This is a genomic window from Marinobacter subterrani, from assembly GCF_001045555.1.
GTDB lineage: Bacteria > Pseudomonadota > Gammaproteobacteria > Pseudomonadales > Oleiphilaceae > Marinobacter > Marinobacter subterrani.
Window position 1 is genome coordinate 1,944,618 of record NZ_LFBU01000001.1, and the last position, 57,671, is coordinate 2,002,288.

Consider the following 57,671-nt stretch of genomic DNA (forward strand, 5'->3'; position numbering starts at 1 on the left):
CTCGAATACGCTCAGGTCGGTAAACAGCGCGCCACTCTGGAACAGCATTCCCATTCTTTCACGGAACGCATACAACGCCTTCCGCTTGAGCTTCGGGACCTCATGGCCGTCCACCATGATGCTGCCGGAATCCGGCCGGATCTGACCGCCGATCAGACGAAGCAGTGTCGTTTTACCTGTGCCGCTAGGGCCCATGATGGCGGTAATCTTGCCACGGGGAATGTCCAGGCTGACTCCGTCGAAAATACGGCGCCCCGAGCGGGAGAACACAACGTCCCTGAGCGATATATAAACCGATGAATCCATAGTCCTTCCCTTTCAAAGAGCGGCTACATTATGCCAAGGAGCGCCCAAGCTCAATCCAAACAGCCCAAAATCTGCTGACAACCATGATCAGTCTGACTGAACTTTCGGTAACCGGGCATCGTTGCCGGATGAAAATGATATACTCGTTCAGCCATCTTCCAATTTCCAGACAGTTAGGCCCAAAGCCCGATGACCGAACAGACTCCGATTGATTTCAGAACCCCTGCCATTCGCGCCATCCGTATCGAGCGCGACGCCATCGATGCGCTCGAGAGCCGGATAGGCGACCACTTCAGCCGGGCCTGCGAACTCATCATGAACTGCAAAGGTCGCGTGGTGGTTACCGGCATGGGGAAGTCCGGCCATATCGGCAACAAGATTGCAGCGACCCTGGCCAGCACCGGTACGCCTTCGTTCTTCGTTCATCCGGGCGAAGCCAGCCATGGCGACATGGGCATGATCACCTCCCAGGATGTGGTCATCGCGATTTCCAACAGCGGAAACACCAGTGAGGTGGTTACCATTCTGCCCCTCATCAAGCGCATGGGTGCACCGCTGATCAGCATGACCGGCAATGCCAATTCCACTCTGGCCCGGGAGGCCCTGGCCAATCTGGATGTCAGCGTCCAGGTGGAAGCCTGCCCGCTGGGCCTGGCACCAACCTCCTCCACCACCGCGACACTGGTCATGGGCGACGCCCTGGCGGTTGCCCTGCTTGAGGCCCGCGGCTTCAGTGCCGAGGACTTTGCCTTTTCCCACCCGGGTGGAAGCCTGGGTCGTCGCCTGCTGCTCAGAGTCTCCGACATCATGCACACGGGTGACCGTATTCCCGTTGTCGACCCGAACACCACGCTCAGCAGCGCCCTGCTGGAAATTTCCCGCAAGGGCCTCGGCATGACCACGGTCGTCGACGATCAGGGCACGCTTGTCGGAATATTTACGGACGGCGATCTGCGCCGGACCCTGGACCGCGCCGTGGACATTCACAACACGCCGATCCATGAGATTATGACCCGCCACGGCAGGACCATCCAGGCCGACCATCTGGCGGCAGAGGCGCTAAACGTAATGGACGAGCTGAAGATAAACGCTTTGCCGGTCACCGATGACACCGGGGCCCTGGTGGGCGCCATCAATATGCACGACCTGTTGCGGGCCGGGGTTATCTGACATGCAGAATCAATGGCCCGAGTCCGTCCTGGCAAAGGCGGCGAATATCCGGCTGATCGCCCTGGATGTCGACGGCATCATGAGTGATGGCAAGCTCTATTTCAGTGCCAGCGGAGATGAACTCAAGGCCTTCAACATTCTAGATGGCCTGGGCCTGAAACAGTTAATGGCAGCCGGAATCACGGTCGCTGTTATTACCGGGCGCAAATCTCCCCTCACGGAAAAGCGCATGGCAGACCTGGGCGTCCCGCACCTGATGCAGGGCCGGGAAGACAAGAAAGAAGCCTTGCTGGAACTGGTTCGGTCCATGGACATCAGCCCGGAGGCAATCGCCTACATGGGCGACGATCTGCCAGACCTGCCGGCCCTGAACTTCGCCGGCCTGGGCATAACCGTACCCAACGGCTACTGGCTGGTTCGCCAACATGCGGATTACTGCACCCGCACCCCTGGAGGAAGTGGTGCCGTCAGAGAGGCCTGTGACCTGCTGCTCAGTGCCCAGGGCAAGCTGGACGCGGCGCTCGCGCCCTACCTTCGGCAGGACCAGGAGCCTGGTGCATGAGCTGGCTTCCCGACCGGCCCTGGCTGCGCACCCTGGCACTGGCTGGCACCCTTGCCGCCGTAATGTTTTTGATGTGGCAAAGTGATGAACCTCCGGTGACTAACCAGAAGGCCGCCGAGTTGCGAGGTGATGCCGAACCGGACGGATTTGTCGTCAATGGCGAGTACACCTCCTTTGATGAGACCGGCAATCTCAAGATCAGTTTTACCAGCCCGCGGATCGAGCAATTCGAGGAAGGTAATCTGGCCACCATGGTTTCCCCGAAGGCCAAACTGTTCGGCAACGAAGGCAATGCCAACGCCGAGCCCTGGATTATCGAAGCCGAGAATGGCAGTCTCCTGCAAAATGAGAACTTGCTCTACCTGACCGGCAATGTCCGGATCCTCCGAAGTGTTGGCGGCCGGGACACCACCCTGACAACATCAACACTGACCCTGGATAACGACCGCAGTATGGCTTACACAGATGCTCCCGTAGTTATCCGCGACGTTACCGGAATTACCCACGCCGTCGGCATGAAAGCGTGGATCGACGAGCGGGTACTGGAACTGAACTCCAAGGTGGAAGGACGCTATGAAACCGGAAACTAACCGATACCGGGGCCTGATCGCTGCCCTGCTAACCCTCGCCATGACCGGGCCGGCAGCAGCGTTCGACCTTAACTCCGATCTTCCCATCAAGGTCACTGCAGACAACGCCCGCCTCGATGATGGCAAGGGCATCGCCACCTATACCGGCGACGTGGAACTGGTGCAGGGCAAGACCCAGCTGAATGCTCAGCGCGTGGTTCTGTACCGCGACGCAAAGGGCCTGAGCCGGATTGAGGCGTTCGGAAGCCCGGCCCATTACCGCCAGCCAACCCGCGAGGGTACGGGTGAAACCGACGCCAAGGCCCTGAACATCACCTGGTCCGCCTCCGACCAGCAACTGACCTTTGAACAGAAGGCGGTCATCGAACAGAATGGCAATGTGTTCCGGGGTGATGTCATCCATTATGATACCGCCCGCCGGGTCGTGACTGCCGAGGGCGGGGCCGCTGATGGCGAAGGTTCCGGCCGGGTAGAAATGGTGATTCAGCCGCGCAGCACTAACACACAAGGTTCCGATGGCAATTCTGAGAGCCAGTAATCTGGCAAAGAGTTACAAACAGAAAAAAGTGGTGCTCGACGTTTCCCTGGAAATCCGCAGCGGGGAAATCGTTGGCCTGCTCGGCCCCAATGGCGCCGGCAAGACCACCTGCTTTTACATGATAGTCGGGCTGGTGCCCGCCGACAGCGGGCGGATCACCATCGACAGCCGCGATATCACACCGTTGCCCATGCATGGCCGCGCACGCCAGGGAATCGGCTACCTGCCACAGGAGGCGTCGGTATTCCGAAAGCTTTCGGTGCGCGACAACATCATGGCCATTCTGGAAACTCGCAAGGGGCTGGCCAGGGCAGAACGGGAAAAAAAACTGGAAGAACTGCTCGAAGAGTTTCACATTACCCATATTCGCGACAGCATGGGCATGGCCCTGTCCGGCGGTGAACGCCGGCGCGTGGAAATTGCCCGGGCCCTGGCGATGGAGCCGGCTTTCATCCTGCTGGATGAACCGTTCGCCGGTGTCGACCCCATCTCCGTGAGTGACATCAAGCACATCATCCGCCACCTCCGGGACAAGGGGATCGGCGTGCTGATCACTGATCACAACGTGCGTGAGACCCTCGATATCTGCGAGAATGCCTACATCGTCTCCGGCGGCCACATCATCGCCTCCGGGAATGCCGACGCCATTCTGGCCAATCAGCAGGTGAAGAAGGTGTACCTGGGCGACGAGTTCCGGCTGTGAAGCCGGAGTCAGATGAAATTGGGGTCAGATGAAAAGTTCATCTGACCCCAATTTCATCTGACCCCGAGATTGTTTTGATGATCTGTAGCAAGTAAACTCGGCAAAGAACTTGCTAGGGTAAACGCAATCCACGGCAAGTAACGGGCATATAAAGATTTTTTCACCTCTTATGACACAAAGCGCTGATGAGTGACGGATCCTGAACCATGGTGATGAAAGCCTCCCTACAGTTAAAGCTGGGTCAGAGCCTGACCATGACGCCCCAGCTGCAACAGGCGATCCGGCTTCTCCAGCTCTCTACCCTCGACCTTCAGCAGGAAATCCAGCAGGCCCTGGAATCCAATCCGATGCTGGAAACCTCCGAGGACGATGACTCGGCCGAAGCCGACGCCGCGAATGACGAACGCGAAGCGAATGCCGCCGAGTCCGCCGCTGAAACAACGCCAGAGCCCCCATCTGACTGGGATAAGTCCGAAAACGGTCCTGACTGGTCCTCGGAGAACGAAATCCCGGACAATATCCCGGATGACCTTCCGGTCGACACCGCCTGGGAAGATATCTACCAGTCGGCCCCGGCTACCACGGCCCGCAACGACGACGAAAACGATCACGATTTCGAAACCCGGAATTCACCCACCGAAACCCTTCAGGACCATCTGGAATGGCAACTGAACCTGACCCCCATGAGCGAGCGGGACCAGGCCATTGCGCATGCGCTGATGGATGCGGTGGATGAGCGTGGTTATCTGACCAGCGATCTTGACGAGATCCACGCCGGGTTGCTGGATGAACATGACGAAGATCCCCTCGAACTGGATGAAGTTGAAGCCGTTCTCCATCGCCTGCAGCACTTCGACCCACCCGGGGTTTTCGCCCGCGACCTGCAGGAATGCCTGCTGATCCAGCTCAACCAGCTACCACCGGATACCCCCTGGCTGGCCCAGGCACGACTGGTGATCACCCACTACATCAATCTTCTCGGCAACCGTGATTACGCCCAGCTGCTGCGCCGCAGCCGCCTGAAGGAAGACCAGTTGCGGGAAGTCCTGGCCCTGATTACCGGCCTGAACCCGCGCCCGGGCGACGTGATTGACCGCGCCGAACCGGACTACGTTATCCCCGATGTGATCGTCCGCAAGCACAACGACCGCTGGCGGGTTGAGCTGAATCCGGAAATTGCCCCGCGCATCCGGGTAAATGCGAGCTATGCTTCACTAATAAGGCGTGCCGACAGCAGTGCCGACAACACCTACCTGCGGGATCAGCTGCAGGAGGCGAAATGGTTTATCAAGAGCCTGCAGAGCCGCAATGAGACTCTGCTGAAAGTGGCAACCCGTATTGTCGAGCACCAGCAGGGCTTCCTGGATTACGGCGAAGAAGCCATGAAGCCGCTGATTCTCTCCGACATTGCCCAGGCGGTGGAGATGCATGAATCGACGATTTCCCGGGTGACCACCCAGAAATTCATGCACACTCCCCGGGGAATTTTCGAGTTGAAGTATTTCTTCTCCAGCCACGTGAGCACTGACGAGGGCGGAGAATGTTCCTCTACGGCCATACGCGCGATGATCAAGAAACTGATTGCTGCCGAAACGCCCAAAAAGCCGTTGAGCGACAGTAAAATTGCAGCCATGCTAGGAGAACAGGGAATCAAGGTTGCGCGACGTACCGTTGCCAAGTATCGGGAGGCGATGCACATTCCGCCTTCCAATGAACGCAAACGGCTAGTCTGAACACCACGGGCGGGAAACGCGACACCGTATTCGCCGGCGCACAACGCGCCAGCACCCAGGCCGGCTCCCGGGAGCCGGCATGATGACAACAGGAGACGCCTATGCAACTCAATATTTCAGGCCATCACGTAGAACTGACTCCCGCACTCAAGGATTATGTCTCGGAAAAATTCCAGAAGCTCGAACGTCACTTTGACCACATCAGCAACAGCCAGGTAACCCTGGAAGTGGAAAAGGTGCGACAGATTGCGGAAGCCACGCTGCACGTGGTTGGTGGTGAAGTTCACGCAAAGGCAGAAAATGAGGATATGTACGCGGCCATTGATGCCCTGATCGACAAGCTCGACCGCCAGATTCTCAAGCACAAGGAAAAGAATGTAGACCGGATGCACGGAAACGGCTCGCGCTAACTGGCTGTTTTCATGCAAGTCATCCAATCGAGCTGCGACACGGCTGACGTGTCGCAGCCTTTTTTTAACGGAAATGCAGTCGACCTATGAGCGACACATCCCTGACCATAGACAACATTCTTTCGCCGGAGCTCACCCTTTGCCGGGTGCCCGCCTCCAGCAAGAAACGGGCCCTGGAGTTTATCGCCGAGCAGATAAACCACCAGGACAATACCCTCAGCGAGACCGAGATCTTCAACAACCTGATCTCACGGGAACGTCTGGGCAGCACCGGCATTGGCCAGGGCATCGCCATCCCCCACTGCCGCCTAGACGGGCTGGATCATGTGGTGGGTGTCTTGATGACACTGGAAGAGAGCGTCGAGTTCGATTCGATCGACAACCAGCCTGTGGACCTGATCTTCGCCCTGGTCGTTCCCAAAGAGGCCACCAGCGAGCACCTGGAGCTTCTCAGCCAACTGGCCGAAAAATTCAATGAACGCTCGTTCTGTGACCGTCTCCGGCAATGCGAGGACGCCCGCACCCTGTACGAACGCATGACCGCCTCGGGCGGATGACAGTCATTGCAGTGGAGGTAAGTTGGTCATGAAGCTGATTATCGTCAGTGGCAGGTCCGGATCCGGCAAGAGTACCGCGCTCCATGTGCTGGAGGACCTCGGCTTCTATTGCATAGACAATCTACCGATCGGCCTGCTGTTCCCCCTCACCCGGGAAGCCACAGGCCAGACCAGGCCGGGGAGACTCGGCAAGATGGCGGTGAGCATCGACGCTCGCAACCTGTCCGGAGAACTGGCCAACTTCGAGGAGATTTACCGTCGCCTCCAGGAGACCGGGGTTACAGTCGAAATCATCTTCCTGGATGCCGACGAACAGTCCCTGCTGCAGCGCTTCCATGCTACCCGGCGCAAGCACCCGCTCAGCGATGACAAAACCTCGCTGAGAGAGGCAATCACCAGTGAAAAGAAACTCCTTGAGCCTCTATCCAAGCTCTCCGACCTTTATGTGAACACAACCGGCATGTCCATGTACGAACTTCGTGACATGATCAAACAGCGGGTTGTCGGGCGCAAGGATCAGGAACTGGCCCTGCTGTTCCAGTCGTTCGGTTTCAAGCACGGCGTACCGCTGGATTCCGATTATGTCTTCGACGTTCGGTGTCTGCCAAACCCATACTGGGACACCAGCTTGCGGAAGTATGTCGGCACCGATCAGCCGGTCATCGAGTTCCTGGAGAAGGAACCGGCGAGCCGTAAGATGATCGATGATCTGAAAGCGTTCCTGGACACATGGCTGCCCTCTTTCGCTGACAGCAACCGAAGCTACATGACCATATCCATCGGGTGCACCGGCGGCCAGCATCGGTCCGTGTATGTCTGCGAGCAGCTGGGCGCTTACTACCGGCAACGTTACAGCAACGTGCAAGTGCGCCATACCGAACTGCCCCACCTGCAGACCCGCGAAGAGATCTGATCTGCCCATGATTCGTCGCCCGATCACCATCATCAACAAGCTGGGGCTGCATGCCCGTGCCACGGCCAAGCTGGTTGCGACCGCCTCGAAATTCGATAGCAGCGTCCGGATCAGCGGCAAGGGACGGGATGTGGATGCCAAAAACATCATGCAGGTGATGATGCTGGCAGCCAGCAAAGGCACGGATGTCGAGCTCATTGCCGACGGGCCGGATGAAGAACAGGCCGTCGAGGCTCTGGCGGAGCTGATCAACGATTATTTTGGTGAGGGCGAGTAAACGTGCCATCCGACAAACCGAATCAGGCAGCAATATGAAAGATCATCACGAAGATCACGACGCGCCGGAATATGACGGCCCCAGCAAATCCCAGCTCAAACGGGAAATGCACGCACTGCAGGACCTTGGTAAACGGATGCTCGATCTGAGTAACGATCAGTTGGAGACGCTGCCGGTCAGCGATACCCTCAGGGCGGCCATCGAAGAATCCAGGCGTATCCGCCAGAACGAGGCCAGGCGGCGGCACCTGCAGTACATCGGCAAGGTCATTCGCCAGGAAGACGACCCCGAAGCGCTGGAAAAAGCCATCGACGCCTTTGATGCCGGCAGCGAGGAACACACCCGCCGACACCACCTGGCCGAACGCTGGCGCGACCGGATGATCGCGGAAGGCGATTCCGTTGTGGGCGAATTCTTCAACTATTGCCCCGGCACAGACATGCAACACCTGCGCAACCTGGCCCGGAATGCCCGCAGGGATGTCGAAAAACAGAAAAATACCGGCCAGGCCAGGAAACTGTTCCGCTATCTTCGCGAATGCATCGACGACGCTGAAGCAGTGTGAAATCGGGGTCAGATGAAAAGTTCATCTGACCCCGATTTCATCTGACCCCAATTTCAGGCTTTCAGGCGCCGGTGGTCCCAGACCGGCATGCGGTTACGGAGGCTGGTTAGCTGCCCGGCGTCCAACTCGGCAACAACCACACCCGGACCTTCACCAAGTTCCGTCACCACGCGACCCCAGGGGTCGCAGATCAGGCTGTGGCCATAGGTCCGCCGCCGCGAACTGTTCTGGCCACCCTGCCCCGCGGCCACCAGCCATACCTGGTTTTCAATGGCCCGTGCCCGGATCAGCGGGTGCCAGTGGGCATCCCCAGTCTGCCAGGTGAATGCACTCGGCAGGCAGACCCAATCGGCTCCCTGTGCTCTCAACGCCCGGAACAGCTCGGGAAAGCGCAGGTCATAGCAGACTGCCAGGCCCAGTTTCCCTGCCGGCGTGTCCACGGTAACCACCTGCTCGCCCGCCTCGAAAGTGTCTGATTCACGATACTGGCCATGGGCATCGTCAACCATGGCATCGAACAGGTGAATCTTGTCGTAGCGGGCAACCTCTGCGCCCTGGTCATCAAAAACCAGGCAACTTGCCCGGACCCGGCCCGGAATATCGGAGCCATCCGGGCGCTTTGCCAGCGGCATGGAGCCACCCACAATCCAGAGGCCAAGCGCCCGGGCCTGTTCGGTAAGAAACGCCCGTATCACCGGCTCTGATCCGGCCTCCGTGCGGCCGCAGTCGATCATCTGTCCGGTTGCCAGAACCGCAAAATTTTCCGGCAGCACGGCGACCGTTGCGCCCTGTGCGGCTGCTTCCGACAGCAGGCGTTCCGCTTCGGCCAGGTTGGTCGGGATATCGTGGCTGCTTACCATCTGAATGGCGGCTACCCTGCCGGAAACACGCTCGCTCATGACAGTCTCCCGTCGTAATTCACCAGAACCGATTATTTGCCAGTATCGAATACCCGCTCCAACTCTACCACCGGCTCTTCCCATGTGCCCGTAACGCTGTAGGTTGCACTGGTCAGTCTGCTCAGCGGGTCGCCCAGAATCTTGTCCAGAACAAACAAGGCGCCGCCAATGGGCGCACTGGCGCCCATAAGCAGGGCCGCCAGGGGCAGATTCTGGGTGAGCGGCAGGACAACCACCAGGCGCATATCCAGCTGCTCGCTCGCCATATTCGTTGTTCCGCTGAGTTTAAAGGCACCAGAAGGCCCCACCACCTGGAGCTCGGGATCCAGCGTCAACAGGCCGTTGGTGAGCCGTGCCTTGCCCGAAATCGCATCGAACGCCACGCCCCGCTCATAGAGGTCGGAAAAATCGAGCTTGAGCCGGCGCCATAGCGTATCCGAGTTCAGCAGATTGAAAATACGGAATAACTGGGCGGAACTGCTGCTTTCAAGAATTACGCCCTCGTCGAGTCTGATACTGACCGAACCATTGAGTTGCGACACCGCAAATTCATCCGGACGACCCGGCCAGTCCAGATCCAGCTCAATCCGGGTGGCCTTGTTGGCAACCGGCACATCGGTATCAAAAAGGTCATTCAGGTCAGCCAGGGCACCACCGCTGATGGAACCCTGGAATCGAGTTGTCTCCCGCGAATCGACAATGCTCCAGCTCATATCACCCAGCAGTGTCAGCGAATTGAGCCGCCCCTCTATGGCATTGACGTTGAGCCGATTGGGTTCGGGGCGGAGCCGAAATGCCCAGCTTCCCAGAGAATCGGCATTCAGTTGGAGGTCGGCGATGGTCACATCAATGTCTGGCCAGTTGCCCATATCCAACGCCCGGAAGGCTTCGAGCTGCTCCTTGAGCGTGAGCAGCTCCGCAGAGGGTTTGACGTCGCCGTTGCCGCGCATAAGCCGAAGAACCTCAAGATCAACCTGTACCGCCCCGGCATCATCGGGGATCACCACCCGTCCTTTGGCGCGCTTGGAGCTGGTTGTGACCACCCACCGATCGGGGAGATCCAGGGCATTGATATCGATATCCCTGAGTACCTGGCTGCCGAGATTGAGGCGGCCAAGGTGAAGGTCAAACCCGGTTTCCTTCCACAAAAAATCAAACGCCAGCCGGTTTTCCCACTCCCCGGTAACGCCTAACCCGCCGGCTGCGGAAGGATTAATGACAGCGCGCAGGGGCGCTACCTCGCTAACAGATTTAGATAACGGCTCGGGCCAGTCAACTGCCAACCCCTGGAGACTCGAACGCACCCGGATACCGGAGGCCGAATCCGCCCCCACATCAAGTTCAGCGATGTAGGGTACCTTCCCGCTGAGGCCAAAACCGGCGTTCGCTGAGAGCCCGGCGCGGGCAAAGATACCCGGCACCGGAAGGGTTCCTGACTGACGAATACTGAGCGCCTCCCCTGATTTGGCGCGACTGAAAGCCACAGCGACGGGATAACCAAGGAACGTCGCCGCCAGGGGCCCGCCAGAAAAGCCGTCTTCGCTGTGATAGGTGAGCGCGCCGTGAACATCCTCCCAGGAGAGACCGGCAGTGGCATAAGCCACCGAACCGTTTTCCACAGCGACCTTCGCCTCAACCACGGGTGGCTGCCCGGTGGCCAATGGCAGATCAATCCCCAGGGCCAGTTGATACTGGCCGCCATAGTCGAGTTTCCGGGCTTCAGTTCCCGCCATGTCCCCCAGCGGGCTATTGTCCATCCAGTAGCCGATCGACTCACCCGGCACCATGGCCGATACATCCACTTTAATCCTGGCGCCCTCGTCTTCGGGCACGACTCTGACGGTGCCCGGATTCAGGTTCAGTCCCCCAGTCTCGCCGGCTTCGAGCTTGACCAGTGCGTTGCCGTTGTGGACCTCAACCCGGCCCCGGGCAGAGCGGACCTCCGGCCAGTCGTCGGAATAGCGCACGGTCGCCTGGTCGAATTCGTAGGCCATTGAGGAAACAAAGGAATCTCTTGGGGCACCAGAACCTATCTGGCCATGACCGAAGTAGGTTCCGGAGCTGATATCCGCTTCAAGGATGGCCGTGGTCAGCCAGTCATAAAGCCCGGGGCTGACCACCTTGACCGGAACAAAGTCCGCCAGCATCGCTGCAGTGCCGTTTTTCAACGCCACTTTCAGGCCCAGATTGTCTTCACCCTCGCGATCCAGCTTCAGATCAAATGCGCCCTCGATTTGCGTGTTCTCTCCGTAGACCATGCGAATGTCATCCGAGAACACCCGGGTGATGGGGCCGTCCAGTCGCCAGGCAACCCGGCCGTCGAGTACCGGAAAGCTCCAGGCACTGCCGAAGAGCTGGGGAAAATCAAGGCTCACCGGTGTCTCACCAGCCGCCAACTGAACGTAACCGCCACTCCGGTCCAGAAAAATACCACCGTTCACCGAACCGACGCCCGGTGCGCCGCCATGGGCCCGAATACTGACATCCCGAAGCCGGCCGGTAAGCTCGAACTTTCCCGGGGACTGGTCGGGCAGGAAAACTTCAAGCTGATCAAGGAACCCGGCCGGCCGATAGTCGCGCAGTGCCCTCAGCGCCGGTTCGGGGAGAATCGGAAGCTGCGCTGCAAGGCGGCGAGCAGGCGCCAGTGGCAGCGCATCAGCGACGATTGACATGCCCCCCTTGGAAGGGGCCAGTCGCAGGCTGAACGGGGACACAATACCGCCATTCCAGGTCCATTGGAGCTGCTTGAGATGCCACTCGCCAAGGACCGGCGAACCCGGATCCTCCAGGTTTTCCCCGGCCATGACCTTTTCATGACGCCGCCAGCCAAATCGAGCCTGTATATCCTCCAGGGGCGCCAGCGACTGCTGCCCCACACCGAGCTGGAGGTAAGGTGTCTGAACGCTTCCATTGACCTGCTGCAAAACGCCATCCCTGAAGGTCAGCCAGGCTTCACCGCCCAGATCAAACCCTTCCACGCGAAGCGTCCGCCAATGGTATTCGTCAATCAAGCCGTCGAACAGCCGGCCGGAGTCCACGTCGAGATAAAGCTGCCCGGTGAAGTCGCCCCGGAAGAAGTGCCGCCCCACCAAGGCAAAACTCGCGAGTTGCTGGGTGGTGCCGGACTGCATGGCCCGGCCAGAGGCATGGAACAGCCCGCGGCGGTAAACCAGATCCAGTTGGGGAATATCCAGTTGGCGACGATTGCCCTGGCTGTCCCGAATGCCCAGATCCACCCGAGTAATCTTGACATAGGGGTCAGACAGCCAGTCCCCGGCAAGCTCCAGCCACTCGCGCAGCTGGTTGCTCACCGGCTCCGCCATTTCAGCACCGCGCACCGTCATATCGCCGCTCGGGCCTTGTTTAAGCGTCAGTTCCAGTCCGTCGGCTTCGAAATCCTCAAACACAATCCTCATTCGCATCAGCGAGGCAAGGGCGTCAAACCGGATATTGAGGTACTGCAGATTTGCCACAACATCGCCGGTTTGCGGATGGCGAACCCGGATATCACGGGCGGTAAAGGCAGGGTCAAGCCAGTACCAGCGGGACGACAGGCTGCCGATGCTGACCTCATGGCCCAAACGGTCGGAAAGCTCGCTGGCCAGATCATCGCGAAAGCTGTCAATGTTCTGGGTCAGCTGGCGCCCCAGCCCGGCATAGAGGGCGAAAAGCACCAGCACCAGAAGAAGCCCCCACCAGATCAGGCTGGAAAGGCGAGCCGCCAGACGAACCGGGGGGCTCTCTGGCAGATTTTCCGGAAGCGGCGGCTGTTGGTCGGCGGGGGACATCCGGGCACCTTACGCCACTGGCCGGACGTGTGCCCCGGGATCAGAGCAATACAACATCGTACTGCTCCTGACTGTAGAACGGCTCTACCTGGAAGCGAATGGTTTTGCTGATGAAGGTCTCCAGGTCGGCCACGTTGTCGGATTCCTCGTCCAGCAGACGATCGACCACACTCTGTGAGGCCATGACCAGATAACTCTCAGCGTCGTAGGCGCGGTTGATCCGCAGGATTTCCCGGAACACCTCATAGCAAACGGTCTCCGTGGTTTTCAGGAATCCGCGACCATCACAGACCGGACAGGGCTCACACAGCACCTGGCCGAGACTCTCGGTGGTGCGCTTGCGAGTCATTTCCACCAGACCCAGCTCGGATACGCCGGTAATCTTGGTTTTGGCGTGGTCCCGCTCCAGCATTTTCTCCAGCATGCGGTGCACCTGGCGCTGGTGCTCGGGGTCTTCCATGTCGATAAAATCAATAATGATGATGCCACCGAGATTTCGCAGACGCAGTTGGCGGCTGATGGCCCGGGCAGCTTCAAGATTGGTCTTGAAGATGGTTTCTTCCAGATTCCTGTGGCCGACAAACGCACCGGTATTGATATCGATGGTTGTCATGGCTTCGGTCTGATCAATAATCACGTAACCACCGGACTTGAGCTGAACCTTACGGCTCAGCGCCTTCTGGATTTCGTCTTCCACAGAGTAAAGATCAAATATTGGCCGCTCGCCCGGGTAATATTCGACTTTGTCAGCAAATTCAGCCACAAACTCATCAACAAAATCCATGACCCGCTGATGGCTCTCGCGGCTGTCAATGCGGACCTTCTCGGTCTGCGGCCGGATCAGGTCCCGGATGGTACGAATGAACAGCGGCAGGTCCTGGTAGACCGCGGCCGGTGCCTGAACCCTCGAGATCCGTTCGTGGATGGACTGGCTCAGCCGGTGCAGGTAGATCATGTCGCCAATCAGATCGCCCGCCGGGGCGGCTTCAGCGGCGGTCCGGATAATGTACCCCCCCTGCACCTCCGGATCCTCTGCTGACGCTTCCTCGATCAGGGATTTGAGGCGCGCCCGCTCATTCTCATCCTCGATCCTCTGGGAAATACCGACATGACTGACGCCGGGCATGAACACCAGGTACCGGGAGGGTATGGAAAGCTGGGTCGTCAGCCTCGCGCCTTTCGTGCCGATGGGGTCCTTGGTGACCTGAACCACCAGGGACTGACCCTCGCGGAGCAGACTGCGGATGTCAGGCACGGTTTTCGGTGAATCTGCCGGATCATCGCCATTGGACTGGCTCGGAACCACATCGGAGGCGTGAATAAACGCCGCCCGCTCCAGACCAATATCGACGAACGCAGCTTCCATACCGGGCAGCACCCGAACCACCTTACCCTTGTAGATGTTCCCCACGATGCCTTTCCGGCTGGTGCGTTCGATATAGGCTTCCTGCAGCATACCGTTTTCGACCAGAGCCACACGGGTTTCAACGGGGGTAACGTTGATCAGTATTTCTTCACTCATTTCGTTTGGCTCTCCAGACTGCGTGGCCAGTGTTTCCAAACCGGGTAGCCGGCATCTGCCAGCAATACGGCGGTTTGCTCCAGTGGCAGACCAACCACGGCACTGTAGCTACCCCGGAGTTCATTGACAAAAATACCACCAAGGCCCTGAATTCCATAACTTCCGGCCTTGTCCATCGGTTCACCGGTGGCGAGGTAGGCGCTTATCTCATCAGCAGACAGTCGCCGGAAGCCTACTTCGGTCACCACCAGTCGGGAATGACACTGGCCATCGCAAGCCAGCGCAACCGCGGTCATTACCTGGTGGGTGGCACCTGAGAGCCGGGCCAGGGTTGCGCAGGCCTCTGCTTCGCCAGACGGTTTGCCGAGGATCATGCCATCCAGAACCACGGAGGTATCCGAACCCAGCACCAGACAGCCCGGTGACGTTTGCGAGACCACCAGCGCTTTCTCCCGGGCCAGGCGTTCGACATAGTGTTCCGGCGCCTCACTCACTTCCGGCGTTTCATCGATATCGGCCGGAAGAACCGAAAAGCTGAGCCCGATCTGCTGCAACAGCTGCGCCCGACGCGGCGAGGCCGAAGCAAGAATGATTGACGACATGGCTAACCCAGTTTGCGGTTAATATTGTCCAGCAGGATGGAGAATACCGGCCACGCCAGGGCGCTGGTCAGGGCCGGCCAGAGGTAGCTGAACCCGGCATCCTCGGCGCCCAGCAACTGCTTGATGAAGTGCACCAGCATCTGGTTGATGCCCAGCAACAGGAACACCATCAGACACTGCTGGGGCATCGGGTACATGCGAAGGCGCTGGTGGATCGTGAGCACCAGGAAGGCAATGAGCGCCATGGCCATGGCATTTACACCGAGGGGCGTGGCTTCAAGGACATCCAGCAGCAGGCCGAGACACCAGGCCAGTAGAATGCCGAACTGGGCCGGCGCCCGGAAGGTCCAGTAGAAAACCACCAGACCCAGCCACTCAGGCCGGAATTCGAACCAGCCGATGGGAAACAGTGAAATGCTGAAAACCAGGGCGACGATAACGGAGAGAACAAAAACCGGATAGCTGATCACCGACAACATCAATCCTGCCCTCCCTGCTCGGTACCTGCCCCGGAGGCACTTTCAGCAACCTGATCGCCTGCCGATTTCCCTTCTGGCGGAAACACCACCAACACCAGGCGACTCTGGTTCAGTTGCGCCTTCGGGGTCGCCTCGATGGATACAAACGGCTCACCGGGTTCCATGGTAATACGGCTCACTTCAGCCACCGGGTAGCCCCGGGGGAATCGGCCACCGAGGCCGGAACTTACCAGCAGGTCGCCCTCGCGGATGTCGGCGGTATCTGGAACATGAACCAGATCAAGCGTATCGCTGTCGCCGGTGCCCAGCAGGATGGCCCGTAACCCGTTGCGCACCACTTCCACCGGAACCGCGTGGCTGCTGTCTGACACCAGCAGAACACGGGAGGTCAGCTGACTGCTCTGCACGACCTGCCCCATCAAACCGTGGGCATCGAGAATGGCCTGACCGGGCTTCACGCCATCCCGCCGGCCTTTGTTGATGATAATCTCATGGGAAAACGGATCCGGAGAGACGCCGACGACCTCACCGACGATGACCCGGTCGTCCAGCACTTCAGAGGAGTTCATCAGGCGGCGCAGTTCATTGTTCTCGGAAGCGAGGGCCGCGTACTTGAGGGCTCGGCGCTCAAGAATCAGCAAACGGGCCCGGAGGTCTTCGTTCTCCTCCTGCAGGTCCTGTTTATTGACAAAGAGCCCCGCCACCCAATCGGAGAATTCGTAGGGCGCATTGCCAAGCCAGTACACCGGCGCCAGGCCCGTGGCAATGGTGCTGCGCACGGATGAGAGCTTGTCGAAACGCGCATCGGCAACCACAAGGGCTGCCGATACGAGAAGAACCAGGAAGAGCCTGAAACCGGGAACAGGCCCCTGGACAAAGATCGTTTTAATGGCGAACCCTCCCCTGCAGGATTATCCCTCCTGGGAGAACATTCCGATGCCACCCCGGTCAATCACTTCCAGCGCCTTGCCGCCACCACGGGCGACACAGGTCAGTGGATCCTCAGCGATGATCACCGGCAGTCCGGTTTCTTCGCTGATCAGTTTGTCCAGCCCGCGCAGCAGTGCCCCGCCGCCGGTCAGTACGATACCACGCTCGGCGATATCGGAGGCCAGCTCAGGCGGTGACTGCTCCAGTGCGCTTTTAACGGTCTGGACTATCTGCGCCAGGGATTCCTGCAACGCGTCGAGAATTTCTTCGCTGTTCAGGGTAAAGGCCCGGGGCACCCCTTCTGCCAGATTGCGGCCGCGAACGTCGATCTCGCGAATGTCGAGGCCTTCGTAGGCGCAACCGATTTCGTGCTTGATGCGCTCGGCGGTAGAGTCGCCAATGAGGCTGCCGTAGTTGCGACGCACGTAGGTGACGATGGCTTCGTCGAACTTGTCACCACCGACCCGGACTGATTCGGCATAGACAATGCCGTTCAGGGAGATGATGGCGATTTCAGTGGTGCCACCACCAATGTCCACGATCATGGAACCGCTGGCTTCTTCCACCGGCAGGCCGGCACCAATGGCTGCGGCCATGGGCTCTTCAATCAGGAAGACTTCACGGGCACCGGCACCCAGGGCGGATTCGCGAATGGCCTTGCGCTCGACCTGGGTAGATTTGCTGGGTACGCAGACAAGTACCCGGGGGCTCGGGGTAATAAAGCTGTTCTCATGCACTTTATGGATAAAGTGCTGGAGCATTTTTTCAGTGACCACGAAGTCTGCGATCACGCCATCTTTCATCGGGCGGATGGCGGTAATATTGCCCGGGGTGCGGCCCAGCATGCGCTTGGCTTCGGCGCCGACGGCGGCGACCATTTTCTGGGATCCACTCGTGCGGATGGCAACAACGGAGGGCTCGTTCAGCACGATTCCGCGCTCGCGCACATAAATAAGGGTGTTGGCGGTGCCCAGGTCGATGGACAGGTCGCTTGAGAATAAGCCTCGGAGTCTTTTTATCAACATTCGTGTAGTTTCAACCTGAGAGTTGCAGTCGCGTAGAAAAGATGCGGCAACTTTAGCAGTGAGCACCCCCGCAGGCAAGGCGTGAACGGGCCTCGCGCCTTACGGTTCACACATTTACCTTGTGGCCCGGGGCCTCCCGCGATTGTTCGAATCTGTTACCATAGCGCTTTAATTTTTTACCTTGGGCGGAGGGCCGCTCGGAGATTGCCTTTCAAAACACGCTACGAGCACATCCATGTGGGCTTGTTTCGGGCCGTCCCTGGCCCTCAACCGTTTTGAAAGGCAATCTCCGACCGACCCCGAACTTCAGATTCACCTTCAAACTCTAAAGATTTATTACCGACATTTCATTTATCTGGGAGGTAATGCGTGACCATTTCCCGCAAGGACATTGAGAAAGTCGCTGTGCTCGCCCGCATTCGTGTGGATGACGAGCAGGTTTCGGCACTGGAAAAGGATCTGGGCAATATCCTGGATCTGGTGGATCAGCTGGGTGCGGCCGATACCGATTCGGTGGAGCCCATGGCCCATCCGCTGAATGCCGTCCAGCGTCTGCGCGCCGATGAGATGACCGAGACCAATCAGCGGGAGGCGTTCCAGGCGATTGCGCCAGCCACCGAGAACGGGCTTTATCTGGTTCCCAGGGTTATTGAATAAGCAAACGAGTGAATGAGCTACAGAGCGATTCACGGGAATTGAGTGATCTGACGAACAGCGATTTCAGGATTCATCATGCATAACAAGTCCGTAGCAGAGCTTTCCCGGGAACTGGCAAGCGGCCAGGTTTCCAGCTTGGAGCTGACCCAGCAGTTCCTCGACCGCATCAAGCGGGAAGATGGCAAGTACAACAGTTTTATTACTGTGACCGAAGAACAGGCGCTGGCCGATGCCCGGGCGGCGGATGAGCAGCGGGCAGCAGGGAATACCACGCCCTGGACAGGCATTCCGTTCGCGCACAAGGATATCTTCTGTACCAACGGTGTTCGTACTACATGCGGTTCCCGTATGCTGGAGAACTTTGTTCCGCCCTACGATGCCACCGTTACGGCGAATTTCCGCCAGGCGGGTGCGGTGTGTCTGGGCAAGACCAACATGGACGAGTTCGCCATGGGGTCTTCCAATGAGTCCAGTTATTTCGGGGCGGTGACCAACCCTTGGGGGCTGGGCCAGGGTGAGAAGCGGGTGCCGGGCGGCTCCTCCGGCGGCTCGGCAGCAGCAGTGGCGGCCCGGCTGGTACCGGCGGCCACGGCGACGGATACCGGCGGTTCGATCCGCCAGCCGGCGGCGCTGTGTGGTGTGACCGGGCTGAAGCCGACCTATGGCCGGGTATCCCGCTACGGGATGATTGCCTTTGCCTCCAGTCTCGACCAGGGCGGCACCATGGCTCGCACAGCAGAAGACAATGCGCTGATGCTGAATGTCATGGCGGGCTTTGATTCGAGAGACTCCACCTCCATTGATCGTGAGGTGCCGGATTACACCGCCACGCTGAACGAGCCCTTGAAAGGTCTGAAGATCGGCTTGCCGAAGGAGTACTTCAGTGACCAGCTCAGCCCGGCGATGGAACAGCAGGTTCGCGACGCGGTAAAAGAATACGAGAAGCTGGGGGCCACTGTTAAAGAGGTGTCGCTGCCCAACGCCAAGCTGGCCATTGCCGCCTATTACGTGATTGCACCGGCGGAGGCCTCGGCCAACCTGTCCCGCTTCGACGGAGTTCGCTACGGCTACCGCTGCGACGACCCGAAGGACCTGATGGACCTGTACACTCGATCCCGTGCCGAGGGTTTTGGCACTGAGGTGAAGCGCCGGATCCTGGTGGGCACCTACGCCCTCTCTGCGGGTTATTTTGATGCCTATTACCTCAAGGCCCAAAAGGTTCGCCGGCTGATCCAGCAGGATTTCATCAACGCCTTCAAGGGAGTGGACGTGCTGATGAGCCCGGTCACGCCTTCGCCTGCGTTTATCCAGGGCGAAAAGACCAACGATCCGGTCACCATGTACCTCGAGGACGTATTCACCATTGCCATCAACCTGGCGGGCGTGCCGGCCATGTCGGTGCCGGCCGGTTTTGTGGACGGTCTGCCGGTGGGACTGCAGATCATCGGGGATTATTTCTCCGAGGCCCGTTTGCTGAACGCCGCCCATCAATTCCAGCAGGTGACCGACTGGCACCAGCGTGAACCGCAATAAGCCCGGGACAGGAGAATGACTATGCAGTGGGACATTGTGATCGGGCTGGAAATTCACGTTCAGCTCGCCACCAAGACCAAGATTTTTTCCGGCTCCAGCACCGCCTACGGTGCCGAGCCCAACACTCAGGCCAATGCCGTTGACCTGGCCATGCCCGGCACCCTGCCGGTGCCCAACGAGCAGGCTTTCCGCTATGCGGTGATGTTCGGCCTGGCGGTGAATGCCGAGATCGAGCGCCGCTCGGTATTTGAACGCAAGAACTATTTCTACCCGGACCTGCCCAAGGGCTACCAGACCACCCAACTGGAGCGCCCGATCGTCGGCCCCGGCTATGTCGACATTGATCTGGCCAATGGCGAAACCAAGCGCGTGCGCATTCACCACGCCCATCTGGAGGAAGACGCCGGTAAATCCCTGCATGAGGATTTTCACGGCATGACCGGTGTGGATCTCAACCGGGCCGGCACGCCGCTGATTGAAGTGGTCACCGAACCAGACATGACCAACGCGGAAGAAGCCGTGGCGTTCGCGAAAAAGCTGCACGGGATTGTGACATCCCTCGGCATATGTGATGGCGATATGTCCCAGGGGTCCATGCGTTTCGACGTCAACATCTCCCTGAAGCCCAAAGGCTCGGACACCCTGGGCACCCGCACCGAAACCAAGAACCTGAACTCGTTCCGCTTCATGGAGCAGGCCATTGCCCACGAAGTCGAGCGACAGATGGACATTCTGGAGGACGGCGGCCGCATTGTGCAGGAAACCCGCCTGTACAACGGTGACCGCGACGAATCCCGCTCCATGCGCACCAAGGAAGAAGCCAACGACTACCGCTACTTCCCTTGCCCGGACCTGTTGCCGGTGGAAATCGATGACTCGTTCATCGAAGAGGCCCGCAACCGCCTCCCCGAGCTGCCGGACGCCCGCAAAGCGCGCTTCAAGGAGCAGTATGGCCTGAACGACTACGACGCAAGCCTGCTCAGTGGCGATTCAAAACTGGCCGCCTTCTTCGAAGAAGCGGCCAGCCACTGCAAAGACGCCAAGCTGGTGGCCAACTGGATCCAGGGCGAATTCTCCGCGCGCCTGAATGCTGAGGAAAAGTCCGTTGCCGACTCGCCCATCACCGGCGTCCAACTGGGTGACCTGGTGGTAAGAGTTGCCGACAACACGATCTCGTCCGCCGGTGCCAAGAAGGTCTTCGAGGCGCTTTGGTCTGGCGAGAACGACAATGTCGACGCCATCATCAACGCCAATGGCCTGAAGCAGGTGTCCGACACCGGCGCCCTCGAAGCCATGGTGGATGAGGTCCTGGCCGGCATGCCGGATCAGGTGGCCCAGTATCAGCAGGAATCCGATCCCAAGAAACAGAAGAAGATGCTTGGCGGGTTTATGGGGCCTTTAATGAAGGCGTCCAAGGGTCAGGGGAATCCGAAGCTGTTTAACGAGATTCTGGTTAAGAAGCTTGGGGGCTGACTTTTCGGTTCTCCTGCTAGCTGTGGGTCGTGGTATTGATTGCGGCCCCAGCTTCGTTATTGCGGGGGAGGCCTTGGCAGGAAGCTTCTCCCAAAAACCGCTACGAGCACGTCCATGTGCGCTTGTTTCCGGCCATCCTTGGCCTCCAACATTTTTGGGAGAAGCTTCCCGCCAAGGCCTGCGAACTCCGTAGGTCGGATTAGCAAGGCGTAATCCGACACCGCATTAATGATCGAAACCGCTTGTCGGATTACGGCTTCGCCTAATCCGACCTACATCAGGAATTTGGCGATAACTGTCTGTTCGACCAGCGCGGGCGGGGACGGCTTTCCAAAACTGTGCGGAGCCAGGGATGGCGGAGCCCAAGCGTCACATGGGTGGGGCCGAGCGCTTATGAAGCGTAGCTTCATGCGACAGCCTCACGACTGCAATCTTCGATTGCAGGCCGGACCCCGGAGGGGTGCCGCAAGGAGCGTGTTTTGGAAAGCCGTCCCCGCCCGGGCGTCAGTTCCAATCCAAAAACGCCAGGAGCCCCACAAGAGGCCAATTACACCAAACGGGCCCAAAGGTCATGCTCATCGGCATGCTCAACAACAGCCTGAACAATCTCCCCGGGAACGAGGTCAGTCTCGTCGTTGAGGTAAACCATGCCGTCGATCTCCGGCGCATCGGCCTTTGATCGACCAATAGCGCCCTCTTCGTCAACTTCGTCGATCAGAACGTCGATGGTTTTACCGATTTTAGCCTGCAGGCGGGCGGCGGAAATCTGGGCCTGTTTTTCCATGAAGCGGGCCAGGCGCTCTTCTTTGACTTCTTCCGGAACCGCGCCTTCCAGCTCATTGGCTTTGGCACCTTCCACCGGGCTGTATTTGAACGCACCCACGCGGTCCAGCTGCGCTTCGTCGAGCCAATCCAGCAGGTACTGGAAATCTTCCTCGGTTTCGCCGGGGAAGCCGACGATGAAGGTCGACCGGATGGTCAGCTCGGGGCATATTTCCCGCCACTTGCGGATGCGCTCCAGAGTTTTGCTGTCGTGGGCCGGGCGTTTCATGGCCTTGAGGACTTTCGGGCTGGCGTGCTGGAACGGGATGTCCAGGTACGGCAGGATCTTGCCTTCGGCCATCAGGGGAATGATGTCGTCTACATGGGGGTACGGGTAAACGTAATGCAGGCGCACCCAAACGCCCATTTCTCCGAGCGCTTCGCACAGCGACTGCATTTTGGTCTTTAACGGCCGCCCCTGCCAGAAACCGGTGCGGTATTTTGTGTCAACTCCGTAGGCCGAGGTGTCCTGGGAGATCACCAACAGCTCCTTTACACCAGCGTCCACCAGGCGCTGGGCTTCATCCATCACATCGCCGATGGGGCGGCTTACCAGATCGCCACGCATGGAGGGAATGATGCAGAAGGTGCAGCGGTGGTTGCAGCCCTCGGAAATCTTGAGATAGGCGTAATGCCTTGGCGTCAGTTTGATACCCTGTGGCGGGACCAGATCGGTGAATGGATCGTGCTGCTTCTTCTGGGGAACAAACTGGTGAACAGCTCCCACCACTTCCTCGTAGGCATGGGGCCCGGAAACCGCTAGAACACCGGGGTGGGTCTCACGAATCCTGTCGGCTTCGACGCCCATACAGCCGGTCACGATGACTTTACCGTTTTCGCTGATGGCCTCGCCGATGGCATCAAGGGATTCCTGTTTGGCGGCATCAATGAAGCCACAGGTATTCACCACCACGATATCAGCGTCGTCATAAGTGGGAACCACATCATAGCCATCCAGCCTCAGTTGAGTAAGGATCCGCTCCGAATCCACCAGGGCCTTCGGGCAGCCGAGGCTGATAAAGCCGACCTTGCCATGACCGGTTGTGGGCGCAGGGTTCTGGGTATTGTCTGTCATGTAAGTAAGAAGTCCCGGAGCTGGATAAAAGCTCGCCAATAAATGAAGCGGGCATTTTACACCAGGCACGGTGCCGGCTGCAGCAAAAGCCGGACCGGCCGGACCGGTGGAAAATACTGACACGTGTCATTTTTTGTGACGCTTCGTTCAGAAATAACTGATAAAACAGCGATAATGGATGGCAGACTTCTTGCTGATCACAAAGTAAACAATTACACTTTCATGTGCTTATCGTGAGCTTGAGTGTTTTTCTGGAAGGGACTTATGGGAAAGGCAGCCTCCTTTGCAACCGGACACGCCAGAAGAGTAAAAATGAAACCTGTCGCCGCCAAACTGAATCTGCGCAACCAGCAACGGGTAGACGTTGCCACTGATATCACCATTGAAAAGCCGGACGGCTGCTGCCTGACCTGTTCGGTTGCCAATCTTTCACGCACCGGAGTCATGATCTCCTGCAATCAGGATACCATCAAGCAGTTGATTCCGGAGCAAAAAACACCCGCACCCGGCAACTGGATTGCGGTCAAAACCCGGTTCTCCGTGCCCGTGGTTGCCACTCAACCGGTTTCCATAATTGCCGACGGCAACATCGTGCACATGCGCCGGATTGCCAGAGACGAATTCCAGTTGGGTATTCAGTTCGCAGAGTTTGAGGGCAACGGCTTCGATTATGTCGATCGCTACGTTGCCAAATTACTGGCCGACTCCCGCAACCCGGCCTGAGCCCCGAATTTCCCCAGCCCGCACCGGTGCCTGCTATATTGTTATAACGCCAATGTCTAGTTGGCCGTCTTCTTATGCCCTTACCGGCTCTGGTATAGTTGCATAATCAATTAGAGTTGCACTATCAATTCGCACAGCCATAACGGCCCGCAAGGCGGCAACGGATTACCATGACCACATACAACCTTACGCATCTGAAGCAGCTGGAAGCCGAGAGCATCCACATCATCCGGGAAGTGGCAGCCGAGTTCGACAATCCGGTGATGCTGTATTCCATCGGCAAAGACTCCGCAGTCATGTTGCACCTGGCCCGCAAGGCTTTTTATCCGGGCAAACCTCCCTTTCCCCTGATGCACATTGACACCACCTGGAAATTCCGGGATATGATCAACTTCCGGGATCGCAAGGTGAAAGAGTACGGGCTTGATCTCATCGTTCACAAGAACGAGGACGGCATCAAGCAGGGCATAGGCCCGTTCACCCACGGCAGTGCCAAGCACACCGATGTGATGAAAACCCAGGCCCTCAAGCAGGCCCTGGACAAATACAAGTTTGATGCAGCCTTCGGCGGCGCCCGCCGGGATGAAGAAAAATCGCGGGCCAAGGAGCGCGTGTACTCCTTCCGCGACGAATACCACCGCTGGGACCCGAAGAACCAGCGCCCGGAGCTCTGGAACATCTATAACGGCAAGATCAACAAGGGTGAGAGCATCCGGGTGTTCCCGCTGTCCAACTGGACCGAGCTGGATATCTGGCAGTACATCTACCTGGAAAACATCGAGATCGTTCCCCTGTATTACTCCGCAGTGCGCCCGGTCGTGGAGCGTGATGGCACCCTGATCATGGTGGACGACGACCGGATGCCCCTGAAGGAAGGCGAGAAACCGATGATGAAATCCATCCGCTTCCGCACCCTCGGCTGTTACCCGCTGACCGGCGCCATCGAATCCGAGGCCGACACGCTTCCGGAGATCATCCAGGAAATGCTGCTGGCCACCAGCTCCGAACGGCAAGGCCGGGTGATTGACCATGATTCAGCCGGCTCCATGGAGCAGAAGAAGCGCGAAGGTTACTTCTGAAGGAGAGGTCAGATGAAAGCCTTCATCTGACCTCGGGATAGCAACGAATACAGGGCCCGGTGAAAATCTTCACCCGACCCGGACTTTATCTCCAAGGGTTCCAAGCATGTCACATACATCAGACCTTATCGCCGAAGACATTCAGGCCTACCTGAAGCAGCACGAGAACAAGGAACTCCTGCGCCTGCTGACCTGCGGCAGTGTCGACGACGGCAAAAGCACCCTGATCGGTCGCCTGTTGCACGACACCAAGATGATCTATGAAGATCACATGGCCAGCCTGAAGACCGACAGCGCCAAGATGGGCACCACCGGCGAAAAACTGGATCTGGCCCTGCTGGTGGATGGGTTACAGGCGGAGCGGGAACAGGGCATCACCATTGATGTGGCCTACCGCTATTTCTCCACCGACAAGCGCAAGTTCATCATTGCAGACACCCCGGGCCACGAACAGTACACCCGCAACATGGCCACCGGTGCCTCCACGGCGCAAGTGGCGATCCTCATGATCGATGCTCGCCACGGCGTGCTGACCCAGACCCGGCGGCATTCCTACATCGCCTCCCTGCTGGGCATCCGCCACATCGTAGTGGCGATCAACAAGATGGACCTGGTGGATTTCAGCGAAGAGCGTTTTAACGAAATCAAAGACGATTACCTGGCGTTTGCCGCCAAGCTGGGCCTGAAGGATATCCGCTTCGTACCGATTTCCGCCCTGGAAGGCGACAACGTGGTAAACCGGAGCGAGAGCACGCCCTGGTTCACCGGCCAGCCCCTGATGGAAATTCTGGAAACCGTGGAAGTGGGCCGGGACAAGAACCTGGAGCATTTCCGCTTCCCGGTGCAATACGTCACCCGCCCGAACCTGAATTTCCGCGGCTTCTGCGGCACCATCGCCTCCGGCGTGATCCGCCCGGGCGAACAGGTCATGGCCCTGCCCTCCCGGCGCACCAGTACCGTGAAGGAAGTCGTCACCTTCGACGGCAACCTCGAAGAAGCCTATATCGATCAGGCGGTCACCCTCACGCTGACCGACGAAATCGACATCAGCCGCGGTGACATGCTGGTAAAAGTGGAAGACGAGCCGGAAGTGGGCAATCGCTTCAAGGCAAACATCGTGTGGATGACCGACGCAGCGCTGGAAACCGGTCGCCTGTACGACATCAAGCTCGGGCCCACATTTACCTCGGGCACAGTGAAGAAGATCCATCACCAGACCGATGTGAACACCCTTGAGAAGAACGAGAATCCCCTGGCGCTGCAGCTCAATGAAATCGGCCTGTGCGAGCTGACCCTGAGCCAGCCGATCGCTTTTGATGCCTACCAGCGCAACCATGCCACCGGCAGCTTTATCGTCATCGACCGGCTGACCAACGTCACCATCGGTGCCGGCATGGTTGCCGGCCTGGCAGAAGGTGGCGAATCCCTGGAGCCGGTATCCGCTGACGAACGTGAGCGCCGCCTGGCACAAAAACCGGCGATCATTGCCTGCAATGGCAAGCAGGCGCCGGCGCTGGCTTTCGCACTGGAACGGGCACTGTTCGATCAGGGCAAAACCACTGTCGTGGTCACTGAAGAGAACGCCGGCGATGCCGACGAGCGCCGCCGCGTTGCCCAGCTTCTGACCTCCCATGGGTTGGTTGCCATTGCCGTCAACCTCGGCACTGACATCGCCAATGCTTCTGCCTCTGCCGACAGCGAACAGGAGGTTCCTGAGGCGGTTAATACGGTTGTTCAGGACCTGATTCGCGGTAAACGGATCTAACTTCTGACTTCTGAGTAGATGCGGGATACCTCTGCTTCGGTGGCCGGCTACTTCGGTGGCTGGCGTCGGGGTGGGGGTATCTTTTTCTTTGTGAAAAGCAACTCGCTTCGCTCAGACATCTTTTCCCGGCAGAAAAAGATACCCCCACCCCACCGCCGGCGTACTCCGGTGTTAGCGCCCCAGGAAAAAATGCGGGAAACGATTCAGCCACTCTGCAACGCGGACCACTGAGAGGTTCGTGGACGTAGGGTAGGTGCGTATTTTTCTCTAGAAAAAAATGTCTGAGCGAAGCGAGTTGTTTTTTCGTAAGAAAAATACGCACCTGCCCTGCGGCCCACCCCCAGAACCCGCAGACTACGAATGAATCCAACACCAATACATGGCAGAATCCCGCCTCTCTGAGTTAACCGAAACAACGAACAGGAGCCGAAAATGGCCATCAAACACCTCCGCACTGCCTTTGCCAGCCAGTACCAGCCGGGCCAGCCCGCCCGACTCGTTGCCGGTGAGGCCCTGCAGGAGCCCGGTGGCGATTACGAGGGTCTGCACAAGCAGATGAAGCGGCTGTTCAATAGCAAACCCGGCAAGAAATACGGGCGGTTTTCTGAAGACCTTGGCGAGTGCCCGTTCAGCGCCTGGCTAAAAGACTACCTGGAAGACAAGCAAACCTTTGGCGCTATGACCGACCGCCTGTTCGGTCAGTGGCAGGAACTGCTGAACGGCAGCCAGGAGGAGTTCGATGGTCACCTGATGATCGTGCACGACGCCCTCGCCGACTCAGAGGTGCTTTACCTGTTTATCCTGGAGAACGACAGCGCAATGCGCTTTGATGGTACCGAAACCCTGGATGCCACAGACGTTCTCAGCCTCTCCCGCCTGAATCTGGCCGTTCGCATCGAACTGGACGACTGGCGTGGCAACAACCCGGCGGAAAATTACCTCACACTGGTCCACGGCCGCGGCACCGGTGAGCCGGGCGAGCTGTTTATCCGGCTCTGCGGGTTTACCAATCAGGTGGACGTGGAAAAAGAAACCATCACCTTCCTGGATGCGGTGGAGGCCTTTGCCAAATCCTCCGAACCCGAAAAGGCCGGTGAGGTGCGCAACAAGGCCTATGAATTCTGCAAGGAGCAGCATGCCCTGGGCGAGCCGGTGGAAATCGAGGCGCTGTCCGGCTATCTCGACGAAAGTGAGCCACAACGCTTCAAGGAATTTGCCTCGAAAACCGCAGAGTTGCCAGAAAGCGGCGTGCTGCACCCGGATCATCGCAAGGTCAAGAAGCTGGTACGGATCGCGGGGTCTGGCGGCGGCATGAGCGTGTCGTTTTCCTCCGACCTGGTGAACCAGGCGGTGTACTACGACCGTGACAAAGACGCTTTGACGATTACCCGGCTTCCCAAGGCTTTGCGGGAGCAGCTTCAGCGTTATCTGGAGGCTCGGGAGGAGTGAGGCCTTGCGGGTAGGCCGCTTTGTAGCCTGATGATTTTGGGGCTGGCCCGGAGGTGGGAGGTCGTTCCTTCTGGAAAAAGTAACTCGCTTCGCTCAGACATCTTTTTCCGGCAGGAACGACCTCCCACCCCCGGACAGATCTGACATATGACCCGACTTTATTCTGATGCGCTCTCGACTTTTCCGGGCTGGCCGTTCCACCTGCGTGAACCTGGGGTCAGATGAACGCTTTCATCTGACCCCGACTTTATTCTGACACAGCTTCTGTTTTGCCAGGCTCGCCGTTCCACTTGGGGCGATTCGCCCTAAGCTTTCTGACTTCCTGCATCCAGCCTACTCCATCGATTAACTCTCCGGTTTCCGGGTCGATGGGCGGGTACGGCAGGTTGCGGTCGTCACAGTAGCGTTTGACCGTTGGCTGGCACCAGCGGAACAATAAACGGTTGTATTCTTCATCCGGCAGCCGACGCTGGTCGAACAGGCCGGCCAGTTTTCTCTGCCTCTGGGCTTCCGACAGGATAATCGCGCAGGCGGACGAGACGTTGAGCGACTCCACCATGCCCATCATCGGGATCACAATGTGCTCGTCGGCCTGGGCCGCGGCGTCGGCGCTAACGCCATCCACTTCATTACCCAGGATCACCGTGCAGGGAACCGTATAATCCGCCTCACGGAAATCGATGGCCCGGTCGGAAAGCTGCGCGGCGTAAAGCTTGTGGCCTTGCCCTTTCAGATCGGCAATCGCCTCGTCCATGCTCCGATGGGTGTGCGTGGTCACCCAGTGGTAGCTGCCACCGGCGGTTTTGCGGAACGCGCGGAAACCTTCCTTCGGCCAGACCACGTGCATGTTGGCCAATCCGAAGGCGTCGCAGGAGCGGATGATGGCAGACAGGTTCCGGGGTTTGTGGACCTGGTCGGTGAGGACGCTCAGGTCCGGTTGACGGGTATTGAGGGTTTGTTTGATTCGGGCGAGGCGTTCGGGGGTCATTTTAGTGTTTGGGTGTCGGGTTAGCCGGGTTGTCGGATTACGCCTTCGGCTAATCCGACCTACGTTTTTCAAGTAACTCAGGCGCCCGGGAAGTGATTGGGGGATTGTTTTCCAAAACTGTTGAGGGCCAAGGACGGCCCGAAACAAGCGCACATGGATGTGCTCGTAGCGTGTTTTGGAAAACAATCCCCCAAGCGCTTCCTGCACCCAAGCAAGAACGCCGGAAATAATACCACAGACAAACCATCAACAAGCCGAGACAAAGGTGGTTGAAGATTGAGCACCCCGTTATAATACGCAGTTCGTTTTTGCTGGCGCCCCATTTCAACCACCCAGTTCCCGGCGCACCATCCACCAGATTACGTGAGACCCATGGCCAAAAAGCTGTACATCAAAACCCACGGCTGTCAGATGAACGAGTACGACTCTGCCCGCATGGCGGACCTGCTCAAAACCGGCGAAACCGTCGAAATGACCGACTCGCCAGATGACGCCGACATCCTGTTGCTGAACACCTGCTCCATCCGGGAAAAAGCCCAGGAGAAAGTGTTTCACCAGCTTGGCCGCTGGAAAAAACTCAAGAGCAAAAAGCCAGACATGATCATTGGCGTGGGCGGCTGCGTGGCCTCCCAGGAAGGCCAGGCTATCATTGACCGCGCGCCCTATGTGGACATGGTCTTCGGCCCCCAGACCCTGCACCGGCTGCCGGACATGATCACCGAAGTGCGCGCCAAGGGTAATGGCGTGGGCGTAGTGGACGTCAGCTTCCCTGAAATCGAGAAATTCGACAACCTGCCGGAACCTGGCGCCGACGGCCCTTCCGCCTTCGTATCCATTATGGAAGGCTGCAGCAAATACTGCACTTTCTGCGTGGTGCCCTACACCCGCGGCGAAGAAGTCAGCCGCCCGGCCGACGACGTGGTGGCCGAAGTAGCCCACCTGGCCAGCCAGGGTGTTCGTGAAGTGAACCTGCTGGGCCAGAACGTGAATGCCTACCGGGGCGAAACCCACGACGGCGACACCATGGACCTGGCGGAGCTGATCGAATTGATTGCCGCTATCGACGGCATCGACCGCATCCGCTATACCACGTCCCATCCGGTAGAATTCTCGGATGCCCTGATCGATGTCTACGAGCGCGTTCCGGAGCTGGTTAACCACCTGCATCTGCCGGTCCAGAGCGGTTCCGACCGGATCCTGGCGGCCATGAAGCGCGGCCACACGGCCCTGGAGTACAAATCCAAACTCCGTCGCCTGCGCAAGATTCGCCCGGACATCAGTTTCTCGTCGGACTTCATCATTGGCTTCCCGGGTGAAACCGAGAAGGATTTCGAGGACACCATGAAGTTGATCAACGACATTGGCTTCGACATGTCCTTCAGCTTTGTCTACAGCGCCCGCCCGGGCACACCGGCGTCGGACCTGCCCGACGAGACGCCGATGGACGTCAAGAAGCAGCGCCTGAGCATCCTGCAGGATCGTCTGAACCAGAATGTGATGGATATCAGCCGCAAGATGGTGGGCAGCACCCAGCGGATTCTGGTGACCGGGCTGTCCAAGAAAGATCCCGGGGAGTATGCGGGGCGTACCGAGAACAATCGGATCGTTAATTTCCGGCATGAGAATCCGGAGGTTGTTGGGCACTTTATCGATGTCGAGATTGTGGAGGCTTATCCCAACTCTCTGCGGGGTGTGCCCGTGGGTTCAGAGTTGTATTAAGTCTGGTTCTCTATTGGTCCGGGATTGGTGCGTGGCGAGTGGTGGGGCCTTCTTCCCAAAAACCGCTACGAGCACCCGCAAGCGGGTCCAGCCAGCAATCGGAGATTGCTGTCGCTCCGCGGCACGCGAAGCTTCGCTTCTAATGCGTTTGCTCCGCCCATGTGCGCTTGTCTGTGGCCATCCTTGGCCACAGACATTTTTGGGAAGAAGGCCCCACCACTCTCCGCTGATTACTCCCTTATGTGCCAAAGGAAGATGTCGATGAATAGCAGCCGTAGGTTGGATTAGCCGGAGGCGTAATCCAACAAAGCGATCGGATCCTGGAGCCCTGTCGGATTACGCCTCCGGCTAATCCGACCTACTTGTTTTTTCATATTCGGACCTGCACATAGATTGATCAGGGCGCGGGCCGGAAGGGGGCTTCCAAAAACGTGGAGCGCCAGGGATGGCGCGACCGAGCCCTACAGGGACGTACTTGCGGGCGCTTTTTGGAAGCCCCCTTCCGGCCCGCGCCCGTTACACTGAAATCAGAACCACGTACTCCTCAAAACCAGGGGAGTAGACCAAAACGGAGCACTTTTGAACGCCAACGATCACAGACAATTTGACCTGCATCCGGTAGACCAGCGTCGGCTGACGACGCTTTGTGGCCAGTTTGATGAAAACCTGAAGATGATTGAAAAACGCCTGCGCGTGAAAGTCGGCAGGCGGGGTCATCATTTCCGGGTGGAAGGGGAAACCGAGCACGTGGCAGCGGCCGTTGAGGTTATCCGGCATCTGTATCGGGAGACCGAGGCCTCGGAGGATATTTCGCCGGATACGGTGCATCTGTTTATCCGGGAAACCGGCTTTGAGCGCCTGCCGGAGGACGTACCCTACGATGGCGCCGTGACGGTTATCAAGACGCCGAAGCTGCAAGCCAAACCCCGGGGCACAAACCAGCAGAAGTATGTGCACAACATCCGCACCCACGATATCAACTTCGGGATCGGGCCGGCAGGCACCGGCAAGACCTGGCTAGCGGTGGCCTGTGCCGTTGAGGCACTGAAAGACGAACAGGTGAAGCGAATTTTGCTGGTCCGGCCGGCGGTCGAGGCTGGCGAAAAGCTCGGCTTCCTGCCCGGGGACCTGGCCCAGAAGGTGGATCCGTATTTGCGACCGCTGTACGACGCCCTGTATGAAATGCTCGGGTTTGAACAGGTGACGCGACTGATCGAGAAAAGTGTGATCGAGATTGCGCCGCTGGCGTTCATGCGCGGCCGCACGCTGAATAACTCATTCATCATTCTCGATGAAAGCCAGAACACCACCCGGGAGCAGATGAAAATGTTCCTGACCCGGATCGGCTTCGGCTCTACCGCCGTGATCACCGGCGACACCACCCAGGTCGACCTGCCCCGCGGGCAGAATTCCGGGCTGATTCATGCCGCCAGTGTCCTGAGCAAAGTGACCGGCATTGGTTTTACCCGGTTCGAGGCGAAGGACGTTGTCCGCCATCCGCTGGTGCAACGGATTGTGGAAGCCTACGATTCCTTTGACGACGGGAGCGCGACCGGCCAGTGAGTGGACTGACTGTGGATTTCCAGCAAGTTTATGCGGCGCCCGGCATTCCTTCGGAGCGGGCTTTCCAGGAATGGGCGCAGCTGGCGTGGCAGGGCGAGGATCCGTCCGAGGTGACCATCCGTATTGTCGGAAGCGATGAAAGCCAGGCACTGAACCACCAGTATCGGGGCAAGGACAAACCAACGAATGTGTTGTCCTTTCCATTTGAAGCGCCAGCCGGTATAACGGTGCCATTGGCGGGTGATCTGGTGATTTGCGCGCCGGTGGTTGAAGTGGAAGCCCGGGAGCAGCAAAAATCTATTGAAGCGCACTGGGCGCACATGGTGGTGCACGGCATGTTGCACCTCCAGGGTTACGACCATATTGAAGACGAAGATGCCGAGGCCATGGAAGCCCTCGAAGTCCGGCTGCTGGCGCAGCTCGGATTTGGCAATCCCTACGAAGCAGAGGAAACGGAACAAGACTCATGAGCGACGATCAGTCGAGTCGCAGCCAGGGCAGCAAGTCCTGGCTGGAACGTATATCACAGGCCTTCTCCAGCGGGCCTGAGTCCGTCGAGGACGTGCTGGAAATCCTGCGGGACGCCGAGTCCCAGAACATCATCGATACCGATGCCATGAGCATCATCGAAGGTGCCATGCAGGTAATCGACATGCGGGTGGACGAAATCATGATTCCCCGCTCCCAGATGGTCACCGTCAAGGCATCCCAGGATCCAAAAGAGTTCCTCGGAGAGATTATCTCCTCTGCCCACAGCCGCTTCCCGGTGATTGGCGACAGCCAGGACGACGTTATTGGCGTTCTGCTGGCCAAGGATCTGCTGCCCCTTGCTCTGAACAACGACCTGAACTGGAATCGCATCCGGGAAATCCTGCGGCCACCCAATTTTGTTCCGGAAAGCAAGCGCCTGAACCAGCTGCTCAAGGAGTTCAAGGAAAACCGCAACCACATGGCCATTGTGGTGGACGAGTACGGCGGCACGGCCGGCCTGATTACCATCGAAGACGTACTCGAACAGATTGTTGGTGAAATCGAAGACGAGCACGACTTCGATGAGGAAACCAACATCAAGGCCCGGGGCGATGGCAGCTACGCGGTCAAGGCGGTAACACCGGTTGATGATTTCAATGAATTCTTCGAGACCGATCTCGACGAAGAAGAATTCGACACCATCGGTGGCGTTGTTCTCAAGGAGTTCGGACACCTGCCCAGACGAGGCGAATCGGTTGAATTTGGCGGCTTGCACTTTACCATTGCCAACGCCGATAACCGTGTCATCCGTCTGTTGCAGGTAACCCGCAGTGAGCAATGATGTTACAAGCCCAAAGGCCCTGAACACCCCGCTTTCCGACAACCGCTGGCTGGGCGCGGCAACCCTGGTGGTTACCGGCGCCCTGCAAACGCTGACCTTCTCCCCGTTCCAGCTCTGGTGGCTGGGGCCGGTCTCGGTTCTGCTGATTCTCCTGGTCACCGTGCCGCTGGCGCCGGAAAAACTGTTCCGGGCCGGGTGGCTCACCGGTCTCGGCCTGTTCGGCAGCGGTGCGAGCTGGGTTTACATCAGCATCAGTGAGTACGGCAACACGGCTGTTCCTGTCGCCATCCTGCTCACCGTCATTTTCGTGTCGGGCCTGGCATTGTTTCATGGCCTGGCGTTCTGGTTCTGGGGCAAGCTGGCCCGCAGCAATCCGGTCCGGAGGCTGATCCTGTTCCCAGCGATATGGGTTCTGGGGGACTGGCTTCGAAGCTGGCTTCTCACCGGTTTCCCGTGGCTTTATCTGGGCACGGCCCACACCGATGGCCCGCTGGCCGGGCTTGCCCCGGTCACAGGTGTCCATGGCATCACCTTCTGGGTTACGGCAACCGGCGCTGCCGTCTACGCCGGCTGGTGGCTAGCCAAATACCGGCGACCCGTCGCCGCCGGCGCCACCCTGGTGATTGCCCTGATGCCCTGGCTGACGGCTCCCCTGATGAACCGGATTGACTGGACCAGACTCAGCACTGAGGCCACCACCGTTGCGGCCATGCAGGGTAACATACCCCAACAGATCAAATGGGATCCGGAATTTCTCAAGGACCAGATAGTGACCTATCTGGGCATGACCGAGAGCCACTGGAACAAAGACCTCATCCTGTGGCCGGAAACCGCCATTCCCATTCCCCAGGACCAGGCCGGCGCGATCATTGAACACATTGACCAGCAACTGGGTGAGCACAGCACCCTCATTACCGGCATCCCCTGGTATGGCTTCAGTGACCGGATTGAGAGTTTCACCTACCACAACAGCATCATGGCCATCGGCAACGGCGAGGGCATGTACCACAAGCAGAAACTGGTTCCGTTTGGGGAATATGTACCGCTACAAAGTGTCCTGAGAGGCCTGATCGGGTTCTTTGACTTGCCCATGAGCAGCTTCACCCGGGGGCCGGCGGGGCAGGTTCCGCTCTCGGCAAACGGCATCAAGGTCATGCCGTTCATCTGTTACGAAGTGGCCTATCCGGACTTCGTGGCGTTCAATGCCCGCAAGGCGGGGCTTTTGCTGACCATCAGTAACGACGGCTGGTTCGGCGACTCCATTGGCCCACTGCAACACCTTCAGATTGCCCGCATGAGGGCCCTGGAAACCGGCCGCTACATGCTCCGTGGCACCAACAATGGCGTTACAGCCATCATCAACCATCGCGGTGAGCTTACCGAGACCATCCCGCAGTTCGAGCGCGCCACCCTGACCGGCGAGGTATACACCGCCACCGGCAGCACGCCCTTCATGCAGGCCGGTTCCTGGCCGGTACTGACGCTGGCGGTCATCCTGATTGTGTTTGTCCGCGAGCGGGTCATTCCTCCCGTTTCGGCCAGCGGCTCGTAACCCGCTCGTAGTAGTGGGAGCCACAGGCCTCGCAGGGCTCCAGATGGCTGGTTGCGGTCAGGCAGCGCATGTGGCCGCAATTCAGGCACTGGAACATCCCGGCGGTGGCCACCTCGCCGGAGATGTACTGGCCGGCCTCCTGATTCTCCAGCTTCTGCTTGAGCTCGAGGGTGTCGACCAGGGTCTGGTCGGCAACAGACAGCAACTTGTCCGCCAGTTGGTGCTCGATAAGGGCAATGTCCAGTTGCAGCCATTCCCCCAGCCCCTCGCCGGTTTCGTCCACAAAGTGCATCAGGTGCTCAAGGTCCCGCTGCAGGTAGGCACCCAAAAGGTCGGCTTCTTCCCGGCTCATCTCCTCCAGTTCGTACTCAAACTCCACGGCTTTTCGGACTTCGTCCTCCAGGGTCTTGAGCGACGTGCTCTGCAGCTCGTTAAGCCTCAGTTGCACGCGCTCCAGCATTCGGTCATAAACTTCCAGCGCCTTTCCTGAGAGATGGCTTCTTTCTGGTACTGTCATAAGAGCTCCTTAAAATGGACCTTGGCATCCCACACTAACTTAAAATGGGGCCTGGCATCCCACACTAAAGCGTAAAGCCGATCCATTGGTGCAAGAGTCAGGCTGGCCCGGGTTCGGGGTGGCGGCCGGTGCAGCTTCCTGAGACTGTGCGCAGCATGGATGCTGCGCTCAAGCCTACACGGACGTATTCACGGCGTGTCTCAGGAAGCTGCACCGGCTGCCACCTTCCACCGCTACTACAAAGTCTGGCACAAGAACAGAAAATTGGCAGACTACCTGTAAAGCCGAGTGTGCGTTAGAATGTCCGGCCCGCTCCGGACATCGTTTTGACACAGGTTTTTATTTTCCACACAAGGTATTTTCGGTAATGGCAGGAATGGACGAGCAATACAATCCCCGTGACGTAGAGCAGAGTGCCCGTAATTTCTGGGAAGAGAATAAGACCTTCATGGTCCGGGAAGAGCCGGGCAAGCCCAAGTACTACTGCCTGTCCATGTTCCCCTACCCCAGTGGCAAGCTGCACATGGGGCACGTCCGCAACTACACCATCGGCGATGTCGTTTCCCGCTACCAGCGTATGCAGGGCAAGAACGTGATGCAGCCCATGGGCTGGGATGCGTTTGGTTTGCCCGCCGAGAATGCCGCCATTGCCAACAAGACGGCCCCAGCCAAGTGGACCTACGCCAATATCGACTACATGAAGAACCAGCTCAAGCAACTGGGTTTCGGGTACGACTGGGATCGCGAGCTGGCAACCTGCAAGCCGGATTATTACCGCTGGGAGCAATGGTTCTTCGCCCGCCTTTATGAAAAAGGCCTGGTGTACAAGAAAATGTCCACGGTGAACTGGGATCCGGTGGATCAGACGGTTCTGGCTAACGAGCAGGTTGTCGACGGTCGCGGTTGGCGCTCCGGAGCTCTGGTTGAGCAGAAGAAGATTCCCCAGTGGTTTATCCGCATTACCGACTATGCCGAGGAGCTGCTGAACGATCTGGATGAGCTGGAAGACTGGCCCGAGCAGGTCAAGACCATGCAGCGCAACTGGATCGGCAAGTCCGTGGGCACCGAACTGACCTTCCCGCTCAAGGACAGGGACAGCGGCCTCACGGTCTACACCACTCGCCCCGACACCCTGATGGGCGTGAGCTATATGGCGGTTGCAGCCGAGCACCCATTGGCTAGAGAGGCGGCCGAACGCCACCACGATGTCGCCGAATTTGTGGAGGAGTGCCGCAATAGCAAGACCGCCGAAGCGGAGCTGGCCACGATGGAAAAGCGCGGCATCGATACCGGCTTCAAGGCCATCCACCCGCTGACCCAGGAAGAGATTCCGGTCTGGATCGCCAACTTCGTTCTGACTGATTACGGCACCGGCGCCCTGATGGCCGTTCCGGGCCACGACGAGCGTGACCATGAGTTTGCCCTGAAGTACCGCCTGCCGATCAAGCAGGTTATTGCCGCAGGCGATGGTCGCGAGATTGATGTTCAGGAACAGGCGTTCACCGAGAAGGGCACGCTGGTGTCTTCCGGCAAATACAGCGGCCTGACCAGTGAAGAAGCCTTCGATGAAATTGCCAGTTACCTGGAAGCGCACAACATCGGCAAGCGCACGGTGAACTACCGCCTGCGGGACTGGGGCGTGTCGCGCCAGCGTTACTGGGGAGCCCCCATTCCGATGATGACCCTGGAAGATGGCACCGAAATGCCGGTTCCGGATGACCGCCTGCCGGTGCGCCTGCCAGAGGACGTGGAAATGGACGGCGTGCAGTCGCCGATCAAGGCCGACCCGGAATGGTGTAAAACCGAATACAATGGCCAGCCGGCCACCCTGGAAACCGACACCTTCGACACCTTCATGGAGTCATCCTGGTACTACGCCCGGTTCTGCAGCCCCAATTACGACAAGGGAATGCTGGATCCGGCCGCCGCCAATTACTGGCTGCCGGTGGATCAGTACATCGGTGGTATTGAGCACGCCATCCTGCACCTGCTTTACGCGCGCTTCTTCCACAAGCTGTTGCGGGATGTGGGCCTGGTCACCAGCTCCGAGCCCTTTAACCGTCTGCTTTGCCAGGGCATGGTTCTGGCCGAGACCTATTATCGCGAAGATAGCAAAGGCGGCAAGGTGTGGATCTCACCCGCGGATGTTACCGTCGAGCGCGATGAGAAGGGCCAGCCCGTTCGGGCCTTGCACAAGGACGGTGAGCCGGTGATCTCGGGCGGCGTCACCAAGATGTCCAAATCGAAGAACAACGGCATCGACCCCCAGGCCATTATTGATCAGCATGGCGCCGATACCGTGCGCCTGTTCATGATGTTTGCCGCTCCCCCGGAGCAGTCACTGGAATGGTCTGACAGCGGCGTAGAGGGCGCCCATCGTTTCCTCAAGCGGCTCTGGCGCCTGGTGAACGAGCATGCTGCCTCTGGCTCGGCCCCGGCGGTGGACCCCGGCTGCCTGAACGATGACCAGAAGAACCTGCGCCGCAAGACCCATGAAACCATTGCCAAGGTCAGTGACGACATTAGCCGCCGGCTGACCTTCAACACCGCCATTGCCGCGGTAATGGAACTGCTCAACGATGTCGGCAAGCTCCAGGGTGATGGGCCCCAGACCCGGGCGGTCCGCCAGGAGGCCCTGGACACCGCGGTTCTGGTGCTCTCCCCCATCGTGCCGCACATCTGCCACACTCTCTGGCAGGCTCTGGGGCATGAGGAGCCGGTGGTTGATGCGCCCTGGCCAAAAGCCGATGAATCCGCGATGGTGCGCAGCCAGATCCAGGTTGTCCTGCAGGTCAACGGCAAGGTCCGGGCCAAGGAAGATGTGCCGGTCGACATCAGCAAGGCCGACCTGGAGAAGCTGGCTCTGGAGAATGAAAACGTGATGCGTTTCACCGAGGGCGTCACCGTACGCAAGGTCATCGTGGTTCCCGGCAAACTGGTCAATGTGGTTGCCAACTGATATGCGCCGGCTCTCTGCTCTGACACCGGTGATCCGCCTCTCGGCTGCCGCCTCCCTGATGGCGCTGCTGGCGGGCTGCGGGTTTCAGCTGCGCGGCGCGCCCCCGGTTTCCGCGGCCCTCCAACCTCTTGCAGTGGATTGCTCGTCGCCGGTTCCCGAAACGCTTTGCCTTTCCATCAGGGAACAGCTCAAACTCGGGGACATAAAACTCGCTCCCGTCGAGCAGGCTGACTACATTCTGCGCCTGGCGGACTTTGAGCAGGACCGGCGCGCGAGTGCCATCACCTCCCGGGCGGTCGCGGCGGAGTATACACTTCGGCACTCCATAGCCATTGAAGTGGTCAGCTCCGACCGCATTCCCATCGTCGCCACCACCCGCCTGAACACGACTGAAAGCTACCGGTACGATGAGACCAACGTACTGGCCAAGCAGCGCGAGGAAGAGGCACTGCGCCGGCAACTGAACGACCGCCTGGCACAACAGGTGCTCTTTCGCCTGGCGCCTCTGAGTGCCGCACGGATTGACGCCATACGGGCAGAATTTCAACGCATGCAGGATGCCGACGCCCCAGCAACAGGCAAGCCATGAAGACCAATCCAGGACAGCTGCCACAGCTACTGAAGAAGAGTCTCGCACCGGTTTACCTGATTTCAGGGGATGAACCGCTGCTTGTCCAGGAGTGTTGCGATCAGGTCCGAAAGGCTGCCAAAGATGCCGGCTTCCACGATCGCCTGACATTTCATACCGATCATCAGTTGGACTGGAGCGCGGTCGGGGACGAATTCAGCGCCATGTCCCTGTTCGCTGAAAAACGACGTATCGAGATTCACCTGCCAACCGGCAAGCTCGGGGACGGCCGCACCGTGCTCGAGCGTGTGCTTGAGGAACCACCTGAAGACATCGTACTTTTGCTGATCAGCGCCCGCCTGGATGCATCCGAAACCCGCCGCAAATGGTACAAAGAGCTCCAGGGCAAAGGTGTGCATGTACCTGTGTGGCCGATTGATGCCGACAAATTCCAGAGCTGGCTTCAACAGAGGGCCAGCAATCGCGGCCTCAGCCTGACCCGAGGCGCCCTGGCGATCATGAGCGAACGCCTTGAAGGCAACCTGCTCGCCGCCAGCCAGGAACTGGACCGGCTGTCGCTGCTGGCGCGTGGCAATACTATTGATGAAGAAACCGTTGAACAGGCGGTACAGGACAGTTCCCGATTTACCGGCTTCGAACTGGTCACCGAGCTGGTCTCCGGCCGGGCGCCTCACGCCTGCAAGATGATCAGTGTGCTGCAGCAGGAGGGCGAAAATCCGCTTGGCTTACTGGCGGTCCTGACCCGCGACCTGAACCTGCTACTCGAGCTGAAATCGTCGGCAGGCCGGGCTGAAACTCCGGCCGCATTCCTGAAGAAACGCGGAGTGTTCCAGCCCCAGAGGGCGCGGGCCATGGAGCAGGCCGCCCGCCGGCTGAACCGCACTCAGCTGCACGAAGCCATTGCACTGTGCAGCCAGATCGACCGAGCGACCAAGGGCTTCGACCCGCTCTCGCCCTGGCACTACCTCAGAGACATGTCCGCCCTTCTGGCCGCCCGCGCCTGATCCAGGTCAAACCCTGACCTCCTTGTCAGCGTCTGGCCTGACGGCCCCTTGACAGTTTTTGACCTTCGGGCGCATTGTAAGCGCACCATCAATCCAAGGAGGTGCCTGAGATGAGTCTTCAAGAAGAGTTCAAGAAACTGTCAGAAAAAGTAAAACAATATCGGGACGAAGCGCGCGTTCAGCTTCACCTGGCTCGCGAAGACGTCAAGGACGAGTGGGACGATCTTGAGCAGGACTGGGATCGCTTCCGTAACAAGATCGACCAAATGATGCACGATGCGGAGGACGCCTCCCAGGAAGCCCGTCAGACCACCAAGAAGCTGGGTGAAGATCTGAAAACCGGATATGAAAACATCCGCAACAAACTGAAGTGAAAGTGTTAACACGTTAACACTACGCGACAAATCTCAACACCAGAGGCTCAGCCAACCGGAGCCTCTGTGCCATACTTCACAGTATCAGTGACCAAAGCGTCATAGTTTTGACTCGCCTGATCAAACCCTGACCAGCGGGGCCTGAATTGCCAGGACGCTAGACCACACTGCGAGGTATAAATGGCATATGAAAAGACTCTTACAGATCCTCACAGCTCTCCTCTTCCTGATGACGACGACCATCGTGATCGGCCAGAACCTGCGCTTCAGTGATCCGGAAACCGTCATTTCCGACCACTTCTGGGGCGATCTCTATGCCAACGGCGGGAATTCATTCTTTTGCGACACCCCGTTTACCAGCAAAGGCTTCCTGCTGACCGACGGATACATCTACCCGCTGGCCGACGTGCGCAGCGCGCTCGAGTGCGGCACGTCGCGGGAGTGCGAGCAAGACAACCGCTACCGGCAGATTGCGTCCGACATGCACAATATGGTGCCGGTACGCAGTCGAACGAAAATGCATCGGCGCAATGTCCGGTACGAGGAGCTTGGGTCTTCCGTCGCCGAAGATGAATGCGGCATCCGCGAGAGCGCCCAATTCTTCGAGCCTCCAGCCCGGGTTAAAGGAGATGTTGCCCGGACGATGGCCTACATGGTGGACACCTACCAATTGCCCTGGCTGGGCGCTGCTTCCGTGTTCAAGAGCTGGAACCGCCTGGACCCGCCCGATGACGGCGAACGCACCCGCCATCGCCGAGTTGCCGAAATCCAGGGAAATGAAAACCTTTACGTAACCAATCCGGATCGTATGGAAATGCTCTGAACCATGAAGGCCGGGATGAAAAAGGGGTCAGATGAAAAGTTCATCTGACCCCCTCTTAACACTCAATTCAGCCCTGGAATCAGAATTCCTCAGCGGTCAGCGCCATCATTGATTCACTGCCGCTACGGATCCCCTCAGCCAGGGAAACGGTTTTCGGCAGCAGCCGGTCAAAGTAGAACCGCGCGGTCTTCAGTTTTCCGCTATAGAAGCCTGAGGTATCACCTGCAGCCTTCGGCGCGGCGGCCTTCACAATCTTTGCCCACATGTAGCCCACGGCCGTCAGTCCGAACAGATCGAGGTAATCGACTGATGCGGCGCCCACGGCGTTCGGGTTATCGCCGGCCTGCTTGATCACATGCTCGGTCACATCATCAAGACGCTCAACGGCTGCAGCGAGAGGCTCAAGGAACGGTCGCAGATGCTCATCACCGCTATTCTCCTCCAGGAAGGTCGCGACATCCTGGGCAAACAACTCGTAAAGCTTGCCCTGGCTGCCAACCACTTTCCGCCCCATAAGATCAAGGGCCTGGATACCGTTGGTCCCCTCGTAGATCTGGGTAATCCGGCAGTCGCGAACCAGTTGTTCCTGCCCCCACTCGCGAATGAAGCCGTGGCCACCGAATACCTGCTGGCCCATGATGCAGGCTTCCAGGCCGCGATCGGTCAGGAAGGCCTTGGCGACCGGTGTCAGCAAGGCCACCATGCCTTCGGCGTGCTTGCGACGATCGTCGTCCTCGGCATACTTGGAGATGTCGAGCCACTGGGCCACGTAGGTTGAGAAAGCCCGGCCGCCTTCGACATAACCTTTCATGGTCAGCAGCATGCGGCGTACATCCGGATGCACCAGAATCGGATCAGCCGCCTTCTCGGGCTGCTGGGCACCCGTGGGTGCGCGGCTCTGGGTGCGGTCGAGGGCATATTCCCGGGCACTTTGCAGTGACGCCTCAGCAGCACCGATACCTTGAATGCCAACACCAAGACGCTCATAGTTCATCATGGTGAACATGGCCGCGAGGCCCTTGTTCTCCTCGCCCACCAGCCAGCCTTTGGCGCCGTCGAAATTCATCACGCAGGTCGCAGAGCCCTTGATGCCCATTTTTTTCTCGATGGAACCACAGCTGAAGCTGTTACGCTCGCCCAGGGAGCCATCGTCATTGACCATGAACTTGGGCACCAGGAACAGGGAAATACCCTTGGGGCCTTTCGGAGCATCCGGCAGCTTGGCCAGCACAAGGTGGATGATGTTCTCCGCCATGTCGTGCTCACCCCAGGTGATGAAAATCTTGGTACCGGTAACGTTGAAAGAGCCGTCGTCATTGGGTTCGGCCTTGGTGCGGATAATACCCAGGTCGGTGCCGGCATGGGGTTCGGTCAGATCCATGGCACCGGACCAGACGCCGGAGTACATGTTGGGAAGGTACTTTTCTTTCAACTCCTGGCTGCCGTGGGCGTCCAGGGCGAGGCAGGCACCGGCAGTCAGCATGGGCGCCAGGCCAAAGGCCATATTGGCTCCCTGCATCATCTCTTCAAACTGGGCCACCAGAGTCTTGGGCATACCCATGCCGCCGAACTCCGGGTTACCGCCCAGACCGTTCCAGCCACCTTCAACGATTGTCTGGTAGGCTTCCTTGAAACCTTCGGGGGCAGTCACTTCGCCATTGTTCCACTGGGTGCCCTGCTCGTCACCCTCACGGTTCAGCGGCGCGAGGACGCCACTGGTAATCTTCCCGGCCTCTTCCAGGATGGCATCGGCCGTATCCGGATCGACGTTTTCGGCCACTTTCGGCAAGGACGCCCAGAGGGCGGGCGCATCAAAAACCTCATTCAGAACGAAACGCATGTCACGTAAGGGTGCCTGATAATCAGCCATCTAAAACTCTCCAAAAATTCTGTCAGTCTGGTCAGGTTGCCGTCGGGCCGCTATTCCGGCCAGTCACACCTGTTCGGGCTATGTGTCCGCTGAAGATTATTTTTTATGGGCGCCTATTCTACCCTAAAAGCGGACCGCAACTCATGAAAAAAGCCCGCCTCCGGGGAGCGCGGGCTTTCTGCCATTGGAACCGTCCTTCGGTGCCCGCGCCTTAGATGGCGAAGGCTTCCTCCGGCATGTCCATCAGGCTGTCGGCGCCGGCCAGCATGCTTTCTGCATGACCCCTGGCCCGGGGCAGCATGCGCTTGAAGTAGAAGCGCGCAGTCTGAACCTTGGCGTTGTAGAACATCTCTTCGGACGTTCCTTCAACCATCTTGTCCAGAGCGACCTTGGCCATCCGAGCCCACAGGTACGCAAAGACCGCGTAACCGGAGTACATCAGGTAGTCCACAGAGGCCGCACCTACTTCTTCGCGGTTCTTCATGGCGGACATGCCGATCTTGGTGGTCAGCTCGCCCCACTCCTTGTTCATGGCGGCCAGCGGCTCGAGGAATTCCTTCAACTGTTCGTTGTCGGCGTTTTCCTTGCAGAACACATGAACCTGCTTGGTAAAGCCTCTCAAAGACTCGCCCTGGGTCATCAGAACCTTGCGGCCCAGCAGATCCAGCGCCTGGATGCCGGTGGTGCCTTCGTAGATCATGCCGATACGGGCGTCACGAACGTTCTGCTCCATACCCCACTCGGAGATAAAGCCGTGGCCACCGAATACCTGCATGCCCAGATTGGCTGCCTCGTACCCGATCTCGGTCAGGAACGCCTTGGCGATCGGCGTCAGGAAGCCCAGCGCTTCGTCTGCAGCGCGACGCTCTTCTTCGGTCTTGCCGCTGTGAACGATATCAGCCTGCTGCGCCGTCAGGTAAATCAGGGCGCGAGCGCCTTCCGCTACCGCTTTCTGGGTCAGCAGCATGCGACGAACATCCGGGTGAACGATGATCGGATCGGCAATGCCTTCCGGGTTCTTCGGACCGCTCAGTGAACGCATGGCCAGACGCTCCTTGGCGTAGGCCAGTGAACCCTGGAAGCCCAGCTCGGCAGCACCCAGACCCTGGATAGCGGTGCCGATACGAGCCGTGTTCATGAAGGTGAACATGCAGTTCAGGCCCTTGTTCTCGGGCCCGATCAGCCAGCCCTTGGCGCCGTCAAAGTTCATTACGCAGGTGGCGTTGCCGTGGATACCCATCTTGTGCTCGATGGAACCGCAGGACACCGCGTTGCGCTCACCGGAGGAGCCGTCTTCGTTCGGCAGGTTCTTGGGCACGATGAACAAGGAGATACCCTTGGTGCCTTCCGGTGCGCCCGGCAGACGGGCCAGAACGATGTGGACAATGTTCTCTGCCATGTCGTGCTCACCGGCAGAGATAAAGATCTTGGTACCAGTGATGGCGTAGGTGCCGTCGGCATTCGGCTCTGCCTTGGTGCGCAGGGTGCCCAGATCGGAGCCACAGTGCGGCTCGGTCAGACACATGGTGCCAGTCCACTCACCGCTGATCAGCTTGGTGAGGTAGGTCTGCTTCTGCTCTTCGGTGCCATGCTCTTCGATGGTGTTGGTGGCACCGTGGCTCAGGCCCGGGTACATGCCAAAGGACCAGTTGGCGGTACCGACCATTTCGCTCATGACCAGACCAAGGGAGTGCGGCAGGCCCTGACCGCCGTAGTTGGGATCGGCGGTCATGGACGGCCAGCCACCCTCAACATACTGCTGGTAGGCTTCCTTGAAGCCAGTCGGCGTCTTGACACTGTCTTCGCTCCAGGTACAGCCTTCCTTGTCACCCACCTGGTTCAGCGGAGACAGAACCTGCTCACAGAACTTTGCACCTTCCCCGATAATGGCATCCACCATATCCGGCGTGGCGTCGTCGGCACCTTCCAGGTTGGCGTAGTGCTGCTCGCTGTCCAGCAGCTCGGTCATTACAAACTTGATGTCACGCAGGGGCGCTTTGTAGTCAGGCATGGAATCCACCTCGGTTTTCGGTCTCAGCTGAAACAGGTTTGACAGCTTCTGGCCTTGGGTTTGCTCAGACACCGCAACGCTCTGCGCTGCAGCCTTAATTAAACACTTGTTTGAAACATACGTTTAGAGGCACAGAATTGTCAATAGCCGGATGCAAAAATTGTGTTGCGAAGTGTCACAGGATCACGCGCCATAACAGTGCGCCGGGCAATACTGCCAGTGGGCGCCGGGCAGGAAAATCACGCCGGGAAAGGAAGTTGGAGAAGCGCCAGTTCAGGCGGACACGGGTTCGAACGAAGAGGCGACGGGCCGATCTTTCTCACCCTCTTTTTCAGCCATGGCGGAAACCTCACGATAAGTCTCGCGGGCAGCCTTTGACGGCCCGCCTTCCATCGTCAGTTCTGACTGGGCCTGGAGCATCAACTGCATGGCCTGGGCGGCAACCGCCTGGTCCTGGCCCGACGGCTCCGCTGGCGCCATGGCCGCGGCCCGTACCGTCTGCATTTTCTGGATGGTGGCCTGGGGATTCCCCTGTACTGGAGAGATATCAATGGGAACTTCGCCGCCAACCGCATATTGCGCGCCGTCCGCCCCTCGCTGGTAGGTGAGCGACATGGCACCCGCGTACTGGCCACCCACCGCCTGATGCGCCGCCTCATGGGCCCGGACTTCACGGTCCCGGGCTTTGAGTTCGGTCAGTTCCTTGATCTCGTCGCCACTCAGGCCCCGTGAGTTATCCGTGGTTTTTCCGGTGCGGTCAGATTCCCGGTTTTTCCGTGCAGCATCGACTGGCGACGTGGCATCGGTTGCCTTTTTGCCTCCGGCGGGCGCTTCCTGCTGAGCTGACGCACCGGCCTGTTGGCCGCGTGCAGAACCGGAAACAGGAGAAGACACCCCGGACGAGACCTGGGAGGCAAACGGAAATACCGGAGGGAGGGAAGAAAGCACAGTTACGGCCTTGCCGGTCAGGCCATGATATCCAGAAGCGTTCCCAGGGTTTCATCGGCGGTTTTCACCACCTGTGCTGAGGCCTCTACACTACGCTCGTAAATCTTGAGGTCGATCATGGGCTCAATCAGGCTTCCCGCACCCTCTGCGGTGCCCTGAGGACCATCTGCTCCGCCACGGGCAATCTTGCGGGCCGCATTTTCCATGCCGGCCATGCCCTCCTGAACGCCCTGGAGACCAATCGATAAGGGATTTGAGAGTGTATTACTGATCATAACAGCTCTGCCCGATGACCATTATTTGACTCAATTAAGCCACATTCCTGGTCATTTTTCAAACAGCGAATCGATATTAAGGTAGCTTGCCAGCATTTCGGGACGTGAATGCTCAAGCCACGGCAGTATTCCCAGACAGGGCGACGCCATGTGATTGACCAGGTAATTGAGCGTGTCCTGCTCACAACTCATGGGGTCGGATTCAGTCCGGTTGGCCACCCAGCCCGCCAGCACCAGCCCGTCATTCCGGATGGCTTCCGCCGTGAGTAACGCGTGATTGATGCACCCCAGCCTAAGCGAAACCACCAGAATCACCGGCATGGCCAACTGGCGTGGAAACTCCGCATAGGTTTCCCGATCATTGAGCGGCACCCGCCAGCCGCCGGCACCCTCCACCAGCAGGAGATCCGCGGGACGAATCTGCAGCCCCCGACAAAATCCCACCAGGCGGTCTACGGTGATATGCCGGCCAGCCTGTTCGGCCGCCACATGAGGTGCTATGGCAGGTTCCAGCGCTACCGGGTTGATCAGCTCATAGGCCAGCGATTCGGAAATGGCATTTTGCAGGATCAACGCATCCTCGTTTCGCAGTCCCTCAGGCGTCCGGTCACAGCCAGACGCAATCGGCTTCATCGCGAGCGTCCGTTTGCCCATGGCCCGGGCGGCATACAGAATCGCCGCCGATACCATGGTTTTGCCCACACCGGTGTCGGTACCGGTTATAAAATAGGATTTCTTCGCCATGCTTCCGTCCTGTCAACGCTTCGTCCAGTAGATCCAGGCCGCCTCGTAACTGGCCATAATCGTTCCATCCGGCTGTTCCGGATAATGCCGGCACATCTCTCTCATTCTTCCCGGTGCGGTCACCGCCTTGCGCCGTTCCGCACCCCGAAAACCCGCACCAAGATGCCGGAGCTCCGCCGCCAGCATCATGGGCGCTGTGTAAGGTAGACGGATGGTTCGGGTTTCAATGGTCGCTTCTTTCAGTTCGCCATGAACTTTCGCCGTCAGGGCCGTTTCGGTTTCGAAACGGTTTACATGTTCATGCCCCGGATCAGCCGCCCGCCAGGCCCGCTTGAGCTCTATCAGAGTGCCGTCGAGAAGACTGGACACCATGAGCCGGCCACCCGGACGCAGAACCCGCCGGCATTCCCGGAGTACCGCCCGGGGATCCGCGCACCACTGGATCATCAGGTTACTGAAAATCAGGTCGCAACTTGCGTCCGGTAAAGGCAGGTATTCGGCGTCAGCAACAGCCCAGCCAATGCCCTGGACGCCTTTTCCCCGGGCCTCCTGCACCATGCCAGGAGACAGATCAACACCAGTCACTGCCGCCACCTGCACCATTCCGGCGAGCTTACGGGTAAACCAGCCGGTGCCGCACCCGAGGTCTACAACCTCCGATCCCGCCACCAGATCGCCCGGGGCCTGAAGCTTGTGCAACATGGCATTGCCCATGAATCGCTGTAATCTCGAGGCGCTCTCGTATGTGCTTCGGGCATTGCCAAAGCCCCGGGCAATGTCAGCCTTGAGCGCACTGGATGCGCCTTGCTGGCTGTCCCGGCCACCTCTCACCAGACTCATTGCGCCCATGTCGGCAACTCCAGATTCACCGCCAGAAACGATTGGATCAGGCCCCAGCATGCGGCGGCCGAACACCCGCCTGGCCAATGCGCCATGCCATCAACCACCGACAGACAACTGGCTGCAGGGAGCTCAAGATCATCACCCCAGCACCTGACGACAAGGTCTTTGTCTCCCAGGATATGCAGAGCCGGCAGGTCAAGTGAACGCCAGAGTGCGCGCTGGTCACCGGCGTCCAGCCAGGCAAGGCTGTTGCACAGGTGCTCGTGGGAGACCAGAGTGCCTTTTTCCAGCCAGAACTTGAGATTCTGCCGCTCCTGCTTCTCGTCCGCTACGCCATTGATCATCAACAGCAGAAAATGCAGCCAGTATCGCTGGGGATTCTCGGCAGTACCACGGGCAAACGCCTTGAACTCCGACGCCGCCATACCACAGGGCCAGGTCTGGTCAGCGACAAATTTCGGAAAACCACCAAGCGTAATAACGCAGGCCACGGAACCGGTCTCCCGCGAGGCAGCCTCCACCACAACCTGGCTGCCAAGGGACCAACCCATCCAGACCGACGGCTCCGGATACAGCGACAGCAGCTCATCAGCCACGTCACACACGGTATGGCAGCGAGACAGCAAGTCGTCATCGAGCGATACCGGCACCACCTCGCCGGGCCAGAAGCCATAAAGCGCCGACAGCATCTCTGCCCGAACACCCCAGCCTCCAATCATCAGCAAACGCGGACAGGCCCCGGCGGAACTCATATCGCCAAATCCGGTCTCTGAAGCAGGTGGCGGCACTCCGACAGTGCATTCAGAAGGCAATCGAGATCCTCCCGGGAATGGCCCGCACTGAAGGTAACCCGCAACCGCGCCTCGCCCACGGGAACGGTCGGCGGCCGTATCGCCGAAACCAGCAATCCCCGGTCCTCCAGGGCCTGGCTCAACGCCAGGGCTGTGGGGTTATCACCAACCATGATCGGCTGGATGGGCGTGCGGGAGTCCATCAACTCATAACCCAGCGCAGAGGCCTCACGCCGGAATCGGGACACCAGTCCCAGAACCTGCTCCCGACGGGCATCATCGCGTTCGATCAGATCAATACTCGCACAGGTCGCCGAGGCAAGCGCCGGCGGCATGGCCGTTGTGTAGATATAGGTGCGCGCCTTCTGAACCAGATAATCCATCAACAATGCCGGGCCGGCAACAAAGGCACCGCTGGTACCCACCGCCTTGCCCAGAGTGCCAATCAGTACCGGCACGTCCGCTTCCGACAGCCCCGACTCAGCGACACTCCCCCGCCCCTGCGGCCCGAGAACGCCAATGCCATGAGCATCGTCAACCACCAGCAAGGCATCGTGGGCCCGACAGACCCGCGCCAGGTCAGCCAGCGGCGCCACATCACCATCCATACTGAACACCCCGTCCGTCACCACCAGCTTATGGCCGGTCGTTTCTGCCAGCATCGATTCCAGCGCCGCCACATCCCCATGGCCATAGCGCCGAATCCGGGCCCGGCTGAGAATACAGCCATCTATGATGGAAGCGTGGTTCAGCCGATCCGAGAAAACCGTATCGCCCCGGCCGGCCAAAGCAGAAATAACCCCCATATTGGCCATGTAACCGGTGGAGAAAAACAGCGCCGAACTACGCCCGGTAAAGTCTGCCAGGCGCTGTTCCAACCGGTGGTGGGCGTCGTGATGCCCACAGATCAGATGCGAGGATGCCCCCCCGAGGCCTGTCTCCGGAAGTGCGTTACGCAGTGCGTCCATGTTGGCTGGGTGATTGGCAAGACCCAGGTAATCGTTGCTGCAAAAAGACAGCAAGGGTTTGCCGCCGGCCACCAGGGACGGTTGCTGGGGGCCGGTCACCTGCCGACGGATCCGGTAAAGCCCAGCTTGTTTACGGTCTTCGAGTTCAAGGGCAAAGTCCCGCACGATAGCACCTGAAGGTTAACTCAACAGCCCGGGCAACGAGCGGGTAAGGCTCCCCGGGATTGTTGAGGGCCATGGACGGCCCGAAACAAGCGCACATGGATGTGCTCGTAGCGTATCCCGGGGAGCCTTACCCGCTCGTTGCTTCCCCAAGGTCAAAGGCTCAGGCAGATTCGCGAGTAGCGTCATAGAACATGTGGCGAGTCGCCTCATACTCCACGGCTTCGGCAATCGCCTCCTCTTCCTGCTCCTCAGAGGCACATTGCTCCCGTTGCTCCGGCCGGATCCCCAGGCGCTTGAACAGCAGCATATCGGCATCGGCTTCCGGATTGGCGGTAGTCAGCAACTTCTCGCCGTAGAAAATCGAATTAGCACCGGCCATAAAGCACAGTGCCTGCATCTGCTCGTTCATGTTCTCCCGACCTGCGGAGAGACGAACGTGGGATGCCGGCATCATGATCCGCGCTACCGCGATGATACGAACAAACTCGAACGGATCCAGATCCTCCACATTCTCCATGGGCGTGCCCTTCACCTTCACCAGCATATTCACCGGCACACTTTCCGGGTGGTGGGGCAGATTCGCCAACTGGACCAACAGGCCAACCCGGTCGTCCTCATCCTCGCCCATGCCCATGATACCGCCGCAACAGACTTTCATGCCGGCCTTGCGGACATTGTCCAGGGTATCCAGACGATCCTGGTAGGTACGGGTGGTAATGATGTGGCTGTAGTACTTCTCGGAGGTGTCCAGGTTGTGGTTGTAGTAATCCAGACCGGCTTCGGCCAACTCCACCGCCTGTTCTTCCTTCAGCATGCCCAGGGTCATGCAGGTCTCCAGGCCGAGGGACTTCACCTGCTTTACCATATCCAGAACGTAGGGCATATCTTTCTTCGAAGGGCTGCGCCAGGCTGCGCCCATGCAAAAGCGGGAGGCGCCCTTCTGCTTCGCCGCCTGGGCTTCGGCCACCACCTTCTCGATTTCCAGCAGCTTCTCTTTCTCAAGGCCAGTGTTGTAATGGCCGCTCTGGGGGCAATACTTGCAGTCTTCCGGGCAGGCCCCTGTCTTGATCGACAGCAGGGTGCTCACCTGCACCTCGTTGGGATCAAAGTGCTGCCGATGCACGGTCTGGGCACGGAACAGAAGATCATTGAAGGGAAGCTCGAACAGTTCGCGGGCTTCCTGCAGTGTCCAGTCGTGGCGGAGTTCTGTAGCGGTCATGTAAAAGTCCTGTTAACCTTTCCCGGTCTCTGGGTTTACGGATGAATCAGATGATAAAGGGACTGAACTGGCTGTCAACCTTCATGGAACTAAAGGTTAACAGCGTCAGGCAGGGCGGACTCTGTGTTGCCTGCCTTTGCCCCAATGCTTTCAACGGGTTATGCCAGCCATGCCGGGCCGACCTGCCAGTTAACCGCTGGCACTGCCGCTGCTGCGCCCTGCCCCTGGCTTTCCCTTCTGCAGAGCTGCTGTGCGGCGACTGCCTGAAGTTCCCGCCACCGTTTTCGCTCTCCTGCATTCCGTGGCGCTACCAGTATCCCCTGGACGGCATGATCGGCCGCTACAAATACAACGGGCAGCGCAAGTTTGCCCGGCCACTGCTGGCAGACTTTGCAGGTCTTCTTGAACAGCGCCTGAACAGCGAAGCGTTACCAAAACCGGATGTGCTGGTGCCCGCCCCGATGGATTCAAAACGCCGGCGCAGGCGCGGCTTCAATCAGGCCCGGGATATGGCCGAATATCTCGCGCGGGACCTGGGGATTCCGGTGGCTGCCGGGCTGGTGCGCCGCGTCCGCCGGGTACGGGCGCAGCGGGAACTGAACCGGGAGGCCAGGCTGGCCAATCTTCGCGGGGTATTCGAGGTTACGTCTGCGGCTCCCGAGCGGGTGGCCATTGTGGACGATGTGGTGACGACGGGGGCGACGGTTCGGGTTCTGGCTTCGGCATTGCGGGAGGCGGGGGCCAGGGATATTCAGGTTTGGGCTTTGGCTCGGACGCCTGGCTAGTTTTTGCGGCTCCGTGCAAACGCCGGGCGGGAGGCCCTTGCCGGGATACGCTACGAGCACATCCATGTGCGCTTGAGTGAAGCCGTCCCTGGCTTCACACAATCCCGGCAAGCGCCTCCCGCCCGGCGCCCGAACCCCACGATAGGCCGGTCAGATCAGTTTCTTTTGAACCAAATCAGCGATTGCCAGGCACGAAGTCAGTCCCGGTGATTCAATTCCAAACAGGTTAACCAGGCCCGGCACCCCATGATCTTCCGGACCATCAATTCGGAAATCGGCAAAGCCACTATCCGGCCCCGCCAACTTTGGGCGAATGCCGGCGTAGGCCGGCTGGAGCCTTGAGGGGTCGAGTTCAGGCCACCACTGGCGGATACCCGTAGCGAAGGTTCCGAGACGGTCGGGGTTAACGGTGTAGTCTTCCCGCTCTATCCATTCAACGTCGGGACCGAAGCGGGCCTGGCCGGCCAGGTCGAGGGTGAGATGAACACCCAGTCCGCCGGGCTCGGGGACGGGGTAGATCAATGTGTTAAAGGGATGGCGGCCGCTGTAACTGAAGTAGATGCCACGGGCGAACCATTGCTGCGGTTTATGATGCTCGGGCAGGCCTGCCCAGGCTTTTGCCAGCGGAACGGCGCCGAGGCCGGCGGCGTTGATAACGCTGGCAGCTTTCAGTGTCAGCGGGTTGTCACCCCCGACCCGGAGCAGGTGGTGGTCGTTGGCGGATTCTGCCGCAACGACGGGTGACCGGAGAACAAGCTGGCCACCGGCATCTTCCAACTCTCCGAGCAGCGAGAGCATGAGGCCGTGGCTGTCGATGATGCCGGTTTCGGGTGACCAGAGGCCGGAGCAGGCAGTAATTTGCGGGACATGGCGCTTGATGGCGCCCCGGTCGTGCCGGGCAAGTTCAACACCATTGCGGGCCGCCGCAAGCTGGATATCCTCGAGTTTCCGGGCCTGGGATTCGCTGGCGGCGACAATCCATTTACCGCATTTCCGGTGCTCGACCTTGCGGCTCTGGCAGTAGTCATAAAGCCGCTGGCGGCCTTCGACGCACAGCTTTGCTTTCAGTGAATGCTCCGGGTAGTAGATTCCGGCATGGATCACTTCACTGTTGCGCGACGAAATGCCTTCTCCGAACCGCTCTCCCCGTTCCAGAACGATGACATCACGCCCGTTTTTTGCCAGTGCACTGGCGATCGTCAGGCCGACGACGCCCGCGCCAATGACCACGGTTTCTGTTTCAAGGATGTCTCCGGACACTTTTCCCGCTCCACATACCGGTCGAATACCGGAGCATACCCCATCTCCGGGCGCCAGTGGAAACCGTCGCCCAGGCCCTGAAACCATTACTCCGGGGCTCATACAGGTTATACTTGACCGCGGAAATGCGTGGATGGAGCCCAACGATGATGTCCGACAGGAAGCAGTTTGTAATGGTGATGGTAGTTGCCGCCGTATTTGTGGGCTGGCTCGGCTGGCGTGGCTTTGAAGTAATCAGCCTGAATGAGCGGCTGAAAACGGATGACATGGTTGCCAGCTACCCCTACAAGCACCGGGTGCTGAGGGTGGAAGGAGATACTGCCATCATGAGCTCCCTCAGGTCGCACACGACGCCAACCCATACCGCCCTGAGCGCCGTGTTCCCTAGCATGCGCAATCTTGGCGACAGTGACCGGGACTGGCAAAGGGCGGAGCGGGAACTCGCCCAGGTACAGGCTCGCGCCGGCGATGTGGTTCTTGGTGCTTCCGGCATTTCCCGAATCCGCTGGGAACTGGACGAAAACTGGTATCATCTGCAGTTCATGAAATCCAAATACGACACCAGGCTCTGAAACGCCCCTTATGACTCAAGACCCCGCACTTGCCGCATCCAGCCATCCGTATGACGCACTGACGCCCGATATGATCCTGGACGCGATGGAAGACGCCGGGTTTGCTGTGAGTGGTCGGCTTTTTGCGCTCAACAGTTACGAAAACCGGGTCTACCAGGTGGGGCTGGACGAAAGCCCGCCGGTGATCACCAAGTTCTACCGGCCCGGCCGGTGGACCGAGACGGAGATCCGGGAGGAACACGACTTTACCCTGGAGCTTTTGCAGGCCGACATTCCGGTTGTGGCGCCGATGCAACTTGACTCGGGGGACACCCTCGGCCGCCATGGCGACTTCCTGTTCGCGGTGTTCCAGCAACGTGGCGGTCAGGCTCCGGATACCAGCGTGACAGATACGCTCTACCGGCTGGGCCAGTGGCTGGGCCAGATTCACAACATTGGCGCACTGAGACCGTTTACCCACCGGCCGGGCATAGCGTTGCTGGACGGTATCGAAACGAGTAACCGGTTGCTGGTGGAGGGCGGCTGGATCCCCACGGATCTTCGGCCCGCCTGGGACAGCCTGATTCCGGATCTTCAAACGCTATGCGCCGCTCGTATCGATGAGGCAGGCCCGGTTGACACCCTGCGCCTGCATGGCGACTGCCACGCCGGCAACATTCTTTGCCGGGAGGAGCAGATGCTGTTCGTGGATCTGGACGATTGCCGCTCCGGGCCGGCCATTCAGGATATGTGGTTGCTGCTTAATGGCGACGACCTCGAACGCGGGTCCCAGCTCGGCGAATTGCTGGAGGGCTACGAGATGTTCCGTGATTTCAACCGCCGAGAACGCCACCTGATTGAGCCATTACGCTGCTACCGACAGATCGCCCACTGCGCCTGGCTGGCCAAACGCTGGGATGACCCGGCCTTTCCGCGATTTTTTCCCTGGTTCGGCCAGCCCCGATTCTGGTCCGACCAGATTCTCTCGCTGCGGGAGCAGCTCTCCACCCTGCAGTCGCCGGCAATCACGGTTCCGGGGCAGTACTAGCCGCACACAAACACGCTTGAAATGAGGTAGGCATGAGCCAGAACGAGGCCCGTTACACCGTCCGTAGCCTGATCATGACCGCAGTGGTTGCCGTTATCGGCACCGTGCTGGTCCTGGAAGTCAGCGGCAAGATTGACCATCCGGTAAACAAGGACCACGTCCCGGTTGGCGATTTCAACGCCATCCATATCACCGAGGGTGAGACCTTCCGGATGTCACCCAAGGCCTCGGAACTGCACGCGGTGTGCGAGAACGGCTACCTGGCCATTGCGGCGGATGTGGACCCGGCTTTCCGGGGCATCCTGGTAGACTACAAAAATCGCGGGGTGCGGTGCCGGCGCCCCTCACCGACCGGGCCGTCGGTTCCGCGGCAACCAGAACGGCTGGACAGCAATGAGTAAGGCCCGACGCCCTTCCGAAATGCCAGAGCAATTGCCAGACCGGCTGTTCGCCACCGAGCGCCGCCCAGAGGATTTCCGCTTTGATGCGTCGGTGGCCCGGGTCTTCCCTGATATGATCCGGCGTTCCGTACCCGGTTACACCACCATCATTCCGATGATCGAGGTGATTACCGAGCAATACGCGCAACCCGGCTCCTACTGCTACGACCTGGGGTGCTCACTCGGCGCCTCGACCCTGGCAATGCGCCACGGAATTCCCTACGAGGACTGCACCCTGGTGGGGGTGGACAACTCCGAGGCAATGATCGAGCGCTGCGAGCACTACATTGCCCTGGACGACAACCACCTGCCCGTTACCCTGCGGTGCGAGGACATTCTGGCCACCGAACTGAGCAACGCCTCGGTCACGACACTCAACTTCACCCTGCAGTTTGTCGACCCCCAGCAACGCGCCAGCCTGCTTGCCCGGATTGCCGACGCAACCCGGCCCGGGGGAGTACTGATCCTGTCGGAGAAAATCCGGTTTGAATCCGACAGTGAACAGGCGATACAGACGCGCCTGCACCACGAATTCAAACGCGCCAATGGCTATTCGGATCTGGAGATCAGTCAGAAGCGCACGGCCATTGAGCAGGTACTGATTCCCGAAACGCTCGCCGCCCACAGGGCACGGCTGCTGGCGGCAGGCTTCGATGAGGTTCTGGTCTGGTACCAGTGCTTTAACTTTGTTTCCATGCTCGCCATCAAGGCCAACACATCCGACACCGACTGACCATGGCAGATTTTGACTGGAAAACCCGGTTCGGGCCGCTTCTCGATCAGCTTGCACAGGACGGCCTGATTGACTGGGCAGAAACGCTCAGGCAGCAACTGACCCGCCGCTTTGACGACAACCCTCACGGTGATCTCGATCGCTGGCAGGCCGCCCTCACCCGCCTGCCCCAGATGACCGATGCGCAGGCACACCTGGATCGATCCGCGGTCACACTGTCATCTCTACACCCCCTGGCGCCGGAACAGCAGGAACAACTGCTGCAGGGATTGCGCGGGCTCATGCCCTGGCGCAAGGGGCCTTTCGATTTTTTCGGCACCCGGATCGATACCGAATGGCGCTCCGACTGGAAATGGGACAGGGTAGCCCCCCACCTGTCCGACCTTGCCGGCCGCCGGATCCTGGATGTCGGGTGCGGTTCCGGCTATCACTGCTGGCGCATGCTCGGTGAAGGTGCGGGCCGGGTTATCGGAATCGACCCCGGCCTGCTGTTTCTGTTCCAGTTCCTAAGCGTCAAGGACTACCTCGGCGATGTTCCCGTGGACCTGCTGCCCGTGCGCATGGAGGATCTGCCGGAAGGTCTGGAGACCTTCGACACCACCTTTTCCATGGGCGTGCTCTACCATCGCCGGGCACCGCTGGACCACCTGCTTGAACTCAAGGGAACGCTTCGCAGAGGTGGCGAACTGGTCCTGGAAACACTGGTGGTAGAAGGGCCTGAGGGCTACAGCCTGATGCCGGAGGATCGATACGGGCAGATGCGAAATGTCTGGTTCCTGCCCACCTGCGACACCCTGCTGCGTTGGCTGGACCGCTCCGGGTACCGCAATGCCAGAGTAGTGGATGTGACCGCCACCAGCACCGACGAACAGCGAAGCACCGACTGGATGCGTTTCAATTCCCTGCAGGACTTCCTGGACCCTAACGACCCGTCGAAAACCGTCGAAGGCTACCCGGGGCCCTTGCGGGCAACACTGATCGCCGAAAAACCCTGAACACAAAAAAAAACCGCCGTGCCGGCTGGCAGGGCGGTCTTCCTTCCGCTGCGCAGTTATTCGCCAAACGGATGACGAAGCGTAATGGTCTCAATACGGTCCGGGCCGGTGGAGATGATGTCGATCGGCGCCTCGATCTGCTCCTCCAGGAAGCGGATGTAGGCCCTGGCATTCTCCGGCAACTGATCGATGCCGGTGAGGCCCACGGTGCTCTCGCTCCAGCCCGGCAACTCGGCATACACCGGTTCAATATCCTGGTAGCTGTCGCAGCCGATGGGCGGGCGGAAGATTTCGCCGTTCGGGGTCTTGTAACCGACGCAGACCTTTACGGTTTCCAGGCCGTCCAGAACATCCAGTTTGGTCAGGCAGATGCCGGAAACGCTGTTGATCTGGATGGCATGGCGCAGGGCAACGGCATCAAACCAGCCACAACGGCGGGAGCGCCCGGTGGTGGTGCCCACTTCATTGCCCTTGACCGCC

Annotated in this window: 56 protein-coding genes (2 of these 56 cut by a window edge); 34 read left to right on the forward strand and 22 right to left on the reverse strand. The window is 59.1% G+C overall.

Features of this window, described 5'->3' with window-relative positions; all coding sequences use genetic code 11:
• Positions 1-306: the start of an ATP-binding cassette domain-containing protein gene (locus msub_RS09160; protein ID WP_048495728.1), read on the reverse strand. 507 nt of this gene lie to the left of the window's left edge; 306 of the gene's 813 nt are visible here — the first part of the coding sequence; it begins with the start codon at positions 304-306; the stop codon falls past the left edge of the window.
• A gap of 315 nt (positions 307-621) precedes the next feature.
• Between msub_RS09160 and msub_RS09165 the strand changes: the two genes are divergently transcribed.
• The 11 genes from msub_RS09165 (at position 622) to yjgA (ending at position 8,324) form a co-directional block, all read left to right on the forward strand.
• Positions 622-1,476, forward strand: a complete 855-nt coding sequence (locus msub_RS09165; RefSeq protein ID WP_406564705.1) for a KpsF/GutQ family sugar-phosphate isomerase — start codon at positions 622-624, stop codon at positions 1,474-1,476.
• 1 nt (position 1,477) lies between these two features.
• Positions 1,478-2,038, forward strand: a complete 561-nt coding sequence (locus msub_RS09170; RefSeq protein ID WP_048495730.1) for a KdsC family phosphatase — start codon at positions 1,478-1,480, stop codon at positions 2,036-2,038.
• Positions 2,035-2,628, forward strand: a complete 594-nt coding sequence (gene lptC, locus msub_RS09175) for an LPS export ABC transporter periplasmic protein LptC (RefSeq protein WP_048495731.1) — start codon at positions 2,035-2,037, stop codon at positions 2,626-2,628. Before msub_RS09170 ends, lptC begins: the two co-directional genes overlap by 4 nt.
• Positions 2,612-3,166, forward strand: a complete 555-nt coding sequence (gene lptA, locus msub_RS09180; RefSeq protein WP_048495732.1) for a lipopolysaccharide transport periplasmic protein LptA — start codon at positions 2,612-2,614, stop codon at positions 3,164-3,166. The genes lptC and lptA overlap by 17 nt, the downstream gene beginning before the upstream one ends.
• Positions 3,144-3,869, forward strand: a complete 726-nt coding sequence (gene lptB / locus msub_RS09185; RefSeq protein WP_048495733.1) for an LPS export ABC transporter ATP-binding protein — start codon at positions 3,144-3,146, stop codon at positions 3,867-3,869. The genes lptA and lptB overlap by 23 nt, the downstream gene beginning before the upstream one ends.
• 206 nt (positions 3,870-4,075) lie before the next feature.
• Entirely contained in the window at positions 4,076-5,602 is a 1,527-nt protein-coding gene (locus msub_RS09190) for an RNA polymerase factor sigma-54 (RefSeq protein WP_264750610.1), read from the forward strand.
• A gap of 101 nt (positions 5,603-5,703) precedes the next feature.
• Entirely contained in the window at positions 5,704-6,012 is a 309-nt protein-coding gene (hpf, locus tag msub_RS09195; protein WP_048495734.1) for a ribosome hibernation promoting factor, read from the forward strand.
• 86 nt (positions 6,013-6,098) lie between these two features.
• Positions 6,099-6,569, forward strand: coding sequence for a PTS IIA-like nitrogen regulatory protein PtsN (ptsN, locus tag msub_RS09200; RefSeq protein WP_048495735.1), 471 nt, complete (start codon positions 6,099-6,101; stop codon positions 6,567-6,569).
• A gap of 28 nt (positions 6,570-6,597) precedes the next feature.
• Positions 6,598-7,482: an RNase adapter RapZ gene (gene rapZ, locus msub_RS09205; protein WP_048495736.1), complete on the forward strand. Its 885-nt coding sequence runs from the start codon at positions 6,598-6,600 to the stop codon at positions 7,480-7,482.
• A 7-nt stretch (positions 7,483-7,489) separates the two neighbouring features.
• Entirely contained in the window at positions 7,490-7,759 is a 270-nt protein-coding gene (locus msub_RS09210) for an HPr family phosphocarrier protein (RefSeq protein ID WP_048495737.1), read from the forward strand.
• A gap of 34 nt (positions 7,760-7,793) precedes the next feature.
• Positions 7,794-8,324: a ribosome biogenesis factor YjgA gene (yjgA, locus tag msub_RS09215; RefSeq protein ID WP_048495738.1), complete on the forward strand. Its 531-nt coding sequence runs from the start codon at positions 7,794-7,796 to the stop codon at positions 8,322-8,324.
• Positions 8,325-8,377: 53 nt separating this feature from the next.
• On the opposite strand, the gene msub_RS09220 is transcribed toward yjgA, so the two are convergent.
• The 7 genes from msub_RS09220 to msub_RS09250 are packed head-to-tail and all read right to left on the reverse strand — an operon-like array spanning position 8,378 to position 17,566.
• Positions 8,378-9,223 carry a carbon-nitrogen hydrolase family protein gene (locus tag msub_RS09220; protein ID WP_048495739.1) on the reverse strand — a complete coding sequence of 282 codons (846 nt, stop codon included), beginning with the start codon at positions 9,221-9,223 and terminating at the stop codon, positions 8,378-8,380.
• Between the two features lie 32 nt (positions 9,224-9,255).
• Positions 9,256-13,011: a YhdP family phospholipid transporter gene (locus msub_RS09225; RefSeq protein WP_048495740.1), complete on the reverse strand. Its 3,756-nt coding sequence runs from the start codon at positions 13,009-13,011 to the stop codon at positions 9,256-9,258.
• 40 nt (positions 13,012-13,051) lie between these two features.
• Entirely contained in the window at positions 13,052-14,533 is a 1,482-nt protein-coding gene (gene rng / locus msub_RS09230) for a ribonuclease G (RefSeq protein WP_048495741.1), read from the reverse strand.
• Complete coding sequence (locus msub_RS09235) at positions 14,530-15,135, reverse strand: Maf family protein (RefSeq protein WP_048495742.1); 606 nt, start codon at positions 15,133-15,135, stop codon at positions 14,530-14,532. The genes rng and msub_RS09235 overlap by 4 nt, the downstream gene beginning before the upstream one ends.
• Before the next feature lie 2 nt (positions 15,136-15,137).
• Positions 15,138-15,614 carry a rod shape-determining protein MreD gene (mreD, locus tag msub_RS09240; RefSeq protein ID WP_048495743.1) on the reverse strand — a complete coding sequence of 159 codons (477 nt, stop codon included), beginning with the start codon at positions 15,612-15,614 and terminating at the stop codon, positions 15,138-15,140.
• A complete protein-coding gene (gene mreC / locus msub_RS09245; RefSeq protein WP_082146445.1) occupies positions 15,614-16,495 on the reverse strand; it encodes a rod shape-determining protein MreC in 882 nt (293 codons plus the stop codon). The genes mreD and mreC overlap by 1 nt, the downstream gene beginning before the upstream one ends.
• Before the next feature lie 30 nt (positions 16,496-16,525).
• Positions 16,526-17,566: a rod shape-determining protein gene (locus msub_RS09250; RefSeq protein WP_048497043.1), complete on the reverse strand. Its 1,041-nt coding sequence runs from the start codon at positions 17,564-17,566 to the stop codon at positions 16,526-16,528.
• 372 nt (positions 17,567-17,938) lie between these two features.
• On the opposite strand from msub_RS09250, the gene gatC reads away from it, so the two are divergent.
• From gatC to gatB, 3 genes are all read left to right on the forward strand, one after another.
• Positions 17,939-18,226: an Asp-tRNA(Asn)/Glu-tRNA(Gln) amidotransferase subunit GatC gene (gatC, locus tag msub_RS09255; RefSeq protein WP_048495745.1), complete on the forward strand. Its 288-nt coding sequence runs from the start codon at positions 17,939-17,941 to the stop codon at positions 18,224-18,226.
• Positions 18,227-18,301: 75 nt separating this feature from the next.
• Positions 18,302-19,759 (forward strand): Asp-tRNA(Asn)/Glu-tRNA(Gln) amidotransferase subunit GatA, encoded by a 1,458-nt coding sequence (gene gatA, locus msub_RS09260; protein WP_048495746.1) that lies wholly within the window; start codon positions 18,302-18,304, stop codon positions 19,757-19,759.
• Between the two features lie 21 nt (positions 19,760-19,780).
• Positions 19,781-21,232 (forward strand): Asp-tRNA(Asn)/Glu-tRNA(Gln) amidotransferase subunit GatB, encoded by a 1,452-nt coding sequence (gene gatB, locus msub_RS09265; protein ID WP_048495747.1) that lies wholly within the window; start codon positions 19,781-19,783, stop codon positions 21,230-21,232.
• A gap of 547 nt (positions 21,233-21,779) precedes the next feature.
• On the opposite strand, the gene rimO is transcribed toward gatB, so the two are convergent.
• Positions 21,780-23,129, reverse strand: coding sequence for a 30S ribosomal protein S12 methylthiotransferase RimO (gene rimO, locus msub_RS09270; RefSeq protein WP_048495748.1), 1,350 nt, complete (start codon positions 23,127-23,129; stop codon positions 21,780-21,782).
• Positions 23,130-23,441: 312 nt separating this feature from the next.
• Here rimO and msub_RS09275 point away from each other — a divergent pair, with 312 nt between their 5' ends.
• The 4 genes from msub_RS09275 to msub_RS09295 all read left to right on the forward strand — a co-directional run bounded on the left by msub_RS09275 (position 23,442) and on the right by msub_RS09295 (position 28,145).
• Positions 23,442-23,852, forward strand: a complete 411-nt coding sequence (locus msub_RS09275; protein WP_048495749.1) for a PilZ domain-containing protein — start codon at positions 23,442-23,444, stop codon at positions 23,850-23,852.
• A 170-nt stretch (positions 23,853-24,022) separates the two neighbouring features.
• Positions 24,023-24,931, forward strand: a complete 909-nt coding sequence (gene cysD / locus msub_RS09280) for a sulfate adenylyltransferase subunit CysD (RefSeq protein WP_048495750.1) — start codon at positions 24,023-24,025, stop codon at positions 24,929-24,931.
• Positions 24,932-25,037: 106 nt separating this feature from the next.
• Entirely contained in the window at positions 25,038-26,696 is a 1,659-nt protein-coding gene (gene cysN, locus msub_RS09285; protein ID WP_048495751.1) for a sulfate adenylyltransferase subunit CysN, read from the forward strand.
• A gap of 432 nt (positions 26,697-27,128) precedes the next feature.
• Complete coding sequence (locus msub_RS09295; protein WP_048495753.1) at positions 27,129-28,145, forward strand: nucleoid-associated protein; 1,017 nt, start codon at positions 27,129-27,131, stop codon at positions 28,143-28,145.
• Positions 28,146-28,392: 247 nt separating this feature from the next.
• Here the strand turns inward: msub_RS09295 and trmH are convergent, their stop codons facing one another.
• Positions 28,393-29,133 (reverse strand): tRNA (guanosine(18)-2'-O)-methyltransferase TrmH, encoded by a 741-nt coding sequence (trmH, locus tag msub_RS09300; protein ID WP_048495754.1) that lies wholly within the window; start codon positions 29,131-29,133, stop codon positions 28,393-28,395.
• Positions 29,134-29,505: 372 nt separating this feature from the next.
• Here trmH and miaB point away from each other — a divergent pair, with 372 nt between their 5' ends.
• The 5 genes from miaB to lnt all read left to right on the forward strand — a co-directional run bounded on the left by miaB (position 29,506) and on the right by lnt (position 35,279).
• On the forward strand, positions 29,506-30,852 hold the full coding sequence (gene miaB, locus msub_RS09305; RefSeq protein WP_048495755.1) for a tRNA (N6-isopentenyl adenosine(37)-C2)-methylthiotransferase MiaB: 1,347 nt from the start codon (positions 29,506-29,508) through the stop codon (positions 30,850-30,852).
• A 579-nt stretch (positions 30,853-31,431) separates the two neighbouring features.
• Positions 31,432-32,415: a PhoH family protein gene (locus msub_RS09310; RefSeq protein WP_048495756.1), complete on the forward strand. Its 984-nt coding sequence runs from the start codon at positions 31,432-31,434 to the stop codon at positions 32,413-32,415.
• Positions 32,412-32,885, forward strand: a complete 474-nt coding sequence (ybeY, locus tag msub_RS09315; protein ID WP_048495757.1) for an rRNA maturation RNase YbeY — start codon at positions 32,412-32,414, stop codon at positions 32,883-32,885. The genes msub_RS09310 and ybeY overlap by 4 nt, the downstream gene beginning before the upstream one ends.
• Positions 32,882-33,727, forward strand: coding sequence for an HlyC/CorC family transporter (locus msub_RS09320; protein ID WP_048495758.1), 846 nt, complete (start codon positions 32,882-32,884; stop codon positions 33,725-33,727). The genes ybeY and msub_RS09320 overlap by 4 nt, the downstream gene beginning before the upstream one ends.
• On the forward strand, positions 33,717-35,279 hold the full coding sequence (gene lnt, locus msub_RS09325) for an apolipoprotein N-acyltransferase (RefSeq protein ID WP_048495759.1): 1,563 nt from the start codon (positions 33,717-33,719) through the stop codon (positions 35,277-35,279). The genes msub_RS09320 and lnt overlap by 11 nt, the downstream gene beginning before the upstream one ends.
• On the opposite strand, the gene msub_RS09330 is transcribed toward lnt, so the two are convergent.
• A complete protein-coding gene (locus msub_RS09330) occupies positions 35,248-35,796 on the reverse strand; it encodes a zinc ribbon-containing protein (protein ID WP_048495760.1) in 549 nt (182 codons plus the stop codon). The genes lnt and msub_RS09330 overlap by 32 nt on opposite strands.
• A gap of 376 nt (positions 35,797-36,172) precedes the next feature.
• Here msub_RS09330 and leuS point away from each other — a divergent pair, with 376 nt between their 5' ends.
• The 5 genes from leuS to msub_RS09355 all read left to right on the forward strand — a co-directional run bounded on the left by leuS (position 36,173) and on the right by msub_RS09355 (position 41,545).
• Entirely contained in the window at positions 36,173-38,755 is a 2,583-nt protein-coding gene (gene leuS, locus msub_RS09335) for a leucine--tRNA ligase (RefSeq protein WP_048497044.1), read from the forward strand.
• Positions 38,739-39,344, forward strand: a complete 606-nt coding sequence (locus msub_RS09340; RefSeq protein ID WP_156182742.1) for an LPS-assembly lipoprotein LptE — start codon at positions 38,739-38,741, stop codon at positions 39,342-39,344. Before leuS ends, msub_RS09340 begins: the two co-directional genes overlap by 17 nt.
• Positions 39,341-40,348, forward strand: a complete 1,008-nt coding sequence (gene holA, locus msub_RS09345) for a DNA polymerase III subunit delta (RefSeq protein WP_048495762.1) — start codon at positions 39,341-39,343, stop codon at positions 40,346-40,348. The genes msub_RS09340 and holA overlap by 4 nt, the downstream gene beginning before the upstream one ends.
• Before the next feature lie 110 nt (positions 40,349-40,458).
• Positions 40,459-40,722 (forward strand): hypothetical protein, encoded by a 264-nt coding sequence (locus tag msub_RS09350; RefSeq protein WP_048495763.1) that lies wholly within the window; start codon positions 40,459-40,461, stop codon positions 40,720-40,722.
• Between the two features lie 187 nt (positions 40,723-40,909).
• Positions 40,910-41,545 (forward strand): endonuclease, encoded by a 636-nt coding sequence (locus msub_RS09355; RefSeq protein WP_048495764.1) that lies wholly within the window; start codon positions 40,910-40,912, stop codon positions 41,543-41,545.
• A 79-nt stretch (positions 41,546-41,624) separates the two neighbouring features.
• Here msub_RS09355 and msub_RS09360 read toward each other — a convergent pair whose 3' ends face one another.
• The 9 genes from msub_RS09360 to bioB all read right to left on the reverse strand — a co-directional run bounded on the left by msub_RS09360 (position 41,625) and on the right by bioB (position 51,379).
• A complete protein-coding gene (locus tag msub_RS09360; RefSeq protein WP_048495765.1) occupies positions 41,625-43,415 on the reverse strand; it encodes an acyl-CoA dehydrogenase C-terminal domain-containing protein in 1,791 nt (596 codons plus the stop codon).
• A 211-nt stretch (positions 43,416-43,626) separates the two neighbouring features.
• The gene (locus msub_RS09365; protein ID WP_048497045.1) at positions 43,627-45,426 is read right to left on the reverse strand and encodes an acyl-CoA dehydrogenase C-terminal domain-containing protein; all 1,800 of its coding nucleotides are present in this window, start codon (positions 45,424-45,426) and stop codon (positions 43,627-43,629) included.
• A 273-nt stretch (positions 45,427-45,699) separates the two neighbouring features.
• Entirely contained in the window at positions 45,700-46,320 is a 621-nt protein-coding gene (locus tag msub_RS09370; protein ID WP_227506682.1) for a putative metalloprotease CJM1_0395 family protein, read from the reverse strand.
• Between the two features lie 71 nt (positions 46,321-46,391).
• Positions 46,392-46,649, reverse strand: coding sequence for a flagellar basal body rod C-terminal domain-containing protein (locus msub_RS09375; RefSeq protein WP_048495767.1), 258 nt, complete (start codon positions 46,647-46,649; stop codon positions 46,392-46,394).
• Between the two features lie 51 nt (positions 46,650-46,700).
• Positions 46,701-47,393: a dethiobiotin synthase gene (gene bioD / locus msub_RS09380; protein WP_048495768.1), complete on the reverse strand. Its 693-nt coding sequence runs from the start codon at positions 47,391-47,393 to the stop codon at positions 46,701-46,703.
• Positions 47,394-47,405: 12 nt separating this feature from the next.
• On the reverse strand, positions 47,406-48,242 hold the full coding sequence (bioC, locus tag msub_RS09385; protein ID WP_227506683.1) for a malonyl-ACP O-methyltransferase BioC: 837 nt from the start codon (positions 48,240-48,242) through the stop codon (positions 47,406-47,408).
• A complete protein-coding gene (locus tag msub_RS09390) occupies positions 48,230-48,988 on the reverse strand; it encodes an alpha/beta hydrolase family protein (protein WP_048495769.1) in 759 nt (252 codons plus the stop codon). Before msub_RS09390 ends, bioC begins: the two co-directional genes overlap by 13 nt.
• Positions 48,985-50,160, reverse strand: a complete 1,176-nt coding sequence (gene bioF / locus msub_RS09395; protein ID WP_048495770.1) for an 8-amino-7-oxononanoate synthase — start codon at positions 50,158-50,160, stop codon at positions 48,985-48,987. The genes msub_RS09390 and bioF overlap by 4 nt, the downstream gene beginning before the upstream one ends.
• 160 nt (positions 50,161-50,320) lie before the next feature.
• Positions 50,321-51,379, reverse strand: a complete 1,059-nt coding sequence (gene bioB / locus msub_RS09400; protein WP_048495771.1) for a biotin synthase BioB — start codon at positions 51,377-51,379, stop codon at positions 50,321-50,323.
• 41 nt (positions 51,380-51,420) lie between these two features.
• Between bioB and msub_RS09405 the strand changes: the two genes are divergently transcribed.
• On the forward strand, positions 51,421-52,164 hold the full coding sequence (locus tag msub_RS09405) for a ComF family protein (protein ID WP_227506684.1): 744 nt from the start codon (positions 51,421-51,423) through the stop codon (positions 52,162-52,164).
• Positions 52,165-52,314: 150 nt separating this feature from the next.
• Here msub_RS09405 and msub_RS09410 read toward each other — a convergent pair whose 3' ends face one another.
• On the reverse strand, positions 52,315-53,526 hold the full coding sequence (locus msub_RS09410; protein WP_319803309.1) for an NAD(P)/FAD-dependent oxidoreductase: 1,212 nt from the start codon (positions 53,524-53,526) through the stop codon (positions 52,315-52,317).
• 71 nt (positions 53,527-53,597) lie between these two features.
• Between msub_RS09410 and msub_RS09415 the strand changes: the two genes are divergently transcribed.
• The 5 genes from msub_RS09415 to cmoB are packed head-to-tail and all read left to right on the forward strand — an operon-like array spanning position 53,598 to position 57,191.
• On the forward strand, positions 53,598-53,996 hold the full coding sequence (locus msub_RS09415; protein ID WP_227506685.1) for a hypothetical protein: 399 nt from the start codon (positions 53,598-53,600) through the stop codon (positions 53,994-53,996).
• Between the two features lie 10 nt (positions 53,997-54,006).
• A complete protein-coding gene (locus tag msub_RS09420; RefSeq protein WP_048495773.1) occupies positions 54,007-55,023 on the forward strand; it encodes a serine/threonine protein kinase in 1,017 nt (338 codons plus the stop codon).
• Positions 55,024-55,055: 32 nt separating this feature from the next.
• Positions 55,056-55,424, forward strand: coding sequence for a hypothetical protein (locus msub_RS09425; protein ID WP_048495774.1), 369 nt, complete (start codon positions 55,056-55,058; stop codon positions 55,422-55,424).
• Positions 55,417-56,196, forward strand: coding sequence for a carboxy-S-adenosyl-L-methionine synthase CmoA (cmoA, locus tag msub_RS09430; protein ID WP_048495775.1), 780 nt, complete (start codon positions 55,417-55,419; stop codon positions 56,194-56,196). The genes msub_RS09425 and cmoA overlap by 8 nt, the downstream gene beginning before the upstream one ends.
• Positions 56,197-56,198: 2 nt before the next feature.
• Positions 56,199-57,191, forward strand: a complete 993-nt coding sequence (gene cmoB / locus msub_RS09435; RefSeq protein WP_048495776.1) for a tRNA 5-methoxyuridine(34)/uridine 5-oxyacetic acid(34) synthase CmoB — start codon at positions 56,199-56,201, stop codon at positions 57,189-57,191.
• Positions 57,192-57,247: 56 nt separating this feature from the next.
• Here cmoB and msub_RS09440 read toward each other — a convergent pair whose 3' ends face one another.
• A protein-coding gene (locus msub_RS09440) for an adenylosuccinate synthase (protein ID WP_048495777.1) crosses the window boundary here: on the reverse strand, positions 57,248-57,671 show its final stretch. The gene runs 872 nt beyond the window's last position; 424 of the gene's 1,296 nt are visible here — the last part of the coding sequence; its start codon lies beyond the right edge, outside the window — the gene reads right to left on this strand; it ends in the stop codon at positions 57,248-57,250.

Coding starts and splice junctions, on each gene's coding strand:
- miaB (WP_048495755.1), top strand. CDS start 29,506: ATGGCCAAAAAGCTGTACATCAAAACCCACGGCTGTCAGATGAACGAG.
- lptC (WP_048495731.1), top strand. CDS start 2,035: ATGAGCTGGCTTCCCGACCGGCCCTGGCTGCGCACCCTGGCACTGGCT.
- msub_RS09170 (WP_048495730.1), top strand. CDS start 1,478: ATGCAGAATCAATGGCCCGAGTCCGTCCTGGCAAAGGCGGCGAATATC.
- msub_RS09275 (WP_048495749.1), top strand. CDS start 23,442: ATGAAACCTGTCGCCGCCAAACTGAATCTGCGCAACCAGCAACGGGTA.
- rng (WP_048495741.1), bottom strand. CDS start 14,533: ATGAGTGAAGAAATACTGATCAACGTTACCCCCGTTGAAACCCGTGTG.
- bioC (WP_227506683.1), bottom strand. CDS start 48,242: ATGGGCGCAATGAGTCTGGTGAGAGGTGGCCGGGACAGCCAGCAAGGC.
- cmoA (WP_048495775.1), top strand. CDS start 55,417: ATGAGTAAGGCCCGACGCCCTTCCGAAATGCCAGAGCAATTGCCAGAC.
- leuS (WP_048497044.1), top strand. CDS start 36,173: ATGGACGAGCAATACAATCCCCGTGACGTAGAGCAGAGTGCCCGTAAT.
- cysN (WP_048495751.1), top strand. CDS start 25,038: ATGTCACATACATCAGACCTTATCGCCGAAGACATTCAGGCCTACCTG.
- msub_RS09235 (WP_048495742.1), bottom strand. CDS start 15,135: ATGTCGTCAATCATTCTTGCTTCGGCCTCGCCGCGTCGGGCGCAGCTG.
- msub_RS09355 (WP_048495764.1), top strand. CDS start 40,910: ATGAAAAGACTCTTACAGATCCTCACAGCTCTCCTCTTCCTGATGACG.
- cmoB (WP_048495776.1), top strand. CDS start 56,199: ATGGCAGATTTTGACTGGAAAACCCGGTTCGGGCCGCTTCTCGATCAG.
- msub_RS09220 (WP_048495739.1), bottom strand. CDS start 9,223: ATGAGCGAGCGTGTTTCCGGCAGGGTAGCCGCCATTCAGATGGTAAGC.
- msub_RS09360 (WP_048495765.1), bottom strand. CDS start 43,415: ATGGCTGATTATCAGGCACCCTTACGTGACATGCGTTTCGTTCTGAAT.
- bioD (WP_048495768.1), bottom strand. CDS start 47,393: ATGGCGAAGAAATCCTATTTTATAACCGGTACCGACACCGGTGTGGGC.
- msub_RS09190 (WP_264750610.1), top strand. CDS start 4,076: ATGGTGATGAAAGCCTCCCTACAGTTAAAGCTGGGTCAGAGCCTGACC.
- msub_RS09410 (WP_319803309.1), bottom strand. CDS start 53,526: ATGAGCCCCGGAGTAATGGTTTCAGGGCCTGGGCGACGGTTTCCACTG.
- msub_RS09415 (WP_227506685.1), top strand. CDS start 53,598: ATGGTGATGGTAGTTGCCGCCGTATTTGTGGGCTGGCTCGGCTGGCGT.
- rimO (WP_048495748.1), bottom strand. CDS start 23,129: ATGACAGACAATACCCAGAACCCTGCGCCCACAACCGGTCATGGCAAG.
- hpf (WP_048495734.1), top strand. CDS start 5,704: ATGCAACTCAATATTTCAGGCCATCACGTAGAACTGACTCCCGCACTC.
- msub_RS09295 (WP_048495753.1), top strand. CDS start 27,129: ATGGCCATCAAACACCTCCGCACTGCCTTTGCCAGCCAGTACCAGCCG.
- lptB (WP_048495733.1), top strand. CDS start 3,144: ATGGCAATTCTGAGAGCCAGTAATCTGGCAAAGAGTTACAAACAGAAA.
- msub_RS09225 (WP_048495740.1), bottom strand. CDS start 13,011: ATGTCCCCCGCCGACCAACAGCCGCCGCTTCCGGAAAATCTGCCAGAG.
- msub_RS09350 (WP_048495763.1), top strand. CDS start 40,459: ATGAGTCTTCAAGAAGAGTTCAAGAAACTGTCAGAAAAAGTAAAACAA.
- holA (WP_048495762.1), top strand. CDS start 39,341: ATGAAGACCAATCCAGGACAGCTGCCACAGCTACTGAAGAAGAGTCTC.
- msub_RS09420 (WP_048495773.1), top strand. CDS start 54,007: ATGACTCAAGACCCCGCACTTGCCGCATCCAGCCATCCGTATGACGCA.
- msub_RS09210 (WP_048495737.1), top strand. CDS start 7,490: ATGATTCGTCGCCCGATCACCATCATCAACAAGCTGGGGCTGCATGCC.
- cysD (WP_048495750.1), top strand. CDS start 24,023: ATGACCACATACAACCTTACGCATCTGAAGCAGCTGGAAGCCGAGAGC.
- msub_RS09340 (WP_156182742.1), top strand. CDS start 38,739: ATGTGGTTGCCAACTGATATGCGCCGGCTCTCTGCTCTGACACCGGTG.
- msub_RS09375 (WP_048495767.1), bottom strand. CDS start 46,649: ATGATCAGTAATACACTCTCAAATCCCTTATCGATTGGTCTCCAGGGC.
- trmH (WP_048495754.1), bottom strand. CDS start 29,133: ATGACCCCCGAACGCCTCGCCCGAATCAAACAAACCCTCAATACCCGT.
- ptsN (WP_048495735.1), top strand. CDS start 6,099: ATGAGCGACACATCCCTGACCATAGACAACATTCTTTCGCCGGAGCTC.
- mreD (WP_048495743.1), bottom strand. CDS start 15,614: ATGTTGTCGGTGATCAGCTATCCGGTTTTTGTTCTCTCCGTTATCGTC.
- rapZ (WP_048495736.1), top strand. CDS start 6,598: ATGAAGCTGATTATCGTCAGTGGCAGGTCCGGATCCGGCAAGAGTACC.
- msub_RS09390 (WP_048495769.1), bottom strand. CDS start 48,988: ATGAGTTCCGCCGGGGCCTGTCCGCGTTTGCTGATGATTGGAGGCTGG.
- msub_RS09405 (WP_227506684.1), top strand. CDS start 51,421: ATGAATCAGATGATAAAGGGACTGAACTGGCTGTCAACCTTCATGGAA.
- yjgA (WP_048495738.1), top strand. CDS start 7,794: ATGAAAGATCATCACGAAGATCACGACGCGCCGGAATATGACGGCCCC.
- msub_RS09425 (WP_048495774.1), top strand. CDS start 55,056: ATGAGCCAGAACGAGGCCCGTTACACCGTCCGTAGCCTGATCATGACC.
- gatB (WP_048495747.1), top strand. CDS start 19,781: ATGCAGTGGGACATTGTGATCGGGCTGGAAATTCACGTTCAGCTCGCC.
- msub_RS09365 (WP_048497045.1), bottom strand. CDS start 45,426: ATGCCTGACTACAAAGCGCCCCTGCGTGACATCAAGTTTGTAATGACC.
- bioB (WP_048495771.1), bottom strand. CDS start 51,379: ATGACCGCTACAGAACTCCGCCACGACTGGACACTGCAGGAAGCCCGC.
- gatA (WP_048495746.1), top strand. CDS start 18,302: ATGCATAACAAGTCCGTAGCAGAGCTTTCCCGGGAACTGGCAAGCGGC.
- msub_RS09165 (WP_406564705.1), top strand. CDS start 622: ATGAACTGCAAAGGTCGCGTGGTGGTTACCGGCATGGGGAAGTCCGGC.
- lptA (WP_048495732.1), top strand. CDS start 2,612: ATGAAACCGGAAACTAACCGATACCGGGGCCTGATCGCTGCCCTGCTA.
- msub_RS09320 (WP_048495758.1), top strand. CDS start 32,882: ATGAGCGACGATCAGTCGAGTCGCAGCCAGGGCAGCAAGTCCTGGCTG.
- msub_RS09330 (WP_048495760.1), bottom strand. CDS start 35,796: ATGACAGTACCAGAAAGAAGCCATCTCTCAGGAAAGGCGCTGGAAGTT.